53 protein-coding genes (1 of these 53 running past the window's edge) are annotated in these 57,671 nt (G+C 44.2%); 26 read left to right on the top strand and 27 right to left on the bottom strand.

The annotated features are described in order from the left end of the window. On the bottom strand, positions 1–13 hold the 5' portion of the coding sequence (locus AAFP14_RS16175; RefSeq protein ID WP_341733271.1) for a carbohydrate kinase family protein. It extends 968 nt beyond the left edge of the window; only the first 13 of its 981 coding nucleotides appear in the window; it begins with the start codon at positions 11–13; the stop codon falls past the left edge of the window. 144 nt (positions 14–157) lie between these two features. Between AAFP14_RS16175 and AAFP14_RS16170 the strand changes: the two genes are divergently transcribed. The 8 genes from AAFP14_RS16170 (at position 158) to AAFP14_RS16135 (ending at position 7,054) form a co-directional block, all read left to right on the top strand. Beyond that, positions 158–295, top strand: a complete 138-nt coding sequence (locus tag AAFP14_RS16170; protein ID WP_341733270.1) for a hypothetical protein — start codon at positions 158–160, stop codon at positions 293–295. A gap of 88 nt (positions 296–383) precedes the next feature. Continuing rightward, a complete protein-coding gene (pedR, locus tag AAFP14_RS16165) occupies positions 384–659 on the top strand; it encodes a photosynthetic electron transport-dependent transcriptional regulator PedR (protein ID WP_341733269.1) in 276 nt (91 codons plus the stop codon). Between the two features lie 34 nt (positions 660–693). Continuing rightward, positions 694–981: a hypothetical protein gene (locus AAFP14_RS16160; RefSeq protein WP_341733312.1), complete on the top strand. Its 288-nt coding sequence runs from the start codon at positions 694–696 to the stop codon at positions 979–981. Positions 982–1,186: 205 nt separating this feature from the next. Next, positions 1,187–2,461, top strand: a complete 1,275-nt coding sequence (gene hisS / locus AAFP14_RS16155) for a histidine--tRNA ligase (RefSeq protein WP_341733268.1) — start codon at positions 1,187–1,189, stop codon at positions 2,459–2,461. Between the two features lie 198 nt (positions 2,462–2,659). Next, positions 2,660–3,430 carry a Uma2 family endonuclease gene (locus AAFP14_RS16150; protein ID WP_341733267.1) on the top strand — a complete coding sequence of 257 codons (771 nt, stop codon included), beginning with the start codon at positions 2,660–2,662 and terminating at the stop codon, positions 3,428–3,430. A gap of 194 nt (positions 3,431–3,624) precedes the next feature. Next, positions 3,625–4,767, top strand: a complete 1,143-nt coding sequence (locus tag AAFP14_RS16145; RefSeq protein WP_341733266.1) for a DNA cytosine methyltransferase — start codon at positions 3,625–3,627, stop codon at positions 4,765–4,767. Between the two features lie 17 nt (positions 4,768–4,784). Beyond that, positions 4,785–6,473, top strand: a complete 1,689-nt coding sequence (locus tag AAFP14_RS16140) for an AAA family ATPase (protein ID WP_341733265.1) — start codon at positions 4,785–4,787, stop codon at positions 6,471–6,473. A 2-nt stretch (positions 6,474–6,475) separates the two neighbouring features. Continuing rightward, complete coding sequence (locus tag AAFP14_RS16135) at positions 6,476–7,054, top strand: hypothetical protein (protein ID WP_341733264.1); 579 nt, start codon at positions 6,476–6,478, stop codon at positions 7,052–7,054. Between the two features lie 8 nt (positions 7,055–7,062). Here the strand turns inward: AAFP14_RS16135 and AAFP14_RS16130 are convergent, their stop codons facing one another. From AAFP14_RS16130 to AAFP14_RS16120, 3 genes are all read right to left on the bottom strand, one after another. Beyond that, positions 7,063–7,497 carry a response regulator gene (locus AAFP14_RS16130; RefSeq protein WP_341733263.1) on the bottom strand — a complete coding sequence of 145 codons (435 nt, stop codon included), beginning with the start codon at positions 7,495–7,497 and terminating at the stop codon, positions 7,063–7,065. A 276-nt stretch (positions 7,498–7,773) separates the two neighbouring features. After that, positions 7,774–8,388: a DUF3318 domain-containing protein gene (locus tag AAFP14_RS16125; RefSeq protein WP_341733262.1), complete on the bottom strand. Its 615-nt coding sequence runs from the start codon at positions 8,386–8,388 to the stop codon at positions 7,774–7,776. Positions 8,389–8,781: 393 nt separating this feature from the next. Then, positions 8,782–10,344 carry a NupC/NupG family nucleoside CNT transporter gene (locus AAFP14_RS16120; protein ID WP_341733261.1) on the bottom strand — a complete coding sequence of 521 codons (1,563 nt, stop codon included), beginning with the start codon at positions 10,342–10,344 and terminating at the stop codon, positions 8,782–8,784. A 170-nt stretch (positions 10,345–10,514) separates the two neighbouring features. Here AAFP14_RS16120 and AAFP14_RS16115 point away from each other — a divergent pair, with 170 nt between their 5' ends. Further along, complete coding sequence (locus AAFP14_RS16115) at positions 10,515–10,790, top strand: hypothetical protein (protein ID WP_341733260.1); 276 nt, start codon at positions 10,515–10,517, stop codon at positions 10,788–10,790. Positions 10,791–10,927: 137 nt separating this feature from the next. Here the strand turns inward: AAFP14_RS16115 and AAFP14_RS16110 are convergent, their stop codons facing one another. Next, on the bottom strand, positions 10,928–11,131 hold the full coding sequence (locus tag AAFP14_RS16110) for a hypothetical protein (RefSeq protein WP_341733259.1): 204 nt from the start codon (positions 11,129–11,131) through the stop codon (positions 10,928–10,930). A gap of 369 nt (positions 11,132–11,500) precedes the next feature. On the opposite strand from AAFP14_RS16110, the gene AAFP14_RS16105 reads away from it, so the two are divergent. Beyond that, on the top strand, positions 11,501–16,150 hold the full coding sequence (locus AAFP14_RS16105) for a CHAT domain-containing protein (protein WP_341733258.1): 4,650 nt from the start codon (positions 11,501–11,503) through the stop codon (positions 16,148–16,150). A 243-nt stretch (positions 16,151–16,393) separates the two neighbouring features. Here AAFP14_RS16105 and AAFP14_RS16100 read toward each other — a convergent pair whose 3' ends face one another. The 4 genes from AAFP14_RS16100 to AAFP14_RS16085 form a co-directional block, all read right to left on the bottom strand. Next, complete coding sequence (locus AAFP14_RS16100) at positions 16,394–17,356, bottom strand: RluA family pseudouridine synthase (RefSeq protein WP_341733257.1); 963 nt, start codon at positions 17,354–17,356, stop codon at positions 16,394–16,396. An 88-nt stretch (positions 17,357–17,444) separates the two neighbouring features. Continuing rightward, positions 17,445–17,807, bottom strand: a complete 363-nt coding sequence (locus AAFP14_RS16095; protein WP_341733256.1) for a hypothetical protein — start codon at positions 17,805–17,807, stop codon at positions 17,445–17,447. A 128-nt stretch (positions 17,808–17,935) separates the two neighbouring features. Next, on the bottom strand, positions 17,936–19,384 hold the full coding sequence (locus tag AAFP14_RS16090) for a RecQ family ATP-dependent DNA helicase (RefSeq protein ID WP_341733255.1): 1,449 nt from the start codon (positions 19,382–19,384) through the stop codon (positions 17,936–17,938). Positions 19,385–19,565: 181 nt separating this feature from the next. Then, complete coding sequence (locus tag AAFP14_RS16085; protein WP_341733254.1) at positions 19,566–19,949, bottom strand: hypothetical protein; 384 nt, start codon at positions 19,947–19,949, stop codon at positions 19,566–19,568. A gap of 281 nt (positions 19,950–20,230) precedes the next feature. On the opposite strand from AAFP14_RS16085, the gene AAFP14_RS16080 reads away from it, so the two are divergent. Next, the gene (locus AAFP14_RS16080) at positions 20,231–20,848 is read left to right on the top strand and encodes a M23 family metallopeptidase (protein ID WP_472851059.1); all 618 of its coding nucleotides are present in this window, start codon (positions 20,231–20,233) and stop codon (positions 20,846–20,848) included. A gap of 540 nt (positions 20,849–21,388) precedes the next feature. Here the strand turns inward: AAFP14_RS16080 and ftsH are convergent. Continuing rightward, positions 21,389–23,326, bottom strand: a complete 1,938-nt coding sequence (ftsH, locus tag AAFP14_RS16075; protein WP_341733253.1) for an ATP-dependent zinc metalloprotease FtsH — start codon at positions 23,324–23,326, stop codon at positions 21,389–21,391. Positions 23,327–23,529: 203 nt separating this feature from the next. Between ftsH and AAFP14_RS16070 the strand changes: the two genes are divergently transcribed. After that, positions 23,530–24,075: an NADPH-dependent FMN reductase gene (locus tag AAFP14_RS16070; RefSeq protein WP_341733252.1), complete on the top strand. Its 546-nt coding sequence runs from the start codon at positions 23,530–23,532 to the stop codon at positions 24,073–24,075. 38 nt (positions 24,076–24,113) lie between these two features. On the opposite strand, the gene AAFP14_RS16065 is transcribed toward AAFP14_RS16070, so the two are convergent. Continuing rightward, positions 24,114–24,344 (bottom strand): hypothetical protein, encoded by a 231-nt coding sequence (locus AAFP14_RS16065; protein WP_341733251.1) that lies wholly within the window; start codon positions 24,342–24,344, stop codon positions 24,114–24,116. A 132-nt stretch (positions 24,345–24,476) separates the two neighbouring features. Here AAFP14_RS16065 and psb32 point away from each other — a divergent pair, with 132 nt between their 5' ends. Further along, entirely contained in the window at positions 24,477–25,199 is a 723-nt protein-coding gene (gene psb32, locus AAFP14_RS16060; protein ID WP_341733250.1) for a photosystem II repair protein Psb32, read from the top strand. Positions 25,200–25,258: 59 nt separating this feature from the next. Here psb32 and AAFP14_RS16055 read toward each other — a convergent pair whose 3' ends face one another. After that, positions 25,259–25,642: a DUF4346 domain-containing protein gene (locus tag AAFP14_RS16055; RefSeq protein ID WP_340525167.1), complete on the bottom strand. Its 384-nt coding sequence runs from the start codon at positions 25,640–25,642 to the stop codon at positions 25,259–25,261. Positions 25,643–25,664: 22 nt separating this feature from the next. Between AAFP14_RS16055 and AAFP14_RS16050 the strand changes: the two genes are divergently transcribed. Beyond that, positions 25,665–25,805 (top strand): hypothetical protein, encoded by a 141-nt coding sequence (locus AAFP14_RS16050; RefSeq protein ID WP_341733249.1) that lies wholly within the window; start codon positions 25,665–25,667, stop codon positions 25,803–25,805. 101 nt (positions 25,806–25,906) lie between these two features. Next, positions 25,907–26,869 (top strand): DNA (cytosine-5-)-methyltransferase, encoded by a 963-nt coding sequence (dcm, locus tag AAFP14_RS16045; RefSeq protein ID WP_341733248.1) that lies wholly within the window; start codon positions 25,907–25,909, stop codon positions 26,867–26,869. A 144-nt stretch (positions 26,870–27,013) separates the two neighbouring features. Here dcm and AAFP14_RS16040 read toward each other — a convergent pair whose 3' ends face one another. Beyond that, complete coding sequence (locus AAFP14_RS16040) at positions 27,014–27,313, bottom strand: hypothetical protein (protein ID WP_341733247.1); 300 nt, start codon at positions 27,311–27,313, stop codon at positions 27,014–27,016. A gap of 120 nt (positions 27,314–27,433) precedes the next feature. Then, the gene (locus AAFP14_RS16035) at positions 27,434–27,844 is read right to left on the bottom strand and encodes a hypothetical protein (protein ID WP_341733246.1); all 411 of its coding nucleotides are present in this window, start codon (positions 27,842–27,844) and stop codon (positions 27,434–27,436) included. 158 nt (positions 27,845–28,002) lie between these two features. On the opposite strand from AAFP14_RS16035, the gene AAFP14_RS16030 reads away from it, so the two are divergent. Beyond that, positions 28,003–30,627, top strand: coding sequence for an FG-GAP-like repeat-containing protein (locus AAFP14_RS16030; RefSeq protein ID WP_341733245.1), 2,625 nt, complete (start codon positions 28,003–28,005; stop codon positions 30,625–30,627). 407 nt (positions 30,628–31,034) lie between these two features. On the opposite strand, the gene AAFP14_RS16025 is transcribed toward AAFP14_RS16030, so the two are convergent. Beyond that, on the bottom strand, positions 31,035–32,843 hold the full coding sequence (locus AAFP14_RS16025) for an aspartate kinase (protein ID WP_341733244.1): 1,809 nt from the start codon (positions 32,841–32,843) through the stop codon (positions 31,035–31,037). Positions 32,844–33,042: 199 nt separating this feature from the next. Here AAFP14_RS16025 and AAFP14_RS16020 point away from each other — a divergent pair, with 199 nt between their 5' ends. Next, positions 33,043–33,699: an HAD family hydrolase gene (locus AAFP14_RS16020; protein WP_341733243.1), complete on the top strand. Its 657-nt coding sequence runs from the start codon at positions 33,043–33,045 to the stop codon at positions 33,697–33,699. A gap of 177 nt (positions 33,700–33,876) precedes the next feature. Here AAFP14_RS16020 and AAFP14_RS16015 read toward each other — a convergent pair whose 3' ends face one another. Further along, a complete protein-coding gene (locus AAFP14_RS16015) occupies positions 33,877–34,572 on the bottom strand; it encodes a hypothetical protein (RefSeq protein ID WP_341733242.1) in 696 nt (231 codons plus the stop codon). Positions 34,573–34,603: 31 nt separating this feature from the next. Beyond that, on the bottom strand, positions 34,604–35,995 hold the full coding sequence (locus tag AAFP14_RS16010; RefSeq protein WP_341733241.1) for a GAF domain-containing sensor histidine kinase: 1,392 nt from the start codon (positions 35,993–35,995) through the stop codon (positions 34,604–34,606). Positions 35,996–36,332: 337 nt separating this feature from the next. On the opposite strand from AAFP14_RS16010, the gene AAFP14_RS16005 reads away from it, so the two are divergent. Next, positions 36,333–36,659 carry a DUF3155 domain-containing protein gene (locus tag AAFP14_RS16005; protein WP_340523987.1) on the top strand — a complete coding sequence of 109 codons (327 nt, stop codon included), beginning with the start codon at positions 36,333–36,335 and terminating at the stop codon, positions 36,657–36,659. A gap of 197 nt (positions 36,660–36,856) precedes the next feature. Here the strand turns inward: AAFP14_RS16005 and AAFP14_RS16000 are convergent, their stop codons facing one another. The 5 genes from AAFP14_RS16000 to AAFP14_RS15980 all read right to left on the bottom strand — a co-directional run bounded on the left by AAFP14_RS16000 (position 36,857) and on the right by AAFP14_RS15980 (position 38,958). Continuing rightward, on the bottom strand, positions 36,857–37,024 hold the full coding sequence (locus tag AAFP14_RS16000) for a hypothetical protein (RefSeq protein WP_341733240.1): 168 nt from the start codon (positions 37,022–37,024) through the stop codon (positions 36,857–36,859). 111 nt (positions 37,025–37,135) lie between these two features. Continuing rightward, positions 37,136–37,669, bottom strand: coding sequence for a cofactor assembly of complex C subunit B (locus AAFP14_RS15995; protein ID WP_341733239.1), 534 nt, complete (start codon positions 37,667–37,669; stop codon positions 37,136–37,138). A gap of 161 nt (positions 37,670–37,830) precedes the next feature. Next, on the bottom strand, positions 37,831–38,223 hold the full coding sequence (locus tag AAFP14_RS15990) for a PadR family transcriptional regulator (RefSeq protein WP_341733238.1): 393 nt from the start codon (positions 38,221–38,223) through the stop codon (positions 37,831–37,833). Between the two features lie 313 nt (positions 38,224–38,536). Then, positions 38,537–38,740 (bottom strand): DUF751 family protein, encoded by a 204-nt coding sequence (locus AAFP14_RS15985; protein WP_340523995.1) that lies wholly within the window; start codon positions 38,738–38,740, stop codon positions 38,537–38,539. A gap of 35 nt (positions 38,741–38,775) precedes the next feature. After that, a complete protein-coding gene (locus AAFP14_RS15980; RefSeq protein WP_341733237.1) occupies positions 38,776–38,958 on the bottom strand; it encodes a hypothetical protein in 183 nt (60 codons plus the stop codon). Positions 38,959–39,033: 75 nt separating this feature from the next. Between AAFP14_RS15980 and AAFP14_RS15975 the strand changes: the two genes are divergently transcribed. After that, on the top strand, positions 39,034–39,909 hold the full coding sequence (locus AAFP14_RS15975) for a DNA adenine methylase (protein WP_341733236.1): 876 nt from the start codon (positions 39,034–39,036) through the stop codon (positions 39,907–39,909). A 120-nt stretch (positions 39,910–40,029) separates the two neighbouring features. Here AAFP14_RS15975 and AAFP14_RS15970 read toward each other — a convergent pair whose 3' ends face one another. Beyond that, entirely contained in the window at positions 40,030–40,512 is a 483-nt protein-coding gene (locus tag AAFP14_RS15970; protein ID WP_341733235.1) for a PD-(D/E)XK nuclease superfamily protein, read from the bottom strand. Positions 40,513–40,539: 27 nt separating this feature from the next. Further along, entirely contained in the window at positions 40,540–41,475 is a 936-nt protein-coding gene (locus tag AAFP14_RS15965; protein WP_341733234.1) for a metallophosphoesterase, read from the bottom strand. 292 nt (positions 41,476–41,767) lie between these two features. Between AAFP14_RS15965 and AAFP14_RS15960 the strand changes: the two genes are divergently transcribed. Next, the gene (locus tag AAFP14_RS15960; RefSeq protein ID WP_341733233.1) at positions 41,768–42,646 is read left to right on the top strand and encodes a hypothetical protein; all 879 of its coding nucleotides are present in this window, start codon (positions 41,768–41,770) and stop codon (positions 42,644–42,646) included. A gap of 219 nt (positions 42,647–42,865) precedes the next feature. Here the strand turns inward: AAFP14_RS15960 and mrdA are convergent, their stop codons facing one another. Further along, complete coding sequence (mrdA, locus tag AAFP14_RS15955) at positions 42,866–44,680, bottom strand: penicillin-binding protein 2 (protein ID WP_341733232.1); 1,815 nt, start codon at positions 44,678–44,680, stop codon at positions 42,866–42,868. A gap of 223 nt (positions 44,681–44,903) precedes the next feature. Here mrdA and AAFP14_RS15950 point away from each other — a divergent pair, with 223 nt between their 5' ends. Further along, entirely contained in the window at positions 44,904–45,263 is a 360-nt protein-coding gene (locus AAFP14_RS15950; RefSeq protein WP_341733231.1) for a phage holin family protein, read from the top strand. Between the two features lie 125 nt (positions 45,264–45,388). Here the strand turns inward: AAFP14_RS15950 and AAFP14_RS15945 are convergent, their stop codons facing one another. Beyond that, positions 45,389–46,063 (bottom strand): N-acetylmannosamine-6-phosphate 2-epimerase, encoded by a 675-nt coding sequence (locus AAFP14_RS15945; protein ID WP_341733230.1) that lies wholly within the window; start codon positions 46,061–46,063, stop codon positions 45,389–45,391. A gap of 288 nt (positions 46,064–46,351) precedes the next feature. Next, the gene (locus AAFP14_RS15940; protein WP_341733229.1) at positions 46,352–48,901 is read right to left on the bottom strand and encodes a hybrid sensor histidine kinase/response regulator; all 2,550 of its coding nucleotides are present in this window, start codon (positions 48,899–48,901) and stop codon (positions 46,352–46,354) included. Positions 48,902–49,155: 254 nt separating this feature from the next. Here AAFP14_RS15940 and AAFP14_RS15935 point away from each other — a divergent pair, with 254 nt between their 5' ends. The 5 genes from AAFP14_RS15935 (at position 49,156) to AAFP14_RS15915 (ending at position 57,358) form a co-directional block, all read left to right on the top strand. Then, positions 49,156–50,436 (top strand): CBS domain-containing protein, encoded by a 1,281-nt coding sequence (locus tag AAFP14_RS15935; protein WP_341733228.1) that lies wholly within the window; start codon positions 49,156–49,158, stop codon positions 50,434–50,436. A gap of 163 nt (positions 50,437–50,599) precedes the next feature. Beyond that, positions 50,600–52,522, top strand: coding sequence for a response regulator (locus tag AAFP14_RS15930; RefSeq protein WP_341733227.1), 1,923 nt, complete (start codon positions 50,600–50,602; stop codon positions 52,520–52,522). A gap of 388 nt (positions 52,523–52,910) precedes the next feature. Next, entirely contained in the window at positions 52,911–56,330 is a 3,420-nt protein-coding gene (locus tag AAFP14_RS15925; protein ID WP_341733226.1) for a PAS domain S-box protein, read from the top strand. Positions 56,331–56,365: 35 nt separating this feature from the next. Further along, positions 56,366–56,740 carry a response regulator gene (locus AAFP14_RS15920; protein ID WP_341733225.1) on the top strand — a complete coding sequence of 125 codons (375 nt, stop codon included), beginning with the start codon at positions 56,366–56,368 and terminating at the stop codon, positions 56,738–56,740. A gap of 258 nt (positions 56,741–56,998) precedes the next feature. After that, a complete protein-coding gene (locus AAFP14_RS15915) occupies positions 56,999–57,358 on the top strand; it encodes a hypothetical protein (protein WP_341733224.1) in 360 nt (119 codons plus the stop codon). Positions 57,359–57,671 lie beyond the last annotated feature (313 nt).

The raw sequence follows: 57,671 nt of genomic DNA, 5'->3' as shown, positions 1-57,671 counted from the left end.
GAGGATAAGTCATAGGGATTTGAGATTTGAGACTAGGCCAGACTGGTCATTAAAAATCTCCCATAATTCCTGTGCAACAGCTATCCCTTAGACGAAGCGCTTGGGCTAGCGTCGCGGGCTCAGCTTCGTCGAAGGCTTCAAGGGCACGGCGCGCCACTTGTCCGTTGTTGACTATCTTTTTGCCAGAAATTTATTACACAGGAATCAAGTGCCTGTACTGACACCGGATGTTGGCACTCCGCTGGGAGGAGGTGATGGTCGATCGACTGCAATTGCTAATCTCCCGGAACGATAGCATGAAAAGATTTAATTTTTCTATTCTTACTTGATCCTCGATCCTTTAGAATTATAGATAGGTAAATATGCACACATAGGAAAAATTTATGAGTGGGAGCGTTTCTCAGATCCCTGTCACCCTATCAGACAGAGAATTACAAGTGGTAGAATTAGTCGCGACAGGATTGACCAATGAGAAAATAGCGGAAAAGTTGGAGATTAGCAAGCGTACAGTTGACAACCATATTAGCAATATCTTGAATAAGACGCGGGCTGAAAATCGAGTTGCACTGGTGCGCTGGGCTTTACAGTGGGGAAAAGTATGTTTAGACAATATTAACTGCTGCCCTCTACCAGGACCGATCGATAAAGAAGTATCTTAAGTAGGGCTCAATGTTGGGAACAGACAAAGGAATGATGCAAACGGCACAAGAAAAACAACTACGGTATCAAATTCAATGCCCTGGATTACCACTGGCGGTGTATCGCGAAGTGGCGGCCCATTTGCGTCAAGTTGAAGGAGTGGAAACTGGTTTAATTGCACAGCAGTCGCAGCAGTTTGATTACAACGACAGTCAAGTTGGGGCTTTGTGGATACAGTATCCTGAAGGGTTCGATTTTGCCGATCGCGAACGGGTCGATCGCATTTTGGCTTATTATGGCGATCGGTACGGAGTTTGGGAATCATTAGTTATTAGTCATTAGTCAGCAGTCATTAGTCATTAGGTAAGAGTTAAGGATTGAGAACTAATAAATACAAAAGTTATTAGCTTTTAATTAAGACGTTAGTTGCTAAAAACCAAATACCAATGACCAATCTGAAATTACCAAGGACAAGACTAATGACCAATAACTAATGACCAATGACTAATGACCAATGACTAATGACCAATGACTACTGACTAACAAAATGAATTCAATTAAAACTTTACCTGGAACGCGGGATATTTTACCTGATGAAATTAGGTATTGGCAAAATATCGAAGAAATCGCTAGAACAATTTTAACTAAAGCAGCTTATCGAGAAATTCGGACACCTATCTTTGAACAAACATCCTTATTTGAACGCGGCATCGGTGAAGCTACTGATGTTGTGGGTAAAGAAATGTACACCTTTAAAGATAAAGGCGATCGATCGAGTACCTTGCGGCCAGAAGGTACAGCGGGAGTAGTTCGAGCTTTTATTCAAAATAGTTTGTACGCGGCGGGTGACGTCCAGCGTCTGTGGTATACTGGGCCGATGTTTCGCTACGAACGCACCCAAGAAGGAAGACAGCGGCAGTTTAATCAAATTGGCGTAGAAGTCTTGGGTAGTGAGAATCCCCGTGCAGATGTGGAGGTAATTGCGATCGCCTGCGATATCCTTCAAACCCTTGGTTTGAAAAATTTGCGCCTCGATATTAACTCTGTCGGAAACAAGGAAGATAGACAAAATTATCGGCAAGCTTTAATCGATTATTTTACACCATACAAGTCAGAATTAGATGCGGATTCCCAAGACCGTTTAACTCGCAATCCGCTGCGGATTTTGGATAGCAAAAATGAGCGGACTCAGGAAATTGTCAAAGACGCGCCCAGTATTTTGGACTATTTGGGCGATGAATCGCGATCGCACTTCGAGCAAGTGCAGCAAATGCTGACAAATTTAGGAATTAGCTATCAGTTAAATCCCCGATTAGTGCGCGGTTTAGATTACTATACCTATACTGCGTTTGAAATTATTTCCGACGATTTAGGTGCCCAAGCCACAGTTTGTGGAGGTGGCCGATACGATGGTTTAGTAAAGGAATTGGGCGGACCAGATACGGCGGCAGTCGGTTGGGCAATGGGTATGGAAAGGTTGATTATCCTGCTGCAAAAATTGCAACCATTGCCCAAACCAAAGTTAGATTTTTATTTGGTATCTAGGGGTGAAAAAGCCGAACAACAATCGGTATTATTAGCTCAAAAACTGCGGAGTGCTGGCTTTAGCGTCGAAATCGATTTGAGCGGCAGTGCTTTTGGGAAACAGTTTAAAAGAGCCGATCGCAGTGGTGCTGTTGGGTGCTTAGTTTTGGGAGATGCGGAAGCAGAAAACGAGACGGTACAATTGAAGTGGTTGGCCAGTGGAGAACAAAGTGCGATCGGTCAATCAGAACTCCTAGCAATGACAGAGGAGTTACAGCAGAAGATTCAAAACCCTTAAAAAGATGGGTTGTTACTAAGTCTCGATCCCCCTAAATCCCCCTTAATAAGGGGGACTTTGAGATCGCTTCCTCGTTACTAGGCTCTGCCTAGTAACGCAGATCCAGAGGCTCCGCCTCATACTTAATCCTCATTAAAATTAATCCCAAAAACCAAGAGATATAATTTAACCATTAAAACATTTAACATCTGATATAGTATGTCTTTAGCAACTAAAAACCCAGAAACCAAACTCACAATCACCTGGCCGCTACTACCAGAAGATTTCCAACTACCAGACGAACCAGTGGAAGACGAAAGCCAACCATTATTAGCCTCCGCTTTGCGACAGCCGCTAACAGAATTTCCTGAATTAATGCAGGATGCGTTAATAGTTTCCAACTTTGCCCTTTGTGCCGGAATTAGTTTCCCAGCCTCAACCAGCGGCGAACAACGGATTATCTGTAAAGCACCAGATTGGGTGTACGTCAAACCCGTTAATCCCAAAAATGTGTCTCAAGTGCGCCGCAGTTACACTCCACACACAGAAGGGACAATTCCCCAAATTGTGATGGAATTTCTCTCAGAAACCTACGGAGAAGAATACTCAGTTGAGTTTACCTCGCGGGTGGGAAAGTGGTTTTTTTACGAGCAAGTAATCAAAGTCCCCAGATACGTGATTTTTCGGGCAATCACCGCTCATTTAGAAGTTTATGCTTTACAATCGGAACGTTATCAACTAGAAAAACCAGATGCAAATGGACGTTATTGGATACCGGGATTGGACTTGTTTTTAGGAGTTTGGGAAGGAACCCACGAAGGGAGAACAGGCTATTGGTTGAGATGGTGGAATGCAGAAGGCGAGTTATTGTTGTGGTCGGAGGAAAGACTAGAACAAGAACGGCAGCGGGGCGATCGCGAAAGACTCCGCGCCCAAAGATTGGCAGAAAAACTGCGTCAAGCGGGGATAGAGTTAGACGAAGAAGAGTGAAATATTAAAATATATAGCAATCCTAAATCATTTGTGAATTTCTTACTCCCTCCCCTTAATAAGGGGAGGGTTGGGGTGGGGTAAAAACTTTACGACTCCTGCAAGGACTGCTATAGTCGAATACGACTATATTTTGGTATAATTACTATCTGGTGGTCGGCATTCAGCTAGCCATCGTCCTATTACGAACTAATATGTTAATCGAAAGTCTCAAGCCCATCGCCTGGAAAACAAAGCCCCAACTGATTTCATTGTTTTCAGGTTGTGGCGGCATGGACTTGCCATTCCATAAAGCCGGATTTGAGGTAGTTTGGGCGATCGACTCCAACAAATACGCCTGCAAAACATTCAGCAGAAATATCGCCGATGTCATCGTCAATGACAGCATAGAAAATATAGACATTACCCAAGTTCCAGATGCAGAAATATGTATAGGAGGATTTCCTTGTCAAGACTTTTCCATGATTTGGAAACGTCCAGGACTGGAAGGAACCAGAGGCAATTTATACACATACTTTCTCGATTTTGTCAATAAAAAAAAGCCAAAAGCTTTTGTAGCAGAAAATGTCAAAGGCTTATTAAGTGCCAATAATTATCAAGCAATCAAACAAATAATTTCCGACTTTGAAAGTATCGCTCCCGGCTACTTAGTCAAACCCAAACTCTACAACTTTGCGGATTACGGAGTCCCCCAATTTCGCCAAAGAGTATTATTAGTTGGCATTCGGATGGATACAGGATTTAACTTTCTACATCCTCACCCAAAATACGGTGAAAATCGCAATTATCCTTATCGAACTGCCGGCCAAGCACTCAAAAATGTCGAAAAAGTCAAATATAATCAAGAACATCAGAAAATTCAGCCACGAACCATTGAAATTTTGAGTCGCATCAAACCGGGAGGGAATTTTACTGATATTCCCAAAGATAGTCCCTACTATGTAAAAGGCATGATCAGTCACGTTTATCGGCGAATTCATCCAGATAAACCCTGTGCTACAATTATTGCTGGTGGTGGTGGTGGTACTTGGGGATATCATTATCCCGAACCCCGTTCATTGACAAATAGGGAAAGAGCAAGGTTACAAAGTTTTCCCGATAATTTTGTGTTTGAAGGTTCTATTACAGAAGTAAGAAGACAAATTGGCAATGCTGTTCCGCCCGATGGCATAGTTGAAGTTGTTGAATCACTGATTCCCTTATTTCAAGAGGATTATCAGAAAATAGATTTATACAATTTAAATAAAAAATTGCAATTAATGTCAATTCAAGAACGATTAGAACACGCAGAATCAGAGGCTTCTGAACAGCAATTACAATTGACGGTTAATGTTTAGTCAAGTGAGGTAATTGAATGTCTATACCTAGAATAACTCCAGAAACGCCCTATGTGGACATATCATTATCAAGAGTTGATAAAGAGCAGCAATCAAATCTCAATACTTTTTTTGGCAAAGGGCGCGAGAATAAATCTACGGGTAAAATTATCCCAAGAGATTGGTACGAAGTTGAACTTATTGTGGATACAAAAACAATAAGCGATCCGATCTATCCAAAAGGTGATTTTATCGCTCACACAGATGATGGTTTAACATTTGACTGTCAAACTCAAGGAGCAAATTATAAAAACTTTAGATCCAAGAAGGACTTAAAAATTCTCGGTCGCTGGATAAAAGGTAAGTTAGAACAAAGTGGTGCTCTGAAACAATTTGAACCCGTTACTAGCGAGACATTGCAGAAGTACGGTAGAGACTATATCCGTCTGTATAAATTATCGGATTATGACTACTACTTAGAATTTGATGTGTCTATGCAGCACAAAATGCTGAAAGAACTTCACATCAAATGGGTTGGCTCAGCCCCACAATTCGATGTGGAGTTTGGTGAACGAATTAATTTATTTACCGGAGATAACGGTTTGGGAAAAACCTTTTTGTTGGATGTTGCGTGGTGGGTACTAACCGGAAATTGGTCTGAACATCCTGCTTTTCCCCAACAAGTAGAAGGAGAGACACCAGAAATTATATCTCTTTTGAGCAATCAAAAAGACTCTGAGGAGTACAGAAGTCTATTTAGTTATTCCGATCAGAAATGGCTCAATCTGCGAAGGTCTCCCAGTTTGAAAAGCTTGATTATTTATATCCGTGTTGATGGGTTTTCAGTTTTCGATTCTACTCGCCAGCCCTCAAGTTCTTATCATTTTACTAGCGATAGCCTCTGGAATGGATTAAGAGTAGGTGATAAAGTCCTATGTAATGGTTTAATTCACGATTGGGTAAATTGGCAACGTCAACCCGATAGATCCCAATTTGAACTTTTATCCCACGTAATTCAGCAACTTGCTCCCCATGCAGATGAATGGATGGAACCGGGAGAGCCAATGCGAGTTTCTGTTGAGGATGTTCGTAATATTCCTACACTTAATTTACCTTACGGTAATGTCCCTGTCATCTACGCATCAGCAGGAATAAAACGTATTTTAGGATTAGCTTACTTGCTGGTGTGGGCTTGGTACGAACACACGCTAGCATCTAAGCTGCGACAGCAAGAACCTGTGGATCAGATGATTTTACTGATGGATGAGGTAGAAGCTCACTTACATCCTCAATGGCAACGATCTATTCTGCCCGCCATTCTAGAAGTGGCTATAAATATCAAAAAAAAGATCAAGATTCAAGTAATAGCGACTACTCATTCTCCGCTTGTACTTGCCTCAATCGAGCCTCAATTTGATGAGGAACAAGATAAGTTATTTTTGTTTGAGTTACAGGGTAAAGATGTAACTCTTAATCAAGTTCCTTGGACAAAACATGGGGATGCTGTTGGGTGGCTAACTTCCGATATTTTTGGGTTGAAACAGGCTCGTTCCCGCGAAGCAGAAATAGCGATTGAGGCTGCGTATACTTTCATGCGAGGAGAAAGGCTGGACACTTTTCCTGAATACCTGAGAACTAAAGAGCAAATTCATCAGGAACTCCTGCGAGTTTTACCAGAACACGATCGCTTCTGGCCGCGATGGATTATCAGCACCGAGGTAGAGTAAAGATGATGCGATTTACTCCGCCACCGGAACCACCGGATTTTGAGCAAAACGTGCGAAAAGCAGGCAATAATTGGTTAGTTAACAATCCTGGGAAAGAACCAAAGGATTTTTGGTCTACCTTAAAACCCGCATTAGCTAAAGGGTTCCAAAATCTTTGTGGCTATTCAGTTATGTATATACCGAGTCGGATGGGAACTGTCGATCATTATTTGAGTAAAAGTAAAGCAGAAAACCGCCATTTGATTTATGAATGGCAAAACTATCGCTATGCTTTGCAACGGGTAAATAGCTGCAAAGGAACTTACGATCGACAAATTCTCGATCCTTTTGAAGTTGAAGATAATTGGTTTGAAATTATTCTCCCTTCTTGTCAGTTAGTTTTGACTGATTTGGTGCCTGCCCACAAGCGCCAACTAGCTGAATTTACACTCAAAAAGTTACAACTTCAGAATAGTGAATGGGTAATAGAACAACGTCAGGAGTGGTATCGGATGTATCTAGATGGAGAACTGAATCTAGAAGGGTTAGAAAAGAAAGCACCTTTAATCGCTCGTGCGGTTAAAAATAGCTTAATTAGTTAAGTAGAGTTTTACCATTCAAGAGCCAGGTCAATTTCTTGAACTAATTCTAACGGAAAAAATGGCTTATAAATAGTCTTTATTACACCAAGCTTAGGAAACAAATAGCTTTCTGGTAAGTTGGTTTTTGCGGTTAAGAGCACCACAGGAATGAATACGGTTATTGGATTGGATCGCAGGTATTCTAAAAAAGTCAAACCATCCATTTGAGGCATCATCATATCTAAAACGATCGCATCGGGAAGTTCCGTAGTCGCTAGATATAAAGCATCCTCTCCTGATGGTGCAGTTAAAACTTCCCAACCTCCGAATTTTTGTAAGCAAAAAGCCACAACTTCTCGCATAGAATCGTCATCATCTACAACTAAAATGCGTTTGGGAGTGGGATTAACCGTTTCCGAGTGATTGTTCTCGATCGCCTGATTTGAACAGAGCATATTGATCATAGGTTTCCTCAATTTGAGTGTCAGATGGTCAACTCGATCGCCGACAGTTTCAGATTAGACGAAGAACATGGAGAAAATATGAATTAATGCCCTGAATATGTCAAGAGATATGAAGTAATATAGCGTTCGCAAATGAATCATAAATTTTCGACCCCACCCCAGCCCTCCCCTTGCTAAGGGGAGGGAGCAAGAAAGTTACAAATGATTTGCGATCGCTATATGAGTTTGGTGAACCTTGACTGAGGTCGATCGCGCTTTGAGTTCAAATTTTCATTCCTAAAACCTTTTTCCTTCAGCTATACTATCGGGAACACCTACCGCAGAAATCCCGGCGATCGCCCTTAAATTCTGACACCGAATCAAAGCATTAAAATCCAAGCCAGAACCTTCTATTTGAGCTACAGCCTCGATCGCCGATAGTAAATGTCTGGCCGCCTCTTCCTCGCTGTAACCGCGCCGGAGAGCTACTTTAATCGCGGTTTCGTCAGCATCTAACTCTACTTGGGAACTGCGGTTGTCCCGCCAAATTCGAGTTACAGCAAGTCCCGTCAAACCGCCGGCGATCGCAGTGCCGATCGCATCTCCCTGCAATAATTCTACGACTGTTCCGACAACTCCCGCCAGAGCTGCCCCTTGATAAATATCGACTTTAAACCACTGAATATTTCCCAGAAAACTGACATTTCGTAATATTAGTAAATCTCGCTGTGGCTTAGACAGCAACTTCCAGAGGTCAAAATTAATATAAATTGGTCGATCGCGATTCCAAGGTAAAGGAAACTGACAGTCTATTACCTTTGATTGCTGTGGCTTATTAATAATTTTACACATCATGCGGCCGGAGGCGGGCATCACATCTAACAGGCGGCGAATTTCTGGTTCGGGATTCATAGCTGAAGGAAGAAGGAAGAGGGAAGAAGGAAGAAGGGGGAAGGAAGAGGGAAGAGGGAAGAGGGAATCAGGAATCAGGAATCAGGAATCAGGAATCAGGAATCAGGAATCAGGAATCAGGAAGAGGGAAGAAGGGGGAGGGAAGAAGAACCCCCCCTGCCCCAGGGCTGTTTCATTCTCTTGTAGGGGCGGTGCCTGTGAGTGCCCGCCCCAACCTCACCAAACACATACAAAATCGTGGATGAACAGGGTAGGCACGGGGGCGCTACCCCTACAAAACCCTTTTTTTGGTGAGAATGAAACAGCCCTGCCCCTGCCCCCCCTAGGGGGGAAATTCAGGAATCAGGAAGAAAGAGATGGGGGAGATGGGCTTGATTCCTTGTAGTTACTATATTAAGGGTTTTTCTTGGAGTCGGGAGAGGGAGATTTTTGAGGTTTGGGAGTTGCTTTTTCACTCTTGGGCGAAGGCTTTGGGTTGGCAATTTTTGGGGCAACTGAGGGCTTGGAAGTTGCCGCTGGTTTTTCAGAAGCAGGGGCTGTCAATGGCGCAGCAGTGGGTGTTTTAGTACCTAAAATGCTGGCATCTCCTGTATCAAATAAGCCAGCGATGCAAGCAATCATCATGGTGGCTAAAGTTCCGACAAATAATGCTTTCCAACCAAGTTCGGAAATGTCTTTGCGCCGGGAGGGAATTAGGGCGATTGTGCCACCGACAAATATGCCGACAGAGGCGAGGTGGGCGAAACCGGAAAGGGCGTAACTGACAATCAATACTGTGCGATCGCTCACCAGTCCTTTCCCAGCCACTTCTGCTAAAGTTTGATAAGGTGGAATGGCTGTTTCCAAAAGTCGGCGACCGATAATTATAGATGCTTGCCAAGAATCCTCAAGGGGAACTCCGGTTAACAGCGTCAGGGGATAAAATAAGAATCCCATGATGTTGGCCAAGGTGACTATTTTAAAAAAGCCACCAATCGGGTTTGGCAAGATAGCCAGCCAGCCAAATAATTGATTGATTAAGGAAACTAAACCTAAGATTAATATTAAAACAGCGGCGATCGCCACTGCCATCTTTACCCCATCCAAGGCACCGATGATGGCCGCATCCAAAGGGCTAACTCGTTCGATTGGTTCTCCGCCAACGGTTTCTTGTTGGGGAATTGCGCCGTCTAAGTCATCAATTTCTTCTCCCACAAATTCTCGACCTTGAGGTTTTGACTTTTCCTTGGGAATACCACCCATTGTCAGGGGCACTTCGGTTTCCGGGACTAATATTTTGGAGATCACAAAACAAGCGGGGATCGCAATAATTGAAGCTGAAACTAAATGTCCTAAAATATTGGGAAAAACTGGCTTTAGGAAACTGACGTAAATTGCTAATGTTGACGAAGCAGCAGTCCCAAAACAGCAAGAAAGGATGGCACAAAGTTCCGAACGAGTCATTTTCGGCAAGTAAGGTTTGACCACAATTGCTGCTTCAATGCCTACGAAAATATTGGCAGCACCGCTGAGTGCTTCTGCGCCACTCAAACGCATGGTCATATAAAAAATTTTGGCAAAAATTTCGGTAATAATTTGAATAACACCGATGTTATAAAGCAAAGCCATCAGACCTGAAAAAAACACCACTGTTGGCAAAGCTCGAAAGGCAAAAATATATCCTAAATTAACGGGAGGTTCCTGGCCTGGTATGGGTACAATGTTTTTGCCGAATACAAATCTCGCCCCGGCATCAGCAGCGGTAAATACGCCATCAAGTAAGCTAGTAAACCACTCTAGGGCGATACGAGTTGGGGGAAATAGGAACACTAAAAACCCCAAGAGCAATTGTAGCCCAATACCCCAGATGATGACCCGCCACGGTATATACTGAGGTTTGCGGTTTTCGGAAAAAATCCAGGCGATCGCGCATAAGCCAAAAATGCCCAGAAATGAGATAAAGTTGTAAATAGACATGACCCTAGTCCTTGAAATATCTGAGAATATCGGCTGATGCCTTATATCAAATCAGTTATACTCTTCATTTGAGGGCAAATGTCAAAAAAATTAACTGTACGAGTTCTGCGGAGCTTTCGCAACCCTTGATTTGCCTTAAATTACCAGCAGTTTAATCTAAACTCGAACACATGGAAGCTTTTGCTCCAATTCCTCCCGAATGGACTGCGGCAGCAGTTCACGCTCATCAATTCTGCTGTCCTAAATGCGGTGCTAGCTGCACGGAGGCGCAGGAGGTATGGATTAATCGTCGATCGCCAGTATACACCGAATTCAACCGTCGCAAGTGGCAGGAATTTTATCGCTGTCAGTGCGATGGTGTTTGGTGGGCTTGGAGTAACGACCGGCCTCCTTCGGAGCTTGTGCGTCGCGATGAGAGCACCACTGACGACTCAGATGATTTCTGAAAGTTTAAGTAATAGTAGTTTTCTCTAGGTGGAAATCAAGTGCACAGGAGCAGGGACTTAGGTTTGGTCTAAGTCCCTACCGGAAATCTGTAGTTTACTCAACAGACAAAGGGTATCTGGATGAATATATATATTAATTAATACAGTACATCAAGCACTCCCTGGACTACGCCGGCCATCACTCTTTCGATGAGGATTAATTGATGTTCGTCGATGGATTCATCTAAAAGCATGGACTTAATCCGCTGTCTGTCAGCACGAGTCAGTTCCCCGTCCGCAAATATTTGATCGACTATTTCTTCTGTTAAAAATGGGGAATCTTGAGTTTGTGTGGTTGACATGGTTGGTATCTCAAGTAATAAATAGTCTGTTTTTAAATTCATCACAAAATCCAGATTATTAGGTGGTTTTGGGGAATCGCTCAAATTTTTTATAATTCTATGACTTAGGGGGCATTTTGTCAAGACACTAACTTTATAGAATGGGGAATAGGGAATGGGGAAATTGGAATTTGAGTTTTATGCGGAGGGTGCATTTCAATTTCGCATAGGCGAAGCATGACCGCAGACAATTTATTAGCAATCGCCAGAGATTTACTGCGGTCATGCTAGAGCATCGTAGGAATATATTTGCCCAAATGAGATGCACCCTAGGCCGACCGGACTGTTCAATCTAAAATCTAAAATTCCCAATTTAAAATTTCAAATCGCATGACTTATATTCGCTCTGCTATAATTCTGAGTTTAGCGATTTCAGTGCTACCCCTAGCAGTGAAATCGCAACCTGTGGTGCCAGCACCTGACGGTACTAATACGGTGGTGAATGCCGAGCAAAATCGGTGGAATATTAGCGGTGGCAAACTTTCGGGCAACGGCACAAATCTGTTTCACAGTTTCAGTCAATTTAATTTAAGCGAAGGTCAAATTGCCAATTTTCTCACCAATCCCAAGATTCAAAATATTTTAGGTAGAATCACTGGTGGCGATGTTTCTTTGATTAATGGCCTCATCTCCGTCAGCGGTGGCAACTCAAATTTATTCCTGATGAATCCCGCAGGTATTATCTTCGGTCAAAATGCTAGATTAAACGTGCCGGGGTCTTTTTTGGCAACCACGGCTACAGGGATTGGTTTTGGTGAGAGTTGGTTTAATAGCACGGGTATCAATGATTACAAATCCTTGGTGGGAAATCCCACTCAATTTAATTTTAATAATTCACAAATTGGTGCCATTGTCAATGCGGGAAACCTGGTAGTTGGCAACGGACAAAGTTTAACTTTGCTCGGCGGCACGGTGATTAATACAGGACAATTATCGGCTCCTGGTGGTCAAATTACGGTGGCGGCTGTGCCGGGAAGCAATGCTGTTCGGATTAGTCAAGCAGGCAATTTATTAAGTTTAGAAATTACTCCGGCTTTGCAGTCAGAAAATAACCCGATCGCCCCGGTGGCTTTGCCACAGTTGCTGACAGGGCCAGGTGTCATGTCAGCCACAGGTTTAACGACTAATGCAAAAGGTGAATTGGTGCTCACAGGCGGCACAACAGTGGGGGTAAATGGCGCAAGTACGATCGTCTCCGGTTCAGTCAATGTGTTTGCGCCTGCAGGCACCAGAGGCGGCAGTGTCAATATTTTAGGCGAAAAAGTAGGCTTATTCGGTGCGACTATCAATGCTTCCGGCATTGAGGGTGGAGGTGTGGTGCGTGTGGGAGGCGGTTTCCAGGGACAAGCACCCATACCCAATGCCTTGGTAACTTACGTTAGTCCCGACTCTAGCCTCGCACTAAACGCGATCGACCGTGGCAATGGTGGCCTAGCGGTAATTTGGGCCGACAATATCACTCGCTTCTTTGGCAATATTACTGCCCGTGGCGGTAGTGTCGGCGGCAACGGTGGAGAAGTGGAAGTTTCCGGCAAAAGTTCTTTGATTTTCCAAGGAGAGGTCGATACCCGCGCGCCTAACGGTGCGATCGGCACTTGGAGGCTCGATCCGGCAAATATTACCATCGTCAACGGTAAGGGCGAAACCAGCGCGCCATCCCTGGGCGGGGAACTCGACACCGCCACAGAATCGAGTTCAACCACCATCTCCGAAGTGCAGTTAGAACAGATGAGTGCCGGCAGCAATGTGGTTCTAGAGGCAACCAACAATATCATCCTCCAAGACTTGGCGGACAACAGACTGGGACTCCAAGCAAGAACGGGAGACAGCGTGACATTTAATGCAGGTGGAGTGTTTTTTGTCAATGACCCCAAGGATTCGATCGAGACTCAAGGCGCTAACATCAATATTTTTGCTAACAGCATCTCTCTGGGTGGACTCAATGCTAAGGGTGGCAATATCGCTCTCACCGCTAGCGGCATTGATTTGAGAGGCGATCGCGGTTCCGTTAGCAGTGCGGGGGGAACAATTCGCTTGCAACCCGATGACGATCGAGCCATTCGGATCGGCGGTACCGGTGATATTTTCGGCATTTTGGACTTGACGGCAGCAGATCTAGGTGCTTTGGGGACGGATTTTCGCTCGATCGCCATCGGGCGAGAAAATACCCGTTCGATCGCCATCGTCGGGCCCACCACCATCCCCAGCCCCCTCACCCTTCAAGGAATATCCATCGATATCCAAAACCCCTTGACAGCCATCGGTGGCGCTTCTGTGACTTTCGAGGCTGCTGAAACGGCGATCGGCGGTAACATCGCTACATCCGGCGGTGACATCACTTTCAACAGTCCCGTCACCCTCAGTCGCAACGCCACCATTGCCACCACTGCTGGTAATATCACTTTTGCCCAGAGTCTCGACAGTGCCATGGATACAGCCCCTAATTTGGCCTTGCTAGCTGGTGGCAATGTTACTTTTGGCAGCGCGATCGGGCAAACTCAAAGCTTGGGCCTTCTCTGGGCTGATGCTGCTGCGGTGACGGGGAATGGGACAATTACCACGGGCAATTTCCAGGTGAACGCGCGCAATTCTGCTACCCTGCGGGGGAGTACGACAGCTACTTCTGGAGCTGATATCAAGGCGGAAAATGTCCTCCTAGAGGGTAATTTGAGGACGGATGGTGGTGCGGTGAACTTGCAAGCAACTGGTGAGGTTCGGACTGCTAATATTCTGTCTAACGGCGGGAATATTCGGGTTAAGGGAAATAGTTTGACTGTGGGTGCGATCGATTCGGGGGTGTCTGGGGGCACTGGTGGGGCGATCGTCCTTAAAAGCAATGCGGGTGCTTTAACGGCGGGTGCTTTGAATGCTTCAGGGGCGATCGGCGGCAATATTTCTCTCACCTCGACAGCGGGTATTTCTGCCTTTGATGTCAGCGCCGCCGGCAGTGTGGGAAGTGGCGGCAATGTGTCTCTCAATGCGATCGGTAATATTCAATTGGGTTTCATCAACGCTCAAAGCGGTAGCGCAGGGAGTGGTAGCAATGTTGATATCACTACCAAGGGTTTGTTTCGATCGAACAATGTGTTTAATGATATTTCAGGCAATAATTCCAGTATTTCTACTGCCGGAGGTGGGAATCGCGGGGCGATCGTGATTCGACATTCCGGTGGTAGCGATCGACCTTTTGTGATTGGTAGCGATGGGGAAAATGGTACGCGGGGAAGCATTAATGCTGGGGCGGAAAATGCAATTTTGCCTACTCTTTCTTTTTTGGAAACTTACAATCAGGGAAGTTTTTTAAATCAGATTTCCCTCATCACCAACGGTGCGTCACTAACTCCTATACCCATTCCCGAACCAATCCCCGTTCGAGTTGAAGAAATTCCCGAAGTAATTAACCAACCTGTGACTGTCGTAAATCCAGCCCCTATAAATCCGATTGCTAAGCCATCTATTCCTCCATCTTTACAAGTAGAATTGCGGCCACCCACTGGTAAAAATTCTCCCGTGAGTTCCACCTATTCTACTTCTTATAACCGCTCAAATTCTGCCGGGGCTGGAGTTTTAGCCTTTGAGCGAACATTTACGCGGGAATATGAAAAATATTTGGATTTATCTCCTAGAAAGCCGATTACTAATATGTCGGTGATTTACGAAATTCTTCGTAAAAATGAGGCGATTACAGGGGTAAAATCGGGAATTATTTATATAAATTGGGTCAGTGATGATGACGCAAAAGCTACCAAAGAAAATCGTGGTGTTTTAGTAGCTAGTCAGGATTTATCTAATTTATTACCTGTAACTCAAAAGCGGACACCAAAAACAGGTGAAACCGATGGTGACTCCGATCGCTTTTTAGGAGAACCGTTGGGGGAGAGGTTGAACCCAAAAACCAAAGCAGTTGCCGATCTTCCTAAAGGAGAGATTTTGGAGTTAGTGTTAGTAACAGCCAATGCTCAACCCCAGCGGTTTTTAATTCCGAAGGCGACTAGGTGGCAGGTATTGCAATTGGCGGACTCATTTCAAACGGAAATTACTAATCCAAGACGCAGAAATAGTATTAGTTATTTGGATACTGCTCAAAAACTTTATAACTGGTTAATCGCGCCCTTAGCTTCAGAAATCACAGGTTTAAAGATTGATAATTTGATGATAATTCCCGCTGCTGGGTTGCGAAGTCTTCCCTTTGCAGCCTTGCATGATGGTAAACAATTCTTAGTTGAACAATACAGCCTGAGCGTGATACCGAGTTTGAGTTTGACTGATATTGGTTATGATAATATTGCCGATGATGAAGTTTTGGCAATGGGGGCTTCAGTGTTTGAAGATAAAGCCCCATTACCTGCGGTGCCTGTGGAGTTGGAGTCCATCGTGCCACCCGATCGAGGACGATCTTTTTTGAATCAAGATTTTACTCTACGTAATTTGCAATCTCAGCGACAAAATCGACCTTTTGGGATAATTCACTTAGCAACTCACAGCGAATTTTTGCCGGGGGAACCAAAAAATTCTTACATTCAGTTATGGGATACTAAGTTGCGCATCAATCAAATGCGACAGTTGCGGTGGAATGAACCGGCGGTAAATTTGTTAGTTTTGAGCGCCTGTAGTACGGCTTTGGGCGATGAAGAGGCGGAGTTGGGGTTTGCGGGTTTGGCGGTGGCTAGTGGTGCTAGATCGGCGGTGGCGAGTTTGTGGGAAGTCAGCGATGATGGGACTTTGGGGCTGATGACGGAGTTTTATCGACAGTTGCGGCTACCCAGAAGTGGGGGTAATTTGATTACGAAAGCCGATGCTTTGCGACGGGCGCAATTGGAGCTGTTGCGGGGGCGGGTACAGATTCAAGATGGGATGTTGCGGGCGATCGCCCATAATGAAGCGATCGCTTTGCCGCCCGACATTGCTATGCGGGGCGATCGACTGCTTTCTCATCCTTATTTTTGGGCTGCTTTTACCCTGATTGGCAACCCTTGGTAATGGAGGGGATTTGATAGGATTAACATCTGCTATATCAATCCTTCCAGGAGTCGTAAATATTTTTACCCCACCCCAACCCGGACCTTATATAAAATCCTATCTTCATCGTCCTGTATTAAACTCTCTCTTCTCTTCCTTCGCGTCCTTTGCGCCTTCGCGGTTAAATCATTCCGATACAACCGGAATTGATATTACTAAGGGGAGGGAGTAAGAAATTCACCAATGATGTAGGATAGCTATATATCAAGTCTGAGCTCGCAGTCGCAGTATTCTGAGTAGAGTATTGAATTGGTCCGGTAAAGGTGCGATCGCCTCGATTAATTCTCCTGAGATGGGATGCTGCAATTGCAGCCGCCATGCGTGGAGGGCTTGTCCGGTTAAATTCACCCCTATAGAACGGTTAGAACTGTACATCGGATCGCCGATAATCGGATGTTTGATCTCGGCTGTATGGACGCGAATTTGATGGGTGCGACCTGTTTCTAATTGATAGTGAATTAGACTATAGTTACCAATTCTTTCTTTGATTTGCCAGTGAGTAATTGCGGGGCGACCGCCTTTGTCTACGGGTACTACGCCCATTTTTTTGCGGTCTGTGGGATGCCGACCGATTGGTAAGTTGATCGTACCTGTTTCCGCGTTAGGAATGCCATAAACTATGCCTAGATATTCGCGGCGGGCGGTTTTGGTTTTGAGTTGGGCTTGCAGGTGTTGGTGGGCGATGTCAGTTTTGGCGATCGCGATCGCCCCTGTGGTATCTTTGTCCAATCTGTGCACAATTCCAGGTCTTTGAACTCCACCGATCGCTGCTAGGGGACAGTGGGCTAGTAGGGCATTTACTAAGGTGCCATCTGGATGTCCGGCGGCGGGATGGACGACTAATCCGGCTGGTTTGTTGATGATAATTAAGCTGTCGTCTTCGTAGAGAATATCGAGGGGAATTGATTCGGGTTGTAAGGAAGTGGGCTGGGTATCGGGGAGGGTAATCTCGATGCGATCGCCCGTTTTTACCGAGATTTTTTTCGATGTGCAAGTTTCGTCATTGACTTTGATGTTCCCCTGTGATATGAGGCTTTGGATGCGCGATCGGGATAAATCTGGGATTTGGTTTGCCAGCCAAATATCTAATCGCGGATTAACATTATTTTGATTAAATTCCCCTGTATTTTCAACTATGTATATTTGTTTGGTATCTATTTCTATCATTTAGCTTCTTTAGGATGGTAAATCCTTATATAATAGGTCATTATAGCACGTTTAAATCATTTTTTCTGGGGATTTTTTGAGAGCGACTTTAGCTGCGACGAGGGCCCATAAACCGGGTTTTTACCAGAAAACTTCGTGACAGCGCACAAACCCCGAAAAAGCCGGTTTCTTTGACTGCGACGAGGGCCCAAAGCCAGTGAAACAGAGGAGGAGGGAGCAGATTAATTGTGACAGGATTTACCATGGGGGCCCAGAAACCGGGTTTTTGCCAAGATACTTCGTTGCGACACGCAGATTCGCGAAAAAACCCGGTTTCTTTCGTCGGATCGCCTAATTCCTGTGGGACGAGTACCTGTAGGGGCGAAGCATTTACGCGGTAATCTCTAGGAAAAACCCAAGTTTTGCGACGCAAATGCTTCGCCCTTTGCGAGTACCTGTAGGGATGCAGCATATAGATTTCTCGTTGGGTTTGGGCGAAGCATTCGGGCGATAACTTATTGGTATCCCGGATATATTTTTAGCCGAATGCTTCGCCCCTACGGGGATTATAATGAAAAGATAATTCGGCGGTTGAAACCGCTACTTACAATTATCGCAGTGTCCGCAACGCATTGACTTAGCTTCCTTTGCAAAACCAAAAGCTTGCAACAAGAATTGCCATCTACACTGTCGATGTTTCAGGTAGTTTGCCATTTCCTCAGCCGCGGTAAAATTTGATTGGTCGCCTTTTTGCTGTGCCGATTTATTGATGACATAATTAAAAGGATTTTCCCATTTTAATTGGCCGCTGCTGTGCAGAATTGCAAGGGCGATCGCACTTTCGGGAAATTCGCGCCCTACTGCATCTACATTACCTTTCACTGGTAGGTTTTTGGCTAGCTGCTGGGCTTCTCGATATTGCGATCGCAATTTATCCTCAAAAAACTCCTTTCTTTGTTTATCTTCGGGGTATAACCAGCCCGTCGGTTCGCTAATTAACGTCAGGGCGATCGCCGATTTGCCGTCCCGTCCGCCTCTACCAATTTCTTGAATGTATTCTGATAATAGCAAAGGTGCTTGATAGTGAACAACCCACCGCACATCTGGCTTGTTAATTCCCATCCCAAATGCTGACGTACAAGTCACAAATTTAAGCTCATTGTTTAGCCAAGCTTTTTCGATTTGTCGCCGTTCTTCTGCACTTAAGCCTGCGTGATAGGCTGCTGTTTGATAGCCTTGTTCTTCCAGCAAATCTGCTAATTTTTCGCTATCTTTTCTAGTGCGAACATACACTAAACCTGCTTGTTTTGGTCTAGTTTTAATAAAATTTAACAACTGCTGTTTGCGTCCCCTTGGTGTCCAGACTGTTTGCACTTGCAGATGTAAGTTAGAACGATAGGGATTTAGCAGGAATGCTTCCGGCTTTTGTAGTTGCAAGACATTTTTGATAATTTTTTGTGCTGCTGGGTTGGCGGTAGCGGTGAAAGCGGCGATCGCAATTTTACTTCCTTGTGGTTTAGTTTCCAATAAGGCCGAGCGCACAGTACCCAAACGCCGATAAGCTGGTCGAAATGTATCGCCCCACTGCACTAAACAATGAGCTTCATCTAATATTAAACCATTGATTTGTATTTGTGGCTGACTGATAATTTCCCAGACAGATTTGCTGAGCAAGGTTTCGGGAGATAGGTACAGCAATCTCAACTTATTTTGTTGCAGAGATTGCATAGTTTGTCGCTGCTGCTGTCTTGGCAATTGACTGTGGAGAAGAGCGGCGGGGAGATGGCGATCGCGCAATTCTTGCACTTGATTTTCCATCAGGGCTACCAGCGGCGAAACTACGAGAGTTAAGCCTGTTTGTAACAAAGCTGGCAGTTGAAAACAGATAGATTTTCCGCCACCAGTCGGCATAATTATTAGTGTATCTTTTCCGGCTAATAAACTGGTGACAATTTCTGCTTGGGGTGGTCGAAAATCTGCATAGCCCCAAATTTTTTGAAAAGCGGCGCGGGCTTGATTTAATAATGTTAATTCTGGATTAACTTTCATGCACTTTATTTACAACGGATAATGGGAATATTTTTGAGCGATCGTACAGGAATTACGCGCTTCGACAAAAGAAACCGGGTTTGTTAGCTAATCGGCCGGTGACAACGAAATATTGTCGCAAAAACCCGGTTTCTCAAAACCCGCGCGTAAGTCTTGTGCAAAATCCAAAATCTAAAATCCCCTAAGACTCCTCACCGTCTCGGCGTCCGAGTTCGTAAACTGCGCCTCCAATACAGGCGATCGTACCCATAGATACGGCCCAACCTGTACCCAGAGACAATTCTACGCCCCAATTGCAAAATCCCCCCACAATTAAAAAAGGCACAATACTCAACAGCGAAGCGTAAAAGGCATTTTGAGCTTCTCTACTTTGGCGAGTCTTCTCAAACTCCGTTTCCGAAGTATAAAGGGATCTTTCGGCAAAATTCATCCAGCGGTTGAGTTGCAGAATCACCCATGCTGTCAGGGGTGAGAGACCCCAATACAGGGCTAAAGACCATAAAGACGCACCGGCGATCGCAGTTGCGTCTATGGCAAAACTAAAGGGAAAAATTTCAGTAAGCATTGCTGGGTGTCAACTGTAAATATGAGATTTTAGAGTTCATCCAAAATCCCCGGACAACTATAGTGTCAAACAAAGAGTCGATCGAATTCAACGGTAGCAGGAATTATGCAGCAAAATTCTGGTTGCGCCACCCCCGGCATTTAACCGGAAGCCTTGACACCGGTTCTGCATGAAGTAAGATACACGTTGATCGACTGATTCGCCAAGCGGGTAGAGCTCACACGCTATCTGGCTGCGAATTGACAACATAGACACTTGTCCATACATTCTTACTTTGAGCCGTGAAAAAAATCCTGCAAGACTCTAGAGGCCCGCTGACAGTAAAACGCTTTTTTCGTCTCCGACAGATGCTGCTGCTGGTACTTTCGATCGGCATTGTTTCGATCGGCCCTTATTTACAGCAGCAGTTTGTCAAAGCTCAGTCAGCTTTACCCAGCAAAGTAGCTACGGGTAATTTGTGGCAAGAAGCTTCTTTTCCTGTGGAGAAATTTCAAGACTACACTTCCCCCTTCGGTCCCCGCGGTGGGGATTTTCATTACGGTTTGGACATCGCAGCCCCCGAAGGCAGTTATATCCGCAATTGGTGGGGTGGTCAAATTGCGGAAGTTTGGGAAGATGGTAGGTGTGGTACTGGTATTGTGGTGCGATCGGGCAATTGGGAACATATCTATTGTCACCTCAGAGGCAGAGTAGAAACTGGTAACGGCGGACGTTATTATACCGATCGCGAAGGCTTACAAATTTGGCAAGGTCAAACAGTGCCAGCCGGTGCGAGAATTGCGAGAGTTGGGATGACTGGCCGCACCTCTGGCCCTCACCTGCACTGGGGATTGAAGTACAATGGCCGCTGGGTAGATCCGGCTTTGGTACTCCGGGAAATGTATGCACAACAGTCTTAAATTAGTCATTAGTTAGTAGTCATTAGTCATTAGTCATTAGTCATTAGTCATTAGTCATTAGTCATTAGTCATTAGTCATTAGTCATTAGTTAGTAGTCATTGGTCATTAGTCATTGGTCATTAGTCATTGGTCATTAGTCATTGGTCATTAGTCATTAGTTAGTAGTCATTAGTTAGTAGTCATTAGTTAGTAGTCATTAGTTAGTAGTCATTAGTTAGTAGTCATTAGTTAGTAGTCATTAGTCATTAGTTAGTAGTTAGTAGTCATACCAAATCCGTTAGCATCGGAATTATTAAACTCTCTCTTCTCTTCCTTCGCGTCCTACCCTACGGGAACCCCTGCGGGGAACGCGCCTTCGTGGTTAAATCATTCCGATACAACCGGAATTGATATCATTAGTTAGTAGTCATTAGTTAGTAGTCATTAGTTATTAGTTAGTAGTCATTAGTTATTGGAACCAACAAATAACAAATAACAAATAACTAACAACTGACTAATGACTAATGACTAATGACCAATGACCAATGACCAATGACTCTTTATCTCGGTGCCAATTGTTTTTTCGGTGACTGGGTGTATTTATTCACAATTTGGCGGAATTCCTCGCCGTCGATGGTTTCTAAATCCAACAGTGTTTCCACAAGTTTGTCTACCAAAGGACGGTTTTCGCTGATAATTCGGCGGGCTTCTGCGTAGCAGTGAAAAGCTATCGTCCGAATCTGTCGATCGATTTTGTCTGCCATTTCTTCAGAATACTGCGATCGCGAACTCCACTCTCCGCCCAAAAACACCTGATTGCTGGGACTTTCCAAGGCCACAGGCCCCAAATCAGACATTCCATACAGCGTTACCATCTCTCTGGCGAGATTGCTAACTTTTCGGATATCGCTACCGGCACCGGTGTCGATTTCGTCGTCGCCGTAGATTTCGGCTTCCGCAGCCCGTCCCCCCAAAGCTACTGTAATCCGGTTTAACATCAGCGATCGACTCCTCAAACCTTCACTATCGAGCATTTCATCATCGAGGGTAAAGCTAGTAAAGCCTTCGATGCCACCGGAACGGGGAATGATTGTCACCTTTTCTACCGGGTCAGCATTTTTGAGCATGGTCGCTACTAGGGCGTGTCCGACTTCGTGGTATGCTGTCATCCACTTTTTCTTGCTGTCGAGTAGGGGATTGAGAGTCAGACCGATCGTGATCCGGTCAATCGCATCGTTAATTTCTAAATTAGCGATCGTATCTTTGCGCCGTCTGGCTGTGAGGATTGCCGCTTCGTTGAGCAAATTGGCTAAGTCGGCGCCGGAAAAGCCGGGAGTACGACGGGCGATCGTTTCTAGCGTCACTTCTGGGTCAAGTTTTTTGTTGCGGGCGTGAACTTGCAAAATCCCCAAGCGCCCTTTGTAGCTTGGTAAATCTACCGTTACTTGGCGATCGAACCTACCTGGCCGCAACAAGGCAGTATCCAGGACATCCGGGCGGTTGGTAGCGGCAATGATAATCACGCCACTGTTACCCTCAAAGCCGTCCATTTCTGTCAGCAACTGATTGAGAGTTTGTTCCCGTTCGTCGTTGCCGCCACCTATACCCGCCCCCCGTTGCCTGCCTACGGCATCTATTTCGTCGATGAAGACGATGCAAGGGGAATTTTCTTTAGCTTTGCGGAACAAGTCGCGGACGCGGGAAGCGCCGACACCCACGAACATTTCGACAAATTCGGAACCGGAAATCGAAAAGAAGGGAACCCCTGCTTCCCCGGCGATGGCTTTTGCCAACATGGTTTTACCTGTTCCGGGAGGCCCGATCAACAAAACTCCTCTGGGAATTTTGGCACCAATGGCGTTAAATCGTTCGGGTTTTTTGAGGAATGTCACGACTTCTTGAAGTTCTTCCTTGGCTTCTTCGATCCCTGCTACGTCGTCGAACATCACGCCCGTTTTAGCTTCCATTTGGAAACGGGCTCTGGATTTGCCAAAGTTCATGGCATTTCCTTGGGATTGGGTCGATCTACGCAGGATTGCCATCAGCACTGCCAGCACTGCGAAAATTACTAGCAAGTTTATGACTAAACTGACGGCGGCAGTGTTATCTGCGGTTTGTTTGACTTCAAAGTCGATCTTTTTGGCGCGGATTTGCGAGTAAAGTTCCCGGTTGTTGTAGTCGAACAGGGTAACAACTTTGGCTGTATCTGTTGGTTTTTGGTCTTTTAGTTTAACTTTGGCTGTTCTTTGGATTTCATCTATTTCGATTTTGCTGACTTGTCCTTTGTCTATGCTATCGATCAGTTTGCTGTAACTCATGGTGTTTGGCGTGGTATCGGCAAACACCGGTGTCGAGAGCAATATTCCTTGAGAAAGCACCAAACTGCCCAGGATGCGCCAAAGATGCCGTCCAGGAATTGATGTTTTAGGACTCTGCCTCGACTTGTCTTGTTTGGCGGCTAGATGCCCCAGCCATGCGTGTTTCCAAGAATTTTTCATATTGCTTTGCCCAAAGTTGAAGACTACCAAGGTTGAAGACTGCCAAGATTGACTACTCTTCGTTTGCTGCGTTTATTTATTTTAACAAGAGGGCGGGGTCCCCATCACTGGTTCTGCAACCTTCTCTTGACAATCAAGCATCCAGCTTGTTAGATTAATCATACTCATAATGAGTACGTTTTACTTGGTTCTTAACCTACATTATGGTAAAAATAGTTGGAATTGGCGGGAGTTTGCGGGCTGGTTCTTACAGCCAAATGGCGCTGAATATAGCAGCACAGCGGGTGCAGGCTCTGGGTGCAGAGGTGGAAGTATGGGATTTGCGATCGCTCAATCTACCTTTTTGCACTGGAGAGAATGATTATCAACAATTCCCCGATGTGGGAAAAATACAGAATTCGGTTAAGGCGGCCGACGGTTTAATTTTGGCAACGCCGGAGTATCACGGCAGCCTCAGCGGTGTATTGAAGAATGCCCTGGATTTAATGAGTTTTGAGCATTTAGAGGGAAAAGTGGTGGGTTCGATCGCCGTTTTGGGAGGGCAAGTTAACAGCAATGCGCTGAATGATTTGCGGGTGATTTTGAGATGGGTTCACGCTTGGGTGATTCCTGAACAAATTGCGATCGGACAAGCTTGGAAAGCCTTTAGTCCAGAGGGTAAATTGTTGGATGAAAAGTTAGATGAAAGGTTCGACCAATTTGCTCGCAGCTTAGTAGAAAATACCCAGAAATTGCGCGGAATTCAGTAGTAAAATGCTGGCTGTCGTCAGGGATTAATTGTTATGAGCTAAAATGGCATATCGATCGCCTCTCCGAAGGGATAGGGTTCATCCATCATCATCCTGCCGGGTTTTGACTCATATTTGTCAATCCACTTTTTGGCTAATTCCAAAGCTTCCTCCTCAGTTTTGGCATTTTGGACAGCGACGTGCCGATTGCCGCGGCTATCCCAAACCTCGACGTAGAATACTTTCTGGGACTGAATAATCCAACCTTTATAAGTGTCTGCTGGTTCCATAGTGACGATCCTAAAACAATCGGATAGGGCGTTTAATTGCTGAGCTAATTCTCAATATTGCCATCGCTAAAATGACTTTTCAGGGGGTTTGTATAGTATTTTTGGAAAAAAGGCACTTTTACCCTGAACCTCATGATCGGAATTTTCCAGAAATTCTTGAGTTGGAAAAAACATTTCCAACCTTTGGCGGGGGCGATCGCGATCGCCCTGATCCTATCCCAGATGGCTGTCTTGCCGGCCTTGGCGACTGGTGTCTACGAAATGCCGATGTTGTCGGCTGGCGATCGTACTTGGGTATTCGACAAAGGCGATGTACTCAGCCGCAACAGCGAAACCACGATTAGCAACGTGCTCGACAACTTGGAACAACAAACAGGGAAACAAGTCCGGTTTGTCACCATCCACCGCTTAGACTACGGCGAAACTACGGATACTTTCACCAACCAACTGTTTGAACAGTGGTTTCCCGCCACAGAAGACCAGACTAATCAAATTTTACTCGTTCTCGACACTGTTACCAACAGTGCGGCAATTCGCACGGGGGAAGGGGTGAAATCTCTGCTAACCGATGAAATTGCCCAGAGTGTGGCTGGGGAAACCGTGCAAGTGCCGCTGCGGGAGGGTAACAAATACAATGAGGCGTTGACGGAGGCCAGTTCGCGCATTGCTACTGTTTTGTCGGGTGAACCCGATCCGGGGGCTCCTGAAGTTGTGGACAACATTCAAGTTGAAGGAACCTTTAAGAAAGCTGAAGAAACAGACCAAGGTAATGCCACAGTTGTTGTGGTGGTGCTGTTGGTGTTGGCGACAGTGATTCCGATGGTGACTTATTTCTGGTATCAAGGTTTTTCATGATCGGATACTGCTAGATCTGATGAGTTGCGATTTTGTGAATAAATTATGGCACTGTCGCACTAATCTTGAACGTATTCTCGATCGCTCAATAGGGCCATTTCTGCCCGTACAAATTCCCGTCCCAAATAAGCCGCGTGATCTAACATTGTCACTGGATTGGGGCGGGTTTCTTCGAGGATTTTGACGCAAAGTTCTTTGGCGGTTCTGCCGGTAAAAAGTGTAGACTGAGTGCGTTCTACTTTGCCGCGGGCGGGGATGGGTTTACCGGTTTCGGGATCGACGGCGAGGCCTCTGTCGTCGATGATGTTGGTGAAATGTTTGGCACAAATTAGGCTGGTTGTGCGATCGAGGTAGATGATGAAGTAGCCGCCTGGATCGAGGTCGATGTGGCGTTTGGATAGGTTGTCATCGATGGCGGTGAGGTTTTCCAAGGTTTGACTCATGGTTGGTGAAAGGAAGTAGATAATGGCTGTATTTTGTTTTGCTATTTCTAGTTTAGTCGGCTGCGGGACAAGTTTGGGAGTTTTTGGGCGATCGGCTTTCTACGCGATATCTGTAGGGACTTACGGTTTGGCCTATCCGGCGCTGGGTTTTGGTTCTAATTAGTATGATGAACCGCAGAGAGCGCAGAGAACGCAGAGTGGAAGAAGAGAGAGAAACAAAATGTGTTATTATGGGGTTGATTAAGATTTCGTATTAAATTATAGATGAAATTTATAGATTTATTTTCGGGGATAGGAGGTTTTCGACAAGGTTTTGAAAAGGCTGGGTTTGAATGTGTTTTTTCCTGCGAAATTAACAATAAATGCCGGGAAGTGTACGCAGAAAATTTTGGGGAAGTACCTTTTGCGGATATTAGTAACATCAATCCTACCGATTTAGCAGATTTTGATGTTTTAGTCGCGGGGTTTCCCTGTCAACCTTTTAGCATCTGCGGCAAAAAGCTGGGTTTTGAAGATACTAGAGGTACGCTATTTTTCGAGATTTGTAAAATTATTAAAGTAAAACAACCTCAAGTAGTTGTTCTGGAAAATGTCAAGCATTTAATCCATCACGACAAGGGAAATACCCTAAAAGTAATTATTGCCAGTCTGAGAGAGTTGGGGTACAGCGTAAATTATCAAATTCTGAATGCTAAAGACTTTGGCATTGCTCAGCATCGCGAAAGAATATTCATTATGGCGACTAAGGGTAAAGAATTCAATTTTTCTCGAATTAAAACCCAGTTTCCTCCCAAACTCAGGGAATTTCTAGATGAGACAGGAGATTTTGAAATATTGGATAAATCGGAGTATACTTTAATTGAATATCCCAGAAAGCAAGATTCAGGACTTTTATTTGTAGGTTACAGAAATAAAGGTACTTGGAAAACTGGCGTGAGGCCAAATACAGAACATTTATCGAGGGTTCACCGACAGCCTAATCGTATTTATTCGGTAGATGGCGTGCATCCGACAATTCCTTCCCAAGAAACATCGGGCAGGTTTTTTGTCTATTTTCCCGATCGAGATATGGTGAGAAAGTTGACGCTGAAGGAATGTTATCGTTTGATGGGTTTTCCTGAAGATTTTAAGAGTTATCCGAGTGCGGGAGAAAGTTACAAGCAAATTGGGAATTCGGTTTGCGTGCCCGTGGTGGAGGCGATCGCCCAAGCAATACTCGATGGTTGAAACCGCCGAGTATTATCAGGGGGTTTTAACCCGGATTTAACCTCAAAACTTGCTCAGCTATGTTTGCGAAAGTGTCCATACAATTCTCGATCGCTCTGCTAACAAATCAGCCAATCTTTCAGCCCTATCTCGATCATCTTTCACCTAAGGTAAACCGACTATCTGAGCATGGGAGTCAGAGTCAGGTATTGCGTCTAAACCTAATTCACGAATTTGTCCTACTTGGATACTAGCAACTCCGTAACAATTTTGGAATTTTGCCGCACATTGTTCCGGTGAACAAACACTGGCAATTGTTACCGATAAACCCGGTTCATTGGGGCGAAGTAAATAAGCGGAAGATACAACTAAATTATTTGCTTCGTCAATCCATTGTCTGCGAAGTAAAGCTCTATAGACAATAGCACTTTCAGGTAAAGGCTCGAATTCATAGTTTGTAGTCATAAATATTTATTCATAAAGATGTCATTCGCAGAATAAATAGGATGAATTTTATCCACGAATAATCAAAATTATAGCACTTCTTTAGGACTACATCGGAGTGACTCCTATAAAATTTATCAGTTATACCTTGTTAAACCACTGTAGCCAATGAACTAACGTTGACGCGCAAATGAGATCTTCGGATTTATATTCCTGATTCTTTTGATGATAAATGTAAGCTTTTTCCTCGGCATTAGATGGGCAAAATAACCTAACTCTACAATCAGCTTTTATATTTTCCCAAGCAAGTCTAATACTACCTTGGTCATCAGTACCAGTAGAGCATTTAGGAAAACTGTTGCCCATGCTATCATAGGCCTCAACTACCAATTTCATCGCTGTCCTGAAAGCATACTCAGTCGGTCTCAAAATTCCGTACTCATCCTCTTCTTCTAAGTCTAAAAGTTCGATCAGACGTTCAACGGTGATGCGGAAATTTGATAAACCACTATTGCTGATGCTATCAGTAATCTGTTCCTTAGCTATAGTCATAAGATTAAATTCCTTTTAGTCGATCGCCAATTTCATCCTAACACAGCATCTCCCAGCCTGACTGACGGGGGAAGTCCCAAATCGATTGACTTACCGCAAAAATCCTGTAAAATAGTCATAAAATTTTATACACTAATAAAAATTAGAGGGGTAGCACTTTGAACTTCTCCCGTAAAGATGTATCGGTAAATACGAACCCAGTCTCACTGACGGTGACAGACTTCGATCGAGATGGCAAACCCGACTTAGTTGTACCAAATTTAGGCAGCAATAGCATCTCTTTGTTCGCTAATGCTGGCTCTGGAAACTTTGATTTTAAACTGAACAAAAATGTGGGAAGCGCCCCCACCATCGTTTTAGCAGCCGATTTTATTAATGGAGATAATAGACCAGAACTCTTGGTAGCAAATAGCGGAGATAGTAGCATATCATTACTATTAAATAGCAAATTAGGATTCATTAATTTTCCAACCTTTAGCTTTGGTAATCTGCCTTTTCCTGACGCGGCGATCGCGGCGGATTTTGATGGGGATAGTAAACTAGATTTTGCTGTCGTCAATGGGAAGCAGAATGTGGCAGTTTTGATGCTAAACCGTGGTTTTAGCTTTATTTTGCAGCCAGCCATTCCTGTTGGTACTAATCCTGTGGCGATGACGGCGATTGACTTTAATGTTGATGGTAAAATCGATTTGGCGATCGCCAACGAAGGTAGCAATAATGTGACTTTGTTGCTGAATGCTGGTGGTGGTAACTTGACAAAGTTGCCAGATATAGTTGTTGGGAATTCACCAAGGGCGATCGCCACTGGTGACTTTAATAACGATGGTTTTCCCGATCTGGCGATCGCAAATACAGCCAGCAACAGCATTTCAGTTTTGTTGAATTCTCAGGGTAGCAGTTTCACCAAACAGCCAGATATTACTGTTGGTAATTCTCCAAGTTCGATCGCCAGTGGTGACTTTAATAACGATGGTTTGGCTGATTTGGCGATCGCCAACCAAGGTAGCAATAACATCTCAGTGCTGCTAAACTCTGATGCTGGTAAGTTTACCAAACAGCCAGAAATTCCAGTAGGATCTCGTCCCTCCTCACTTGCGGCTGCTGACTTCAATGGTGATGGTAAACTCGATCTGGTTGTGGCGAATGAATTGAGCAAAAGCTTGACAGTGCTCATCAATGAGGGTACTCCAACTCCGACAACGCCCACTCCGACAACGCCGACTCCGACAACGCCGACTCCGACAACGCCGACTCCGACAACGCCGACTCCGACAACGCCGACTCCAGCGACAACGCCGACTCCGGCGACAACGCCAACTCCGGCGACAACTCCCACTCCGGTAACAACGCCAACTCCGGTAACAACGCCAACTCCGGTAACAACGCCAACTCCGGCGACAACTCCCACTCCGGCGACAACGCCAACTCCGGTAACAACGCCAACTCCGGCGACAACTCCCACTCCGGCGACAACGCCAACTCCGGCGACAACGCCAACTCCGGCGACAACTCCCACTCCGGCGACAACTCCCACTCCGGCGACAACTCCCACTCCGGCGACAACTCCCACTCCGGCGACAACGCCAACTCCGGCGACAACGCCAACTCCGGCGACAACGCCAACTCCGGCGACAACGCCGACTCCGGTAACAACGCCAACTCCGGCGACAACTCCCACTCCGGCGACAACGCCAACTCCGGCGACAACGCCAACTCCGGCGACAACGCCAACTCCGGTAACAACTCCGGTATCAATTCCTACACTACCTCTTACCCTCTCAACCACGCCCACTGAAATTACTCTGCCATTAAATTTCGTCGATCGGAGTCAGATCGAGAAGATAATTGCCACATCCACGCCAACACCAGCACTAGCACCAACACCCGTACCAACCCCAACACCTGTAACGACTCCGATTCCTGCGATCGCACCAACACCCATACCAACACCCGTACCAACCCCAACACCTGTAACGACTCCGATTCCTGCGATCGCACCAACACCCATACCAACACCCGTACCAACCCCAACACCTGTAACGACTCCCATACCAGCACCCATAGTTTCCATCCAAACCTCTCTCCCCAATACCACCGATAGTGGTGAAGCAACAGGAATCCCTGAAAATCTACGGGGAGAAGGGTTTTGCCTCCTAACAGACGGATCTGATACTGTGATTCCAGAAGTAGCAGCTAAGACAGGAATTAGTGCTTTATCGGGTAATGACTTGCTCACAGCTACAGAAAATGACGATTTGATTAATGGTAATCAAGGAGCAGATACCCTAGCCGGAGTTGGCGGCAATGATATTTTGCTGGGCGGGAAAGGTTCTGATTTTCTCGATGGCGGTTTTGGCAAAGATTTTCTCAGTGGTAACAATGATAATGACACCTTAATTGGAGGAGATGGTAATGATGTTTTGCAGGGTGGCAAGGGAGATGATATTCTCAATGGCGGTGCTGATGATGACGTATTAATTGGGGATTTTGGTCAAGATATACTCATTGGTGGTATTGGCAAGGATGCGTTTATATTTGCGGAAAATCAGGCGATCGCATCCATCGAGCGTGCTGATGTAATTATAGATTTTTCTCAGGGTGATGCAATTGGTTTGAGTGGAGACATTGCCTACAATCAATTATCTTTTGAGCCTGTGCTATTACAGATAGATGGTGGGATGCCAACGGCTTCTGTAGCGATTAAGGTTAATTCTGATTACTTGGCGATCGTCTTTGACATTGATGCTAGCTATCTAACCGCTGATGTTTTCTTCACTACCTAGTAGATGATATAGCAATCCTAAATCATTTGTGAATTTCTTACTCCCTCCCCTTAATAAGGGGAGGGTTGGGGTGGGGTAAAAACTTTACGACTCCTGCAAGGACTGCTATAGATAACTAAACTTGTACTCGGTGATTGAAGCCTTGTGATCTGCTACTGTGATTTCATACCAAATCTGTAATATCAAATCCGTTGACATAGGAATTATGATTTCTCTCTTCTCTTCCTTTGCGTCCTTCGCGCCTTCGTGGTTAAATCATTCCATAACTCCTCAGCCTTAAAAAAGGACGATTTTTTGATATTTAATCAAATAAAAATCGTCCTGTATTCAGATCTATATTTTCGGACTCTGTGTTGTGGAGTGTTCAAGGTCTGGTTAAATCATGACCATGGAAAGGTCAAGATTAATTATGCTGGAACTTGGATTTTTTCGGTACCAGCCAGTTCAAAAGCTGTGTGAATGGCGCGCAAAGCAGTTACGCCTTGTTCTTCATCCACCACGCAGCTAATTTTAATCTCGGAAGTCGCAATCATTTGAATGTTGATTTGGTGCCGGGAAAGGGCTTCAAACATCTTTGCTGCTACTCCTGGATGGGCGATCATCCCGGAACCGACTACGCTAACTTTCGCAATTTGTGTATCGACGGAAACTTCGCCCCATCCCAATTCTGGGGCGGCTTTTTCGAGGACTATTTTAGCAGCTTCTGCATCGATTTGTGCTACGGTAAATGCAATGTCGCGAGTTAATATGCCGTCGATATTGTGGCAGCGCTGGGACTGAATGATGGTGTCTACGCTGATGTTTTCCTCGGCTAACAATCCAAACAGTTTTGCTGCGACTCCGGGGCGATCGGGCAAATGACGAATTGCTAGACGTGCTTGGTTGGAATCTAGGGCTACAGCCCTGACGGCGGCAGGTTTTGGAGATGGGGAATTGAGGGCGAGGGGGGAGTTGGAGACATCAAAAGTTTTGCAGAGTTCGGCCACTGCCCGATCGCAATCGACAGCATCGATCGTACAACTAACTTTTACCTCGGAAGTGGAAATCATTTGAATGTTAATTCCCGCATCCGCTAAAGTCTTAAACATTTCGGCTGCAACCCGCGGACGCCCGATCATTCCCGCCCCTGCAATGCTAACTTTAGCTATGGGTCGCTCTTCGGCTTTGACTTCCGGTTCTCCCAATTCAGGGCGAGAATTTTTGCCGAGGGCGGGGATAATTGCATCTGCAACGGCGGTGGCTTGTTGTAGAGAATTTCGCGTGACGGTAAAGGCAATATCGTTAGTATTTCCTTCGTGAATTGATTGGATAATTAAATCTACATCGAGATTTTGCTTGGCGATCGCACCAAATAACCGCGCTGCTACTCCGGGGCGATCGGGCAAACGCAGCAACGACACCCCCGCCTGATCCAGGTCAAATTCCACCGCATCCACGGCTTTGGCGAGCTCCAAGCCCTCTAAAGGCCGTGGTTGGGGGGGAGGCGACACTACCCGCGTACCGGGGGCGTCACTCCAACTAGACAGCACTACCAAGGGCATTCCGTAATTCTTGGCAATTTCTACCGCCCGCGGGTGCAGCACTTTTGCACCCAAACTCGCCAATTCCAGCATTTCGTCGCAGGTAATCTCATCCATCAACTGGGCGTTGGCTACTAGGCGCGGATCGGTGGTCAAAATTCCGGGTACGTCAGTATAAATTTCGCACCTGTCGGCCCGCAATGCAGCCGCGATCGCCACTGCGGAAGTGTCGGAACCGCCTCGCCCCAGGGTAGTAATTTCTAGTTCCTCGGCATCAGCGATGCCTTGGAAACCTGCTACTACAACTACTTTTCCGCTGTTGAGCTGGCTTTCGATGCGAGTCGGATCGATGCGCAAAATCCGGGCGCGGGTGTGGGCGGCTTCGGTGACGATGCCGACTTGGGCTCCTGTCAGGGAGATGGCGGGTTGTCCGAGTTCCTGTAATGCCATACTCAGAAGTGCGATCGACACTTGTTCGCCGGTGGAGAGCAACATATCCATTTCCCGCTTGTTGGGCGTTGCGGAAATTTCCTTAGCCAGTTTTACCAAGCCGTCGGTGGTTTTACCCATGGCGGAAACGACGACAACTATGGAATTGCCTAGCTGTGCGGTTTTGACAACTCGTCTGGCTACTTCCAGAATCCGTGAGACTGTTCCTACCGAACTTCCGCCATATTTCTGAACAATTAGTGCCATATACTCTACAGAAAATAATGCAATACTTAAGTTAATATACGCAAATTTTAGATGATAACCGATGAAGGTTTATATCGATTTTGAGGATGCTGTTAGCCCCAGGGGCTTTTTTGTTTGAGATTGGAGGCCTACCCTCTGGTTCGGCGTTACCCGCCAGAGCCGAATGTGGAAAAATTTTAATTGAGATTGGAAGAGGAATATGAGTCAGTACAAGTTAATTATTTTTGATTTTGATGGTACTTTGGCAATTACTCACAATGCTATTATATCTTGCATTACCAAAACTTTTGAAAAATTCCTGCTAGTACCACCGACTGCCGATCTAATTCGAGGCACGATCGGTATTAATTTAGCCAAGACTTTCCAAATCCTCCATCCAGCTATAGAAGCAACAGAAATTCCCCAATGGGTTGAAACTTATCGTTACTATTATCGCACTGAAGGTGAAAAACAACTGGCTCTATTTTCGGGGGCAACGCAAATATTGCACCTAGCAAAACAAGCAGAATTAAGTCTGGGAGTCCTCAGTAATAAACACGTTAATTTTGTGAATTTATTTTTAGATAAATTAAATATTCACATTTTTTTTGATTTGATTATTGGAGATGATGGAGAAATGGTTCAAAAGCCAGATCCGACTGTATTTTACTCAATTATCAAACCACTTTTTCCCGACTTGAATAATAGTGAAGTTTTAATGGTTGGTGATACCGCGGTGGATTTGCTGTTTGCTAAAAATGCTCAAATTGATGCTTGTTGGGCAGCTTATGGCTATGGCGATCGCCATGAGTGTCTTTCCCTAGAACCAACTTTCATAATTAATAATCTTGAAGAACTTTCTTCAATCATTATATAGCTTTTATCAGTAAAGGGTTATTTGTTATTTGTTATTGGTTGTTTGTTGTTTGTTGTTGGTTATTTGTTGTTGATTATTTGTTGTTGGTTATATGGAAATCACTCAAACTGGTCATGGCAATTACCCCTTACCTTACCTCACCTAACTGAGACAGGATCTATGGCTTTTCCTATAGCCTCAGATTTCATCTGTGTTTATCGGTTTTTTTCCCACAAGTTCTTGATGACATACGTGCCAAAAATACAGTGCTAAATTTATCAGAGCTAATAATTTAGTGCCATCTTCTAACATAGCATGGACTCCTTGACTTCTGGCGGCGAAGATATCTTCTAATCGGGAAATGGCAAATAAGATAAATACTGCTATTAATGGCAAGTAAGGAGTAGTTTTGATGAGCTTCCAAAATCTCACACTCCATGCCAAAATGCCAGTGGCATAACACAAATAAATTAATTTCTTAGATACTCCTAAACCAGAAAGAATCAAAGTCATCCTAAATCTGTCATCCAGGGAAAATACTCCCAATAATAAAGCGCTAAAAAATAAGAAGCTTTGGACGGGAGCGCGATGATTTTTTTGGCGTAGCACTCCGAACGTAAATGCACAAATTGTTACGGGAATTGACCAAAATAATTCTGAAATTCCTGTTAAAATGCCTTCGTAAGGCAACCAGAAGTTAAACGGATCGCTAAACAGGCGTTCAACTCCATATCCCTTGTTTGTAAGTTTGGCATATATGCTGATTCCACCCAACATGATTATAGTCAAAGTGTTAATCAATACCAAAAAAGGGACGGTAAAAAAATGTTTTTTCAGTAAATTTAAAAAAATAAATAAAGGGGATTTTGTTTCAAATAAAGAGCGGCGCTTCATAGAAAATATCTCCTATTATTAATAGAGGGATTTACTGACTCAGTGGCAGCCAAACTACGAAGGTAGTGCCGCGATCGCTGGGAGATAAATGTGACCCGACAGAGGGTAGCCATTCAGGATTGAGAGGGGAATATACTTCTATTTCTCCTTGCATTTGGTGGACTAAATCGCGGGCGATCGCTAAACCTAATCCGGTTCCGGGAATTTCTGTCTGGGCTTTTTCTCCCCGGTAGTGTCGCTCAAATAAATGCTCTAAATCCTGGGGGGGAATTCCTGAACCTGTGTCGCTGACAGCAACTGCTAGGGCTGGCAATTGATGTTGTTTGGTTCCATTGGCTTCTTGTGCTTGATTGTCTACTTTAATGTAAATTTTGTTACCAGGATAGCTATATTTCAAGGCATTGTCAATTAGATTGCTCAAAACTTCCTGCAAAGCTCGATCGTTAGCTGAAACTGCGGGCAAATTTCCTGGAATCTCTGCTACTAATTTGAGGTTTCTTTCGGAGGCGATCGCAGAAGCTGAAATTAACAGCGGTTTTAACACTTCTGCAACACAACAGGATTGATCTTGATTGCTTACAGGTGACAGAGACAGAGGAGACTGACGATTTAATTCAGCCTGGGACATCTCTATTTCTGAACTACCAGAGGGTAGTCTCAAATTGCTTTCGCCGATGTCAACCGTTCGATCGAACTGTAAGAGCAATTCTTGCAAGCGATCGCTCTCTCGGATAATACTCAAAGCTACGTTGCGGTTTTTGTCTTCCGGGACGAGCCGCTTGACTAGCAGCTTACCAAAAGTGCGTAAGGCTGTGAGCGGACTTTTGAACTGGTGCAGTAAATTCTGCATCGTGTCATAAACCTGAGTTTGGATTTGTCGCTGCTGGCGTAGTTCTTGTTGCATCCACTGCGATCGCTGGTCTAAAATGCAGGCGAGGGCCAGGGTGCGAGCAATTTGTTGTATTTGAGCGTCCTCTCGATCGTTCCAAGGCCTGTCTTGTCTGCCGCTGACCAGAAGTCCCATTACTACTCCTTCGTGAATCAGAGGTGTCACAATTTGCCGCCGAGACAGCCAAATATTTTCTGGGCCTTGGCACTGATGGGAATTGCTGTTAAAACCTGGAAGAGACTCTGGCTGGATTGCCCCCATTTCTGAGTTTTCTCGACTTGGAGTTTGGTCTGCCAGCAGTCGCGGGATCGCCTTTAATGCTGAGGTTGTGGGAGATTGCTGCCTCACGCTCTGATTTTGGGCCCAGGACTCTGAGGTTTCCGGGTAAACCGCGATCGGTATCAATTTTGCTTGGCTACCTTCGATCAGTTCTTCCGTCAGGTATATGGCGCTGAATGTCGCTCCCAAACTGACGGCGATCGCCACCTGCGATCGACAAAGCTTGACAAATTCGGAACTGGCTGGCTTTAACATGAGCGCCGCATTAAGATATTTAACGGAATTATTAAGTAAATTACAATTTCTAACTTATCGATTACAGACTGCTTTGTTGTTCCTGCACTGAATTGTTTTGGGATAAATTTTGTTTAAATAACCAGTCTGTATAGCTTTCAGACTTCCTAATTTTTTTGAGCGAGGGATAGTTTCGGGTTCACCTACCACGATGGCAATACTCTGGTCGAGGGGTACAAATGTTAAGATTATGTCGAATTATTAAATAAACTTGATATTTTGAGCTAGAACGGATATACTCGGCTCGGATTTGGTAGCTATAATTACAACCTGTCTGCTCACAGAGGAGGTAAAGAAATTGGCCAGGAGACGCAAGCGCAAAAGTCGCCGCCGACAAGAAGGACGCAGGATTTTAGAGTGTGTGCCTCAATATAGCATCGAGAGCGGCGAAGATAAACCCGTAACAGCGGCTCGCAAGTTCATCCATGCTGAAGGCATTGCCCCCCCAGCTTTGCTGTTGGTCAAACGCAATGAGCATACCACCGATCGATACTTCTGGGCTGAAAAAGGTTTATTTGGAGCTCAATACGTAGAAGAGAACCATTTCTTGTTTCCCAGCTTAAAAGTGATGTTGGAGTCGTCTACCACAGAAAAAATTCCTGTGGTGTCAGCCAGTCGCGCATAGCTCAAAAGCCAGAAGCCAGAAGCCAAAAGCCAGAAGCCAAAACCCCCAAACTCCCAACTAAAATGCTGAGTTTATAACGGTAAACTCAAAATGTTTAGTTCAAAACATTGAGGGCAGTGTTAGTGCAACTTTTTAACAAAAGCTCAAAATAGATCATTGTCTCGAGGGTGTCAACTGCAAATTTAAGCGAAAATTCCTTAGAAACTTAGGCCCAAGGAGCCATCGCCATAGAAGCGATCGTCACAAGGGCGATCGCCACAGTCGGCACTCTCAAGATAATGGCTTTTGTGGGAGCTACTGTGAGTGATGGTGTGTTTGAGCATTAGTTGGATGGAACTAATCACGAACACACAGAATTCAAGCATTCATAGTTTAGTCTGCTCGAAGTGTCAGTTATAGAGACATTCAAAATGGAGGTCTCTGAAAATCCTGGACCGACAGCATCTAGATTATCAGAAAAGGTGACGTTTAAATTGTCAATCGATCGGTGTCAGAGCCAAAGCTTTTTGCATGACGGCGAGTTCGTCGCGATGACCTCTGACAGTAATTAAGCTCTTGGTTTGGCTTCCCGACTCGGCGACGGATTCCAGTTTGAGAGAGACTTGTTCAGGGCGTCCAGCTTTTTTCCAGTAAAATATCCCCGCCAGTGGCGATAGTAACACCAAAGCAAGAAAAATTTGACCTTGCTGAGGAACTAGCATCGCCAAAACCAGTCCCAGGCACAAAGCGCCCCCTGCACTCAGGAGGGTTAAAAAAATAGCTAAAAACCAACTAGGACGGACAAACCCTTCAAAAGTGACTTGGTAGTTAGGAGCATCGACGGCTGCAACTCGGTAAGCTCTCTGGGCAAAATACTCTTGTAGCTGGGTTAACAGTGACTCTTGGTTACTCTCGGAAGCGAGTTTAACTTGTTCGGTTCGGTCTTTGACAGAAGCCTTGATGAAAAAAAACAAGCCCACAGCTAACACCAGCGTCAGCACAAAGGTGGATGGCAAAACAGGATTATTCATCAGCTAAAAGTTTGTGTAAGGGGAATTAAGTAGGAAGAAGCAAAAATGCCCTTCGATAGGTTCTTCGGTGATGTGATTGAGCAAAGCGAAGGCCCACGGGGCAAATCGCTTTGCAAGTAGTGCCGACATCTGAAGAGTTGAGGCATCGGATTAAAATTGCACTAACCGCTGTGTCCGGTTTCTAAGTCTTGGTGCTGATGTCTAGACACCCCTTTTCCCTGAGCAATGTATCCATGCCAAAGATGAGCGAGGTCTTGAGCTTGATGTCGCCACTCTGGGAGAATTTGATACATCCGGCGCGGGCGGCCGCGTCCTTCTACTTTTTTCCAGTAACCGGTGATGACAGCTTCATCTTCCAGGAATTTAAGTGCGCTGTAGAGTACGGTATCAGAAAGTCGGTAGATGGGGAATTCCCTCTCTAGTTGTCCGATCAGTTCGGTTCCGTAGGAATCTCCGCGTAATAAGACGGAGAGAATGTAGCACACTGCTAGTTCCTTGTTTAGATAAACAGGAGGGGGGTCTTGAAAAAATTGATAGATATGTTCAAACTTCATCTGTCTTTGCCGCTGGAGACTCTCTTGATACCGTCTGGTTAACGTGAGAGGAAAGCGGGGCGGGGTGTGCCGCTTCCTATGAACTGAGCAAGGGGGATAATCGTTACTGAATCTAGATGTCCTCTTCCAATCTATCGCAGTGACTCTTGGCAAGTGTGCGATCGACAACGAATTTGGAGTTAGTTCGAGAGTTGGTGTTTTAACTCAAAACTCGAAATTCCTAATTTTCGTTTCTAATCTGTAGAGTTTGCATGACTGGTTGGGTTTTTCTGGTTTATATGGTTTCTATGGCTATTGACTCTTGAGCTTGCATTTAAACCGGACTCAAACCTAACATAGCGCGCAGTGTAAAAGTTAAAAAGACGAAAGTTGCTACGATCAAACTAACCAGGGCGATGGCGGTAGCTGGTCGATCGAGTAGAGGTTTGAGTCGCTCGAACAGGAAAAAAAAGATTCCCAGACAGACAGTAATCAAAAAACGGGGATAACGGGAGACGTTATTAATGAAATCTTGCATGAGCTTGGTGGGGTAAAGTGTGCCAGTGTCATTTTTCACTGGTAACACTTGTGAACGAGTGAGACAATTTTGGCACAGCCGGAGCTAAATGGGTCGATCGGGCGATCGGGACTGCATTGGGCTCGATCGGGCATTTGGGCGATCCAGACTGACAAATATAATTCTAGCGACAAATTTTCAATTGTCGCCACTGGATTGTCCAGTGAGTGCGGGGACATCAACTGCGATCGCAAATTCAGATTCTATTCAGTTCTAGTTGTGATAAATATGATAAGGCTGCTATTTCTACATAAATGTCTGCTGTCGCACCTTCTCAAATATTGCCACGTCCATTTCTGAAATGGGCTGGAGGTAAAAGTAAGTTGATTGAACAATATCAACCTTATTTCCCTCAAAATTTCACAACTTACTACGAACCTTTTTTGGGCGGTGGTGCTGTTTTTTTTCACTTAAAGCAGCAGCAACCTGGTTTGGCTGCTATTTTGACAGATATCAACCCAGAATTGATTAATGCCTATTGCTGCGTCAGGGATCGGGTGGAGGAGTTAATTCAAATGCTAGAGGATCATCAGTTAGAACACAGCCGGCACAATCAAGGGTACTATTATTGGGTGCGATCGCAATCCTATAAAACAGATACAGAGAAAGCAGCACGGCTGATTTATCTAAATAAAACTTGTTACAACGGCCTCTACAGAGAAAATTCCAAAGGTGAATTTAATGTTCCCATAGGCAGATACAAAAAACCTAACATTTGTCAAGCAGATTTATTGCGAGCCGTATCCTCTGCCCTTGCTTCCGTTCAAATTGAAGTTAGGCAATTCGATCGAGTCAAGGAGTTTGTCACAAGCAGTGAAGACTTTGTTTATTTCGACCCACCTTATCATCCTATCAGTGCCACCAGTAACTTCACAGCATACAACCGCAATGATTTCAAAGAAGCCGAACAACAGCAACTGAGAGACGTTTTTGCAGAACTCGCAGAACGGGGGGTGAAAGTGATGCTCTCTAACTCTCATTGTGATTTTATCAAGAAAATTTACACAGACTCTCAAGCTTTTAAAACTGCTAGGATGCCACAATTAATTGAAATTTCAGCAGCTAGGGGAATCAATTCCAATAGTTGTAAGCGTGGCAAAGTCAAGGAATTATTAATCCGTTCATTTTAAAGACTTAAGCCAACATCCCAAAAACAGAATAGCCAGATACAATAAAAAACACAAGACTAAAAGCCAATCATTCTGGAATAATAATTGGCTCTCAAATAATCAAGTTTGAGATTAGTTATCTTAGAGATGTTTATTAGCCCAAGTGATAAACCCTTCCAGCTTGTAAACTCCCAATAGATTTGGATTATCAGCAATTTGTTTTTTGAACCACTCGATCGATCCTTGCCTCATGCCATCACCACCAACTATCACAATAGTTGGCACCTGATAGCAATTTTTAATATTTAAATTAAGGTAAGGATACTTTTCGTCAACAGAACCTTTATCTTCCTGCCACTTACACTCAACTATTAAACCCTGAGAAATTGCCCCAGAACCAACAATATAAAAATCGACATTTATTTCAGTTTCATAAATGCTAGACCCGATATATACCTGTTTGGCATACCGCTTAGGAAATTCTGTAGAAACTAACAGCCAATCCCGCTTGCGCTTTTTCGGTAAATGAGGGCAAATTTCGAGATAGCCGTGAGCTTGTAAAGTGCCTGCAACAGTTGTTTCTAAAACAAAACCTGTTTGATTAGCCCGACAACCCCTATTCATCTTATTTGCTCCTGAATATGCTGTGAATTAAGCCGATCGCACTTCAATCACTCCCCGATCGAAAACCCGCTTATCAGTACCGATCGCGCTCACAAACATTCGGTCTTCATAAACATCAAATGTAGCAAAACTCAACCGACTAGCAGCATACTCCGTCCATTCAGAACGCCCCACCGGACGAGTACCAGCACCAGCACCACAAATTAAATAAGTCGTACCATTAATCGAACGAGTCCGTTCATAACTATGCTCATGTCCGTTAATATAAAGCTGCACGCCGTACTTTTGAAACATCGGTGTCAAAGTCCGAATAAAAGGTTGATTCAATCCGTACACGCCAGAGGAATAAACCTGGTGGTGTCCGAAAACAACTTTCCAAGGTGCAGTGCTCTGGCTCAACTCTTTTTCCAGCCAAACTAACTGATTTTTCCAGTCCGCATTATGATTAGTATCTAGGGCAAAAAACTGGACTGATTCGCGCCGAAAAGTGTAGTAGCGACCAGCCATATTAAAGCCGGGGTATTTAACTTGCAAGTCGCCGTTATCAGTACGGATATCGTGATTTCCCAGACAAGCATAAAACTTGACACCCTGCTGTAATAAGGGCTGATAGGGTCGTTCAAAAACAGCATTAATTTTTTCAAATTCGCCGTTATTATAGATATTGTCACCGGCGAGAATAGCCAAATTAAAAGAGTTTTGCCCGTGATATTGCGCCATCGCCTCAGCCACAGCATATTGTCCCTCGGCACCGGTACCCGTGTCTGCGATCGAAATAAAGCGTAAAATAGGTGGTGTAGTGGGTAAAGGAGCGATCGCCCTTTCTCCCTCAACAGCAGAAAATACAGCGGCATTGGCATCTGTGGCCCAAGAAGTCTGAAGCTGAAACATTTTCCAGATTCCAGACAAACCTAAGCTGCTGAGACTGCCTAAAATCAGAAAGTAACGACGTTTGATGCTCATATTGATTCAGTGACAACTAAATAAAATGATAAATTAAGATTGAGATCTAGCAACAACCAAGACAGTTAGGACGTTCTTAGTCGCTGCAACTCTTGCTGTGATTGCATTTTCCTTCTTCCTTCTTCCTTCCTCCAAGGGCGGTAGGGGGGTGAATTATTCCTGATTCCTTCTTTCTGAATTTCCCCCCTTGGGGGGGGCAGGGGGGGGGTGAATTATTCCTGATTCCTTGTGCTATAACTCAACTAAAATTAATCGGATTTAAGTATATTGGCAAGGCCCAAAGGCAGAAAAAATGTCAGCAGAACAACCAAACCAGCCAACTCCAGAATCCTTTGAACCTCCTAAAATGGAGATTGACTCAGCCTCAAACTCTGCAACTCCTGAAAGTATGGCAGCAGAAATTAACAAGATTCCCACACCAAAAGTTGCTGTAAAATCTGATAGTAAGTCTGTAGCAACCCGCACTCAAGGTAGTTTTTTAGAGAAAGTCGGTTTACTTTGGCAAAGTATTGTGAAGCTAGTGCGATCGCTATTACCCGCATCCCTCAGCCAGAAGTTATCCGATCCAATTTTGAATGCAGCGATAGCAGCAATTCTGATCGTCACAGTCGGTTTAACTCTGAATATTTTTTCGGCAAAACCAGCGGAGAAAATAGCCAATGCGCCTATCGCCAAAGTGATAGAATCCCCCGCAAATTTTTCCGATTTTGTCGCACCGGAAACGCCACAACAGCCACAACCTATCGCCAACTTGCCAGAAGCGATGACATCAGAACAAGCCAAATCTGAATTCAAAAGCAACTTACCGGATTTAGTGGCACCGACAGCACCGAAAGCGGTAGAAATGATCCCGCCACCACCACTGACACCGGAACAGTCTCTGATTGCTGGGATTCAAAATAAAGTTGATGAAATTACCGCTCGAATTGGTGGCGGTTTAGTTAAGTCATTTGAAGCTAATTTTTCCAGCAGTCGGTTGACAGTAAAAGTAGCTGAAGATTGGTATGGGCTGAGCGAAACCGAACAAAATCAGATAGTAAATCAAATGTTTAAAGAAGCTAATTTACTAGATTTTAGTAATTTAGAAGTTCAGAATATGGAAGGAAAACTAATAGCTAGAAGTCCTGTTATTGGTTCAGAAATGATTATTCTCGATAGAATAGGAAGTTAGTTATTGGTCATTTGTTGTTGGTTATTTGTTATTGGTTATTGGCGGTTCCCTGGCCTTCGACGCTCCGCTCAGGAACCGCAAAATCGAAGGCTTGTTGGTTCTTAGTTGTTGGTTATTGGAACTAACAACTAACAAATAACCCATAACAAATAACCAATAACCCTTCGACGCTTTGCTGGCTGGCGACGCCAATAACCCATAACAACTTAGTCATGACTATTAAGGCTTCTTAATAGTCGGTTTAAAACCTTGCTTTTGGAAATAAGTTCGGAATACCTCGTGAGCAATTGGGGCGGCTGACACAGCACCATATCCACCGCCTTCAACTATAACTGCGATCGCAATTTCCGGTTTGTCAGCAGGAGCATAACCCACATACATAGAATTGTCAGGATGACCGGGCATTTCCACCGTCCCTGTTTTGCCAGCACTCAAAGGAATAGTACCATCATTCAACCCCTTACCAGTACCTTTTAATACCACATCAGTCAATCCCTGGCGAATCACATTCAAAGTACCCGGCTTAATACCTGTTTGAACTTTTTTAGTAATTGGAGTATTAGTTTGAGAAGCCAGCAAATGTGGCTGCACTCGCCAACCACCATTGGCAATAGTTGACACCATCACAGCCAATTCTAAGGGAGTGCAAAGTACCAAACCTTGACCGATCGCCATTGTTACCGTATCGCCCACATACCAATCTTCTCCATACATTTTCTTTTTTTCTGCTGGGATCGGAACTTGACCGTGATTGGCGGCCTCTAACCCCAAAAGTTCTAAGTTAATAGTACCGCCAATTCCCATTCTCTTAGCCCATTTAGACATTTCTTCCGGTCCGGCGGCCATTCCTAATTGATAGAAAAATGTATTGCTGCTGTAGGCTAAAGCATCGCGGAAACCGATCGCACCGTAACCAGCACCGTGTTCGTTAAACGAAATTCCGCCAATGGTAATTGAAGAAGAACTAACCAAAGTCGAGTCAGGAGAAAATTTGCCCGACTCCATCCCGGCTACAGAAGTCACAATTTTAAAAGTGCTACCGACTGGATAACCTTGAACAGCTCGATTTAAAAATGGTTTATCAGGTCCTTGCAGTCGGTCCCATTCTTTTTGACTTACCTTACGGGTGAAAATATTGGGGTCAAATGTCGGCCAACTACCCATTGTTAACAAGGCTCCGGTTTTAACATCGATCGCCACCACAGCACCGAGACGATTTCCCAAAGCTTTTTCCGCAGTTTTCTGCATATCTAAATCTAAGGTTAGTTGTATAGGCTTGCCGGGAATCGGAGATTTTACACCTAAATCTTGGATTTCTTCACCCTTAGCATTTACCTCAATCAAACGGCTTCCCCACACACCCTCTAAAGTGGGATTAACTAATTTTTCCACTCCCATTTTACCGACGATCATGCCCATCGGATATTCAGGATTAGCTTTTAATTCATCTAAAGTAGCTTCGCCGACGTATCCCAAAAGATGCGATGCTAATTCCTTATTGGGATAGTCGCGGCTAGATTCTGTACGAATTTCTACCCCCCGCAAAGTATTGGCTTGTTCTCCCAAAGCGACGAAGGTGGCAACATCTATATTCTTACTAATTGGGACTGGTAGGGCAGATTTGTAGCCTGCTTTTTCGATTTTTTTGAGGATTTCATCCACAGGGATGTTGACTATGGGGCTGAGTGTAGTGGCTGCTTCTTGCCACTGCTGGGGCGATCGCTCTTTTGGCCACAAATATACCGATCGAGATACGCGATTGGCAGAAAAAATTTGCCCGCTACGATCTAAAATCTGACCGCGCACTGCCGGTACAGAAACTGGCCTAATCCGGTTGTTTTCGGCCCGTTGTCGATTATAAGCTCCCTGAACCAGTTGCAGTTCAGCTAGCCGAAACAGGGGCAATGTGATTAAGGTAGTCACCAGGAGCATAAAAACCATGACTTGGAGCGATCGACTGCGACGCTGTGCAGGATGATCCAAGGTATTTTTGTCTAATTTGACTTGAGATTTAAAAGAAAAGTCACTAGCCATATAACTGAATCTACTCTTTTTTTTCAACTAACAGGTTGCAGCGGTTCCCATCCGGGAAAATTTGCCGATCGCCTAGAAGTTTTTTTTCTCAGAGTAAATCAAACCCAGATTCTGCCGATAGGTAGAGGAATTAGGGAGATTGTTTGATTAAGCTAAGTTTAAAGGTCTTGAATATTCAAATATCAATTTTTTTGACAATACAACTGTGAAGGAGCTATGGGCTATGGAACCGATCGATTTGTTGATTGCTTGGCTGGTGACGGGTAGTAGCTTGCTGCTAATTTCTCAATTGCCGATCGGCGTTGAAATTGACAGCACACCGAAAGCAGTATTTGCAGCGGCGGTGTTGGGGATTTTGAATGTTTTAATTTTGCCGATTTTAAAAGCCGTTTTTTTCGTGCCGAACCTGCTGACTCTGGGCTTACTTTCGGGCCTATTTGCGTTTGTAATGAACGTGATTATTTTTGCCACTGCTGCTAAATTGGTTGAGGGATTTAGCTTGCGGAGAGGGATGTTGAGTGCGGTATTAGGAGCCCTCGCCTTGGCTGTAGTGAGCAGCTTCATTAATGGCGTACTAATTTAGCCGCATTCCCCGATGCACCATCGACTTAGGTAGGGGCAAGGAGGGTGGGATTGCCTCCGCTAATTGATGAGCCCCTACCAAATAATCTAGATAATTAATCCCCAGCAATAAACAATTAATAATAACTAACGAATAGCCAATTTATAGGCAGCAACTTTATTGTCAATCCCAGTAATATCTGTACCGACAACCACAGCTTTAGCCCCTATGTCTAAGGCTTTTTTTGCCATTTCTGGGCTGGAAATACCACCTTCGCAGATAACTGGAAGGTTGATTTCTTTGATAATTTCAGCCAGCAATTCAAAGCCTGGTGGGCGGAGATTTTTGGTCTCGAAAGTGTAACCAAAAAGAGTAGTTGCTACTGTATCAGCACCTGCTTGGGCCGCCGCGATCGCCGCTTCTATGGTATCTACATCTGCCATGACTAATTTGCCTAATTCACTGTGAATACGGGCAATGAATGTCTTTAAATCTTCTTCTCCTAGGGGACGGTTTCTGAGAGTAGCGTCAATAGCAATGATATCAGATCCAGCATCGGCGATCGCCCGCGCGTCTTCAAATCGAGGAGTAATGTAAATCTCGCATCCGGGTAATTGCTGCTTCCAAATCCCGATGATGGGGGCAGATATTTGTTGTCGCACTGCTGCAATGTGGCTGGGAGTATCAATGCGCACCCCTGCCGCCCCTTGATTGATAGCCGATCGAGCCATCGCAGCAATCACGATGGGATCGTACAGGGGTGAGTCAGTAGGTGCTTGACAAGAGACAATTAATCCTGTAGGGATTTGACAATTAATCATAAACAAGGAGGAATTGGTAATGGGGAATGGGGAATTGGTAATGGGGAATGGGGAATGGGGAATTGGTAATGGGGAATTGGGAATTGGGAATTAATACATCACTGCTTTTGGGCTAATTTTTTATACAATATTTTCAATATCAGCATATATCAAGTTACCCATAACGTAGATATTTTACAACAAATATATTAAAGTTAATAACTTTTGATTGCCTCTCTGAGAATCTGCCTGTATCACCAATTCCCAATTCCCCACCACCCTTGAGGGGGTTGCCCCATACCGCATCGCCTAGGCCCCATTACCATTAGCCATTAAACCAACAACTTTCTCCAGCAATTGCTGTGGTTTAATCGGTTTTACCAAACAATCATTAGCTCCCGAAGTTACCAAATACATCTCACTAGCTGGAATTTCTTCAGCAGTTAAAGCGAGAATTTTCATATTTTCAGTAACTGGTTTTTGGCGCAATTCTTGGATAATTTCTCCCCCATTCATACCGGGCAAACGCATATCGATAATCACCGCATTTGGTTGCAAGAGTTCGATTTGTTCTACCGCCCCGGAACCTTCAATCATCCACACCACCTGAAGTCCCGCTGCTGTCAATATATCGCAAATTTCCATCGCAGTTTCTTCCTCTTCTTCTATCAGTACCAGACTACCTCGCAAGGAGGAAGAATGTAGGGATAAAGATGAATTTAATTTTTCATGTTTTAATTTAGAGTATTCTTCTTTAGTGAGATTCTGAATGGGTATGAACACTGTAAAAGTAGATCCCACATTTACGGTGGATTCAACTTCGATCGCACCGCCGTGGAGTTCTACTAACTGTTTAGTTAATGCTAATCCCAAACCAGTACCCCCGTATTCGCGACGGTAGGGGGAATCTAATTGCTGAAATTTTTGAAACAAAAGAGAACGCTGATCTTCGCGAATTCCAATACCCGTATCTTTGATTTGAAAAACCGCGATTCTGCCTGGGGAGATAGTACCGGGAAGCTGGACTATCGGTGTGCGTTTGTTATCTTCTGTTACCCAAAATCGCAGGATAACTCGCCCCCCTGGTGGAGTAAATTTTATCGCATTTCCTAAAAGATTAAATAGAATTTGTCTCAAGCGGCGTGGGTCAGCGTTGAAGAGGTCCCATTCTTGATTAATCCGCTGTTCTTGCACCAGTTCTACCCCTTTAGCCACAGCTTTTTCCTTGAGAGCGTGCAGACTTTGAGATGCTAATTTAGAAAGAGAAAATTCGCTAATTTTTAAGACTGCTTTTCCCGCTTCTACTTGTGACAAATCCAAAATATCGTTAATTAATTCTAATAAGTGATCGCCGCTGTCGCGGATAGTTTTTAGGTACTGTCGCTGTTTGGCGATCGGCACTTCTTTACTACCCACTTTGCCATAGGACCAGCGCAGCAGCGTGTCGGAAATGCCGATGACACAGGTGAGGGGAGTCCGCAATTCGTGACTCATAGCTGCTAAAAATTCGCTCTTGGCGAGGCTGGCTGACTGGGCGGCGGCGAGGGCGTCGCGAAGTTCTGTGGTGCGTTCAATTACCCGCTGTTCTAAGGTGCGCTTTTGCTGCTGCACTTCCGCATAGAGTTCGGCTTGATAAATGGCGATCGCCAAATGTTCTGCTATTTGCTGCAAAAAGATTTTTTTACTTTCTTCCCAGTCGCGACAAGTAGAATGGTGGGCAATTAGCAGTCCCCACAATTCATCTTGAACCACGATGGGCACTAGCAATTTAGCCCGCACCTTTGCTTGTCGCATCAAATTTAAAAAACATGGCTGGGAAGCATAGGTTTTTTCCACATCTTTAAGTGCAAATGTTAAACCTTTGCGATATTTTTCTTGGTCAATAATTCCCTGGGGTAAGCAATCAGCATCTTCGCAAAAATTTAAAACAGAGGAAATAGTATTATTTGCTAAAGATTCGTAGGTTACGCGACCTAAATACTTGCATTTTTTTTGCTCCTCTTTTCTGGTTACAGGATGATTAAATCCCATCAAATTTTCTCTATCTAAGTCACATTCTTCCGTTTTTGGTGATTTTTCTAATTGATAAATTATCAGGCGGTCTACTTCCAAAAAATCTCGCACTTGTTCCACTGCTTTTGACAAAATTGCTGGCAATTCTAAACTCTGACGAATCTGAGTTGTTACCTGATTTAAAAGTCGCTCCTGTGCGAGTTGCTGCTGCAAAGCATCTTCCACAGGTTGACAAAATGCCACACAAGAGTTAGGGAGACTAACTTGGCCAACCATATCTAAATTGTGGATTTTTAGGGTTTCTTCCTTTCGCATTTGTTCCGATAAATTGCTCTCGATTATCCCTGGGTCAAGAGCCAAATAATCATTGTCGAGCCAAGAGTTTTGGGCAATAATTTCTAGCAGCTCGAAGGTGAATTCACTTTGAAGTTCCGGTGAATTTTGCTTGATATTTTTGAGTCTTTGTTTGAGGGCGATCGGGTCTAGGATGAGTGAAGCATCTGGCGTGGTTTTGGAGAGTTTTTCGGCTAGGGGATAGAGAAAATTTGCGATCGCCTCCGGCTCGAAAGTTAACTCCACATTCCATAGAATATCGAGCTTATTTGCACTTTCTTGATGCTGGTTTGTACCTAAATTATTTTGCCTTCCACGCACCAAGGCGTTAAACCGATCCGACAACACGGCGGCAAACCTTTCGGAGGGAATTTCTGCCTCATTCTCAAAGGACAGGAAATTTTGCTCTCCCAGCCAAATTGCCCCTGGAAGTTGAACCATTTGCTGTAACAACTGGTACACAACCTCCAAGGTTGTTCGTGGTAAAGTAAGATTTAAGGTTTTTGGTTTCAATCTAGGTATTTTCCCGGTTGCTTTAAATAATCAAACATGAAAAACTGTGTTTTGGAGATGTAACCTCAGTTGCAGCAGCCACTACCACTTCCAAAAACTTCAGACGCAAGTAGTAGTCAGGGAATTTTAGGCTTGAGCTTCAAAATTTTCCTCAAGATAAAAAGCTTATCTGGTGGGGAAGGATAAACAATCTTATTTTAGTATAATGTAAATATATAAGTTGTTAACTTCTACTTATTGACACTACAGGGTAAATGAGCAATCTAAGTCACCTCACCCCCGATTCCACAATCGGACATCTGCCGTCTCACCAGTTCCAGGTGAGTTCTACAACTCTGGGACAAGTCGTGGCTCAAAAGTTTGGGCAAGAACCGGAACTGCCGGGAGTTATTATTACTCATAACTCTCAGGTATTGGGCATGATTTCTCGTGTCAAGTTTCAAGAGCAAATGAATATTCCCGATCGCGTAACACTGTATGGCGAGCGCCCGATTAGATTCCTGTTAGATTTTTTGAGAATTCCGCCTTTGTTGCTGTCGGAAAAGTGGAAAATAGACGATGCAGTACAAGCAGTTCTTAATAGACAAAAAGACCTGGTATACGAACCCATTATTGTGGAAATGGAAAACCGCAATCTCCGCATTCTGGATGTCCATACTTTGCTAATGGCTCAGTCTAATCTTTTAACACAAGCTAACAAAACAATTCAAAAATATCGCTTAGAAAGACAAAAATATGTCGCCAAAATTCAACAAGAACAGGCAAAAGTTCAAGAATACAGTAAACTGTTAGAATCCAGGCAGCGTCAAGCAGAAAAATCTCATCATCTTCCCACCCCCCAGCAAGCTGCACTGGTCAAACAAGCTCAAGAAATTTCTCAACAAAATCAGCAATTTTTGAAGATTGCCAAGTTGATTTCGGCAGAAGGTCGTGTGGCATTTCAGGCTACCTTTCAGGGCGCTAATGCTATTTGCAACAATACAGATAAAATTTTAGGGGTTGGTAAAGCAATAGCTAATGATTTGGAAACGGTTAATCGCACTTCTAGAACTATTGGGGAAGCGATCGAACAAGTGAGGCATTTAGCAGTACAGGTTGCCGTAGTCACAAATCAAATGGGAAATCAACCTAATGGTTTGAGTCAAGTGAGTATGGAGATTGCGAGACTTGCCAGTAAAACTTTTGAATTGGGGACGCAAATGGAGCAAATAGGAAGCAGATTTAAACTGCGCGTTCAAGCACTAACAGAGGCGGCCAGAGCTGGTGCTAATGTAGCTAAATCAGTTACCGAAAAAATTGAGCGTGCGGAAATGGCTCTGTTAGAACTGGAGGAATTCATATCAGAAAAAAATGAAAATTCTGAATCTAAAAATAAAATACCTTTGCATGAAAATGAAACATCTACTTCTCTAATTCAAGAAATACAGCAGGCAGAAGTAGCAGTTTCTCAGTTAGAACACATTGTTAAGCAGCAAGACTCATCGCAATATCTGATTCAAAAGATTCAACAAGCACTGAAACACAAAAAGCCCTGACAGCGAGCTAAATATTTTAGCCTGATTGGATGATATTTACCTGTTATTTGATGTGAATGTAAGAATTTAATATCAGATTTTTCCACAAAAGAGAAGGTATTTAAATAGCGAAAAATAATCTCATCAAAAACACAAACCTACCCTGATTGAGAAGTTTAAATTTATGAAAATTCTAATAGTAGACGATGACAAAATAACTGTCAATTTACTGACACGCTCCCTGGAGGCTCACAATTATACTTGCAACACCGCAGCAGACGGCGAAACAGCCTTGCAGTTGGCGCAAATCTACGATTACGACCTAATTCTGTTAGATGTAATGATTCCGAAACTCGATGGAATTAGTGTGTGTCGAGAATTACGATCCTGTGGCTACCAAATCCCGATTTTATTGCTGACAGCTTTAGACAGTAGTCGGGATCGAGTCCAAGGTTTAGAAGCTGGTGCAGATGATTATGTAGTCAAACCCTTCAATGTACCGGAATTGCTAGCTCGAATTCGGGCTCTTTTGCGTCGCGGAAAAGCCAACTTGTTGAGTCAAAATTTGACTTGGGAAAAATTGCAAGTTAATCTGGATACTGCGGAAGTAACTTATGGAGAAAAAGTGCTACACTTGACTCCAAAAGAGTACAATTTACTCGAACTTTTTCTCAGAAATCCGCGGCGCATATTCAGCCGCAGTGCCATACTCGATCGCATTTGGTGCCCTGGAGAGTTTCCCCAAGAAGAAGCTGTTACCGCTCACATCAAGGGCTTGCGACAAAAGTTGAAAGCAGCCGGGATGATGGTGGATTTAGTGGAAACAGTGTACGGGTTGGGCTACCGCCTCAAAAGTCTCCCGGAGAATGTCGATTTCCCAAAAGTAGATTCACAAATCACAGAAAATCCCAAAAGTCAAGCAGTTTTATCTGGCCCAGCCACCACGCCCATCGATGAAGTTAACATCAACTCCCATCAAGCAAAAGTCTGGGCTGTGATTGCAGAAATTAGGGCAAATTTCCAAGCAAATTTTACAGAAAAAATGGAGATATTTGAGCAGGTAATCGCGAATTTAAATGCCGGAACTTTGGACAACGAAATACGACAACAAGCTCAGTCTCAAGCACATAAATTAGTTGGTTCTTTAGGGACTTTAGGGATGCCAAAAGGTTCGGAAATAGCGCGCAAACTCGAAGATTTATTTAAGACGGAAAACATCTTTCAACCAGGGGCTAAACAGCAGATAGATACCTTAGTTAATTTGCTACAACGTATCTTCGATTTGCCAGCAACAGCACCTGAGAATGCTCCTGTCGATCGGGTTTCGAGCTATCGTCAATTGCTGATCGTGGATGATGATACTTCCCAGAGCGATCGCCTCAAAATAGAAGCATCAGCTTGGGAATTTGACATAGAAGTAGCACTTTCTGGGGAAGCAGCCAAAATGGCGATCGCCAATCAGCCACCAGACGCGATTTTGGTGGATTTAAACTTTTCCAGAAGCCAGGAAAACGGACGTCCTCTCCTAGCCGAACTCCTCCGTCACAAACCAGAAATTCCCGTAGTTGTTTTTAGCGACTACAACCAATTGAGCGATCGGGTAGAAGTCGCTCGTTTGGGAGCTGCGGGCTTTTTACACAAATCGATGCCTCCAGCAGATATACTCAAAGCAGTCGATCGGATTCTTGACCAGACTACCCCAGCAGAAGCTAAGGTGATGGTTGTAGATGACGACATACATCTACTAGCAGCCATCAAAATTATTCTCCAACCTTGGGGATTCCAACTAACCACGTTAGACGAACCGAAAGATTTCTGGGAGGTACTAGAGACGACTTGTCCCGATTTGCTAATTTTAGATGTAGAGATGCCCGGTTACAACGGTATCGAACTGTGTTTGGCAGTACGCAACGACTTGCGCTGGAGCAAACTCCCCGTGCTATTTTTAACCGCTCATTCGGAGTCAGAAATAGTCAGCCAAATGTTTGTCGCAGGTGCTGACGATTACGTGAACAAGCCAATCGTAGAACCAGAATTAATTGCTCGTATTCTCAATCGTCTAGAGCGGATTCAACTCAGATACAAGCTGGCCCTCACCCAACGTTAACCATCGCTAACTAGGTGAAAATATAGCCTTCCTCAGTAATATGAGGTACGCCGGGCCCCTCCGTAATAGGCATCGCCATGCCCTTCGGCTACGCGGTTCCTGAGCCTAGCCGAAGGGCAGGGAACCGCGAAGTCGAAAGGTAATAAGTAAAAGGTAATTCAAGGATGGGTAATTTGAGAGCTAGGGTAGATCTAAGTTTGGCAAATATATTCCTACGATGCTCTAGCATGACCGCTGTAAATCTCTGGCGATCGCGAATAAATTGTCTGCGGTCATGCTAGAGCCATTACAAAATCGGGATGATCCCGATAGCTACTTAGCTACCGACGATTATTTATGACCCATTACCGATTGCCGATTACCCATTACCCATTACCCATATAAAACAATGATACTTCCCCCAGACCTAGGTATTTATAATATCGAATACCCACCAATTCACAGCCCTGGCTACATTCAATCTCATGGCATTCTTTTTGTATTAGAAGAACCCCTTTTGAAAATAGTACAAGTTAGCAATAATATAGGGGAATTCCTGAATTTAGACCCCCATGCAATCCTAGGTAAATATCTTGATGAATTTGTAGTAAATCAAAAAAAAGATTCTCTGATCGCCGTTTTTTCCGAAAAATCAAACACGACAGTTAATATTACTTTACACCTCAAATATCTCACCACGAAACAAGTATTTAATGGTAAATATTACCGCACCAATAATTGTTTAGTTGTTGAGTTGGAACCTAGATTGTCCACGGAGTATAAAAACTTTTTTAACTTTTTTACTTTAATTAAAAAAACCTTAACCAAAATTCAGAATGCACGAGATATAAAAAATTTATATCAGACAGTTGTCCAAGAAACAAGAAAAATTATCGGATTTGACCGAGTAATAATCTATCAGTTTGATACGGTAGATGCTGGGGAAGTTGTGGCCGAAGACAAACTAGACAGTTTGCACCCTTTATTGGGATTGTACTATCCAGATACGGATATTCCTCAGCTAGCAAGACACCTCGCCACCCATAATTTAATTCGGTTTATTCCTGATATCTACTCTCAACCTGTAGAAATAATTCCTGCCGATAATCCCTTGAATCATCAGCCCCTAGATTTGAGTTTGAGTAGTTTACGAAGCGTGTCGCCTTGCCACATTGAATATCTCAAAAATATGGGTGTTGCTGCTAGCTTGACGATGAGTATAATCAAAGATAAAAAGCTGTGGGGATTAATCGCTTGTCACCACCGAGAACCCAAATATGTCAGCTATGAAGTACGCAATGCTTGCGAACAGCTTGCCAAAATTATTGCCTTAGAACTCAGCGTAAAAAAAGATAGTGAAGACCGGGAATATGAAGCCTATTTAAAATCAATTTTTGCAGAATTTACAGAAGATATTTCTCACGAAAATCGTTTTGCTGAAGGTTTACTCCAACATAAAGAACGGTTGCTAGAATTAGTTGGTGCTAGCGGTGCTGTTGTATGTGCCAAGGAAAATTTAACACCCATCGGCCAAACCCCGAAATTGCCAGATATTCAAGAGTTAATTGCTTGGGTAGAAACTAAATTAAATAATGATATTTTTTATACAAATTCCTTGCCAAAAACCTATCCCAAATCAGAAAAATTTAAAGAACTTGCTAGTGGTTTGTTGGTGATGGCGATATCTCAGATGCAAAAGCATTATATTTTGTGGTTTCGTCCTGAAGTAATTCAAAATGTCAACTGGGCGGGGAAACTGAACTCAACGCTAGAATCGGAGTCTGCTACTAGCAGTTTGTCTCCGCGCAATTCCTTTGAATTGTGGCAACAAACTGTGAGGTTAAAATCTTTACCTTGGAAGCAGTGCGAAATTGCGATCGCCCAAGAATTGAGAGTGACTCTTGTCGGAATAGAGTTGCGGAGAATAAATCAGCAATTAACCCTAGCTTTGTCGGCTACGAAGATGGGTTTTTGGGACTGGGATTTGGAGAAGAATCATATTACTTTGTCTAGGGAACACGAACAGTTGTTTGGATTAGCACCCGGAACTTTTGATGGCAGTTGCAAAAATTGGGCAGAGTGCATTCACCCCGAAGATATAGTATATGTCAGAAATAATATAGCTGTGGCACGAACCGATCGCCAAGACTATGTTCAAGAATACCGGGTGCTTTGGTCCGATGGTAGCATTCACTGGATTGAGGCCAGGGGCAAATTTTTTTACAATGAAGAAGGCGAAGCGGTGCGGATGGTGGGGACAGTCATAGAAATTAGCGATCGCAAAGCCAAAGAATTACAATTGCGCCTACTAGAATCCGTTGTCACCACCACTAATGATGCTGTTTTAATTACCGAAGCTGAACCCATTGAAGAACCAGGCCCGCGGATTCTTTATGTTAATCCAGCCTTTACACGGATGAGTGGATATACTTTAGAAGAAGTCTTCGGTAAAAGTCCGCGTGTTTTGCAAGGAGAAAAAACCGATCGGGCAACTCTAGATCGCATTCGGACAGCTTTGAGCAATTGGCAACCAGTGCGGGTAGACTTAATCAACTATCACAAAGATGGCACAGAATTTTGGGTAGAATTGAGTATTGTTCCCATTGCTGACGAAACTGGTTGGTTTACCCATTGGGTGGCTGTCCAGCGCGATATTAGCGGACGAAAAGAAGCAGAAAACGCCCTCCAACAACTCAACGAAGAGTTAGAAATACGAGTTTGGGAACGAACTTTAGAACTCGAAAAATCTCAAGCAGACGTCCGGCAAAGTGAAGCTTTATTTCGCTCTCTCAGCGAGAGTTCTCCCGTAGGCATTTTTAAAATTGATGCTGAAGGGAAATTTATCTATGTTAATCCCCGCTGTCAATCAATTTTTGGTTTCACCTTGGCAGAAGCTTTAGGGGACGGCTGGATGAAGTGTGTACACCCAGAAGACATCAAGCGCATTCTATCATTGTGGTCGGCGGCGCAATCTCTCGATCGCGAATTTGTCTGCCAGTTCCGTCACATCCGCCCCGATGGCACAATCCGCTTTTGTCGAGTTAAAACAGCCCCTATTATTTCCGAGGAAGGTCAACTAATTGGTTACGTCGGCACTGCCATAGATATTACCGAAAGTCAGGAAATTGACAAAATGAAAAATGAGTTTATTTCCATCGTCAGCCACGAACTCCGAACCCCTCTTACCTCCATTCGTGGCTCCTTGGGTTTGCTAGCGGCTGGAGTCCTAAAAAATCAGCCGGAAACGGCCCAACAGATGTTAGAAATTGCGAAAAATGATACCGAGCGCTTAGTGCGTTTAGTAAATGATATTCTCGACTTAGAAAGGCTCGATTCCAGTCAAGTTACCCTAGATAAGCAGTGGTATGATGCTGCTGATTTGATACAGGAGTCTGTGAAAAGTGTACAAGCTTTAGCTGATGAAAGTAACATTAATTTGTCGATTTTATCGAGTTCAGCGCAAGTTTTGGTCCAACGAGATAGGATCGTTCAGATGCTGGTAAATTTACTTAGCAATGCAATTAAATTTTCACCAGCACTGAGTACCGTAACTCTTAGCGTTGAAGATTTGGGCGATCGGGTTTTATTTGAAGTCAAAGATTTAGGGCGGGGTATTCCTGCTGATAAGTTAGAGAACATCTTTGGGCGGTTTCAACAGGTGGATGCTTCTGACTCTCGCCAAAAAGGAGGCACTGGTTTGGGTTTGGCTATCTGTCGCAGCATCGTGCAACAGCATGGTGGCAGAATTTGGGCTGAAAGTGTAGTGGGAGAAGGAAGCAGTTTCTATTTCACACTCCCTGCACCCTCCTTTGAACGCGGGCGAGAATAAAAATCTGGTATATTTAATATTTTGAGTCTTAATTTATGTCAGCAAAGCAGATTCTAGTTATTGATGATGAAAAAAATCTCTGTAGCGTCATTCAGGCCTGCTTAGAACATTTAGGCGGTTGGGCGGTGCTGATTGCCCGCAATGGCAAAGAAGGATTGCTTGTGGCCGAAACTCAACTCCCTGACGCTATTTTACTCGATGTGATGATGCCGGATATGGACGGACTGACTTTGTTTAGTTTGTTGCAAAATAATGCCGCTACTCGGATGATTCCGGTAATTTTCCTAACTGCAAAGGTACAGGCTCTCGATTTGAGCGAATTTGCTGACTTGGGGGTAGCCGGAGTGATTGCTAAGCCTTTTGACCCTTTGAAATTAGCACAACAAGTGGCGGAAATTCTGCGGTGGTAAGTATTTGGCTGGAAATCCCGAATCATGGCACCACCAAAATGATTTTCTTCATAATTTCCTCACATTCCTCAGATAATGTTTAATCCAAGGTCTTCCATGGAATATCGATCGCAGTTACAAACCTACTTATAAGACTCAGCGATTGCTAATAGCTACTACATAAATTTTTGTAAACTCCTAGAGGACTCAGAAATAACAGGGATATTTAAGCTTAATTTTGGCTGCATAGTAGTTAATCAGTGTTTAGGAACTGGGAAAATGAATAAAACTCTTGTCAATCTTACCTTAGCCGTAGTCACAGAGGAAGTGGAAAATATCTTGGATTCTTATCCCCGATATCCCTACCAAGAAGCTTTTGCACCTTCTGGCTTGAGACAGGATTTAATTGCTTATGTACTCAGTCGCGTTCCCAATACCTATACTGCGCTCCCATCCTCAGATGTGATGTCAGATAAAACCGTCCAGGTGCGGTGTTCTTCCGAACAGTTGATCCATATAGAAAACTTAATTCACACAGGGATTAGTGATGTCCTCCACAGCTATCATAAAATAGACCACCGCCTTCCTAGTCAAAGTTGGAATTTGGGCGTGGGCGCGAGAATGGCTAACAGATGTTGAGCAGTCTCCTTCAGCTAGGGGAGACAGGAAACAGGGAGCGAACACAGAGAGAGAATTGTTCGCTTTCTTATACAAAAAAATTCGCTAACACTAAATTCGGTTTATTATCCCCTTTATTTCTTAACCCGCCCCGGCGGGTTTTGTTTGTCGAGGAGCGGTTTCAACCGCCCAATCCTAGAGGGGATAAGATATAGCAACCGCCAAGGCGGTTAGGACGCAAGATGTAAGACAACCTCGATCGCATCTCGCAAAGAATCAAACTGATTCTTGAGTTTACGAATTCGACTTTTCAGCCAAGACCAGCATTGTTCAA

It is taken from the genome of Microcoleus sp. EPA2 (genome assembly GCA_020882975.1).
GTDB lineage: Bacteria > Cyanobacteriota > Cyanobacteriia > Cyanobacteriales > Microcoleaceae > Microcoleus.
Note: the sequence above shows the minus strand (reverse complement) of the source record. Positions and strands in the feature narration are given on the sequence as shown.

Bases quoted from the DNA above. Each gene is read 5' to 3' on its own strand.
- AAFP14_RS15985 (WP_340523995.1), bottom strand. From the start codon at position 38,740: ATGCAAGATTTCATTAATAACGTCTCCCGTTATCCCCGTTTTTTGATT.
- AAFP14_RS16015 (WP_341733242.1), bottom strand. From the start codon at position 34,572: ATGAAGCGCCGCTCTTTATTTGAAACAAAATCCCCTTTATTTATTTTT.
- AAFP14_RS16130 (WP_341733263.1), bottom strand. From the start codon at position 7,497: ATGATCAATATGCTCTGTTCAAATCAGGCGATCGAGAACAATCACTCG.
- AAFP14_RS16065 (WP_341733251.1), bottom strand. From the start codon at position 24,344: ATGGAACCAGCAGACACTTATAAAGGTTGGATTATTCAGTCCCAGAAA.
- AAFP14_RS16010 (WP_341733241.1), bottom strand. From the start codon at position 35,995: ATGTTAAAGCCAGCCAGTTCCGAATTTGTCAAGCTTTGTCGATCGCAG.
- AAFP14_RS15990 (WP_341733238.1), bottom strand. From the start codon at position 38,223: ATGAAGTTTGAACATATCTATCAATTTTTTCAAGACCCCCCTCCTGTT.
- AAFP14_RS15925 (WP_341733226.1), top strand. From the start codon at position 52,911: ATGATACTTCCCCCAGACCTAGGTATTTATAATATCGAATACCCACCA.
- pedR (WP_341733269.1), top strand. From the start codon at position 384: ATGAGTGGGAGCGTTTCTCAGATCCCTGTCACCCTATCAGACAGAGAA.
- AAFP14_RS15945 (WP_341733230.1), bottom strand. From the start codon at position 46,063: ATGATTAATTGTCAAATCCCTACAGGATTAATTGTCTCTTGTCAAGCA.
- AAFP14_RS15980 (WP_341733237.1), bottom strand. From the start codon at position 38,958: ATGTCCCCGCACTCACTGGACAATCCAGTGGCGACAATTGAAAATTTG.
- AAFP14_RS15960 (WP_341733233.1), top strand. From the start codon at position 41,768: ATGTCAGCAGAACAACCAAACCAGCCAACTCCAGAATCCTTTGAACCT.
- AAFP14_RS16110 (WP_341733259.1), bottom strand. From the start codon at position 11,131: ATGTCAACCACACAAACTCAAGATTCCCCATTTTTAACAGAAGAAATA.
- psb32 (WP_341733250.1), top strand. From the start codon at position 24,477: ATGATCGGAATTTTCCAGAAATTCTTGAGTTGGAAAAAACATTTCCAA.
- AAFP14_RS16100 (WP_341733257.1), bottom strand. From the start codon at position 17,356: ATGATAGAAATAGATACCAAACAAATATACATAGTTGAAAATACAGGG.
- AAFP14_RS16120 (WP_341733261.1), bottom strand. From the start codon at position 10,344: ATGTCTATTTACAACTTTATCTCATTTCTGGGCATTTTTGGCTTATGC.
- AAFP14_RS15920 (WP_341733225.1), top strand. From the start codon at position 56,366: ATGTCAGCAAAGCAGATTCTAGTTATTGATGATGAAAAAAATCTCTGT.
- AAFP14_RS16135 (WP_341733264.1), top strand. From the start codon at position 6,476: ATGATGCGATTTACTCCGCCACCGGAACCACCGGATTTTGAGCAAAAC.
- AAFP14_RS16115 (WP_341733260.1), top strand. From the start codon at position 10,515: ATGGAAGCTTTTGCTCCAATTCCTCCCGAATGGACTGCGGCAGCAGTT.
- AAFP14_RS16050 (WP_341733249.1), top strand. From the start codon at position 25,665: ATGGCTGTATTTTGTTTTGCTATTTCTAGTTTAGTCGGCTGCGGGACA.
- AAFP14_RS15950 (WP_341733231.1), top strand. From the start codon at position 44,904: ATGGAACCGATCGATTTGTTGATTGCTTGGCTGGTGACGGGTAGTAGC.
- AAFP14_RS16140 (WP_341733265.1), top strand. From the start codon at position 4,785: ATGTCTATACCTAGAATAACTCCAGAAACGCCCTATGTGGACATATCA.
- AAFP14_RS15965 (WP_341733234.1), bottom strand. From the start codon at position 41,475: ATGAGCATCAAACGTCGTTACTTTCTGATTTTAGGCAGTCTCAGCAGC.
- AAFP14_RS16040 (WP_341733247.1), bottom strand. From the start codon at position 27,313: ATGACTACAAACTATGAATTCGAGCCTTTACCTGAAAGTGCTATTGTC.
- hisS (WP_341733268.1), top strand. From the start codon at position 1,187: ATGAATTCAATTAAAACTTTACCTGGAACGCGGGATATTTTACCTGAT.
- AAFP14_RS16150 (WP_341733267.1), top strand. From the start codon at position 2,660: ATGTCTTTAGCAACTAAAAACCCAGAAACCAAACTCACAATCACCTGG.
- AAFP14_RS15915 (WP_341733224.1), top strand. From the start codon at position 56,999: ATGAATAAAACTCTTGTCAATCTTACCTTAGCCGTAGTCACAGAGGAA.
- AAFP14_RS15995 (WP_341733239.1), bottom strand. From the start codon at position 37,669: ATGAATAATCCTGTTTTGCCATCCACCTTTGTGCTGACGCTGGTGTTA.
- AAFP14_RS16125 (WP_341733262.1), bottom strand. From the start codon at position 8,388: ATGAATCCCGAACCAGAAATTCGCCGCCTGTTAGATGTGATGCCCGCC.
- AAFP14_RS16085 (WP_341733254.1), bottom strand. From the start codon at position 19,949: ATGCTTACTGAAATTTTTCCCTTTAGTTTTGCCATAGACGCAACTGCG.
- AAFP14_RS15975 (WP_341733236.1), top strand. From the start codon at position 39,034: ATGTCTGCTGTCGCACCTTCTCAAATATTGCCACGTCCATTTCTGAAA.
- AAFP14_RS16035 (WP_341733246.1), bottom strand. From the start codon at position 27,844: ATGACTATAGCTAAGGAACAGATTACTGATAGCATCAGCAATAGTGGT.
- dcm (WP_341733248.1), top strand. From the start codon at position 25,907: ATGAAATTTATAGATTTATTTTCGGGGATAGGAGGTTTTCGACAAGGT.
- mrdA (WP_341733232.1), bottom strand. From the start codon at position 44,680: ATGGCTAGTGACTTTTCTTTTAAATCTCAAGTCAAATTAGACAAAAAT.
- AAFP14_RS16090 (WP_341733255.1), bottom strand. From the start codon at position 19,384: ATGAAAGTTAATCCAGAATTAACATTATTAAATCAAGCCCGCGCCGCT.
- AAFP14_RS16070 (WP_341733252.1), top strand. From the start codon at position 23,530: ATGGTAAAAATAGTTGGAATTGGCGGGAGTTTGCGGGCTGGTTCTTAC.
- AAFP14_RS16025 (WP_341733244.1), bottom strand. From the start codon at position 32,843: ATGGCACTAATTGTTCAGAAATATGGCGGAAGTTCGGTAGGAACAGTC.
- AAFP14_RS16000 (WP_341733240.1), bottom strand. From the start codon at position 37,024: ATGCTTGAATTCTGTGTGTTCGTGATTAGTTCCATCCAACTAATGCTC.
- AAFP14_RS16105 (WP_341733258.1), top strand. From the start codon at position 11,501: ATGACTTATATTCGCTCTGCTATAATTCTGAGTTTAGCGATTTCAGTG.
- AAFP14_RS16055 (WP_340525167.1), bottom strand. From the start codon at position 25,642: ATGAGTCAAACCTTGGAAAACCTCACCGCCATCGATGACAACCTATCC.
- AAFP14_RS15970 (WP_341733235.1), bottom strand. From the start codon at position 40,512: ATGAATAGGGGTTGTCGGGCTAATCAAACAGGTTTTGTTTTAGAAACA.
- AAFP14_RS16145 (WP_341733266.1), top strand. From the start codon at position 3,625: ATGTTAATCGAAAGTCTCAAGCCCATCGCCTGGAAAACAAAGCCCCAA.
- AAFP14_RS15935 (WP_341733228.1), top strand. From the start codon at position 49,156: ATGAGCAATCTAAGTCACCTCACCCCCGATTCCACAATCGGACATCTG.
- AAFP14_RS16095 (WP_341733256.1), bottom strand. From the start codon at position 17,807: ATGCTGCATCCCTACAGGTACTCGCAAAGGGCGAAGCATTTGCGTCGC.
- AAFP14_RS16160 (WP_341733312.1), top strand. From the start codon at position 694: ATGCAAACGGCACAAGAAAAACAACTACGGTATCAAATTCAATGCCCT.
- ftsH (WP_341733253.1), bottom strand. From the start codon at position 23,326: ATGAAAAATTCTTGGAAACACGCATGGCTGGGGCATCTAGCCGCCAAA.
- AAFP14_RS15930 (WP_341733227.1), top strand. From the start codon at position 50,600: ATGAAAATTCTAATAGTAGACGATGACAAAATAACTGTCAATTTACTG.
- AAFP14_RS16020 (WP_341733243.1), top strand. From the start codon at position 33,043: ATGAGTCAGTACAAGTTAATTATTTTTGATTTTGATGGTACTTTGGCA.